The organism is Faecalicatena sp., from assembly GCF_058819085.1.
In genome coordinates this window covers 57,672-115,342 of sequence record NZ_JBZUUL010000049.1, presented here as the reverse complement: position 1 = coordinate 115,342, position 57,671 = coordinate 57,672, and the positions used below count along the sequence as shown (strand labels likewise).

Sequence of the window (57,671 nt, the reverse complement as noted above, 5' to 3'; positions counted from 1 at the left end):
GAGCACCCGGAGGATGAGGGGGTTTCGATCGTACCGATCACCAATATCGCACATGTACATCTGGATGATCTGGTCGGATATGAGATCGCAAAGAAGAAGCTGATCGACAATACCCGTGCATTTGTGGAGGGGAGAAGGGCTAACAACTGTCTTCTTTTCGGAGATGCGGGGACGGGAAAATCCTCGTCTGTCAAGGCCATCTTAAATCAGTATTATGATCAGGGGCTGCGTATGATAGAAGTTTATAAGCATCAATTTCAGGATTTAAATGATGTGATTGCTCAGATCAAAAACAGAAACTATAAATTCATCATTTACATGGATGACCTGTCATTCGAGGAATTTGAGATCGAGTACAAATACTTAAAGGCAGTCATCGAGGGCGGATTGGAAAAGAAGCCCAGGAATGTACTCATCTATGCAACCTCAAACCGCCGCCACCTGGTACGTGAGACCTTTAAAGATAAGGCCGACCGGGACGAGGAATTACATACAAATGATACGGTGCAGGAGAAGCTGTCATTGGTTGCAAGATTTGGCGTGACCATTTATTTCGGCTCTCCAAGTAAAAAGGAATTCCAGGAGATCGTAAAGGAGCTGGCAAAAGCAAACCAGATCGATCTGCCTGAGGAAGAGCTTTTGCTTATGGCAAATAAATGGGAGCTGACCCATGGAGGGCTTTCCGGGCGTACTGCCCAGCAGTTTATTGACTATCTGTTGGGATGCAGTGAATAGAGGGATGTCTGCTAAAGGATAAGAAGAGATTCCCCAATAAAAATAAAGAAGGTTAATACATGAGTAAATATGCAAAAAAGGGATTTAGTATCATCACGCTGGGCATCTTTTGTGCCATTTTGACGATGGGATGCAGCAGCAAAATGACGCCTAAGAAGATGATGGCGTCTGTTACAGAGAACCTGGCAAAGGTAAAATCCGTGACTAATACGCTGAGCATGGATATCGAATTGGAAGATGTGCTGGATACGATGAAGATCTCCATGGATATGAAGATGGAAAATACGGTAAAGCCCAAAGCCGGACATGCGGCAGGAACAGCAGAGGTGGAATTCAGCGGGACAAAGCTTGGAAGTGATATTGAGATCTACCAGGTCGAAGAAGGGGCAGAGGCTGTCACGTACAGCCGGATGTACGATAAATGGAGCAGAGAGGCTACCGATAGCACCCAAAAGAGCACTTTTAACGGGAACCTCTTCCAGGAGGCAGGAGATTCCATCGAGACATTTCGGATCGCAGAACAGAATGTGGAGGTGGATCAAAAAGAATGCTATCAGCTGTACGGAAATGTGACAGGAAAGGAGCTTCTTGAATTCATGGGCCTGGATATGATGGGCGCTTTTGGTCTGGTAGAGATCCCGGATGAGGATGCCATTGTCAACCTGAGCGTTCCGATCACCATAGAAGTCTATAAAGAAGAGATGCTTCCGGCCAGAGTGATCGTGGATATGACCGATGTCATGAATGAATTATATGACAAGTATGATAAGAGCACGAATGTGAATGATTTTACCATAGAACTCGGTTACACCGGATTCGGCGAGGTGAAGAAGATCCAGGTGCCTGATGAGGTAAAAGAAGCCTGTGCAGCATCACCGGAGCAGACAGAGCAATAAAGAAGCAGAGATATTTTCAGACAAAAAACAGAGCAGAGTCTATGAAAAGAAGACTCTGCTCTGTTTTTCTGCAATGCTGTGGAATGACCAGCCTAAGAAAGCTCCTGTATCTGTGAGATATCGCTGTCAATGATCAGAGAATAATTCGTATAATAAACCACAAAACCAGGCTTTCCTCCGCTCGGTTTTTTGACGTGCTTTTTCTCAATATAGTCGATCTCCACCTTTTCTCCGCCCCGTGCTTTCGAATAGTAGGCCGCAAGACGTCCGGCCTCCTCAAAGGTCCGGTCAGGAAGCTTATGTCCCTCTGTCTTTACGATAACATGTGAGCCGGGAGCTCCCTTTGCGTGGAACCACCAGTCATTTCCAACGGCGAAATGAAAGGTCAGCTCATCATTCTGCAGATTATTCTTACCGACATACATGTGGAAACCGTCGCTGGAAATATAGTGCAGAGGTTTATTTTTGATCTTTGTTTTTTTCTTCGTGAATTTTCTGCGCATATATCCCGCATGGATCAGCTCTTCCTTGATTTCAGCCAGGTCGTCCTCAGTCAGGGCGATATCCAGAGAGCTGCTGATGGATTCCAGATAGGTGATATCATCCTGGGTCTCCTGGATCAGCTTGGAAAGCGCTTCAAAGGTACGCTTCTGTTTGTTGTATTTATCAAAATAGCGCTGTGCATTTTCCTGCGGTGTCTTGGTACTATCCAGAGGGATCGTGATCATCTCATTCGTGTAATAGTTAAGAGCCTCCAGCTTTTTAGCTCCCTTATCCAGGCCGTAACCATAAGTGTGGATCAATTCACCGTAGACCTTGTACTTGTCGCGGTTTTGGGTATCCTTAAGCTGCTTGAGCTGCAGTTCGTATTTTTTTCGGTTCCGGTCCAGGGCGGTCTGTACGATATGGCGCAGATCGGCCGATTTCTGGCGGATACGGGTGAGCGTGTTTTTAGAGGCGTAATAGGTCTCAAGCAGCTCAGAAATGCTGCCAAATTCTTTTCTTGTATACTCCTTAAGATGTGTCAGCGGGACCGCGGAAAATTCCTTCGGCTCTTTCCCGTCATAATAGATGGCCGGAGAGAAGCTGCCCTTTCTGACTGCAGAAAAGAAGATGGAAAACTGCCGATACAAATGTCTTATAATATCTTCCGACAGTTCCTTTGGTACGAGGAACGGATCTAATCCTGCGAGGGCACATATCTCCCGGGCAGCTACCGGGCTGATCCCGGTAAAGCTTGTATAGAGGGCCTTTGAGACCGCCATCGGCTTGCCTTCCATCAACTCTGTAAACGCAGCTTCAGATACACTTAAGGGGTCTGATTTCTCCATGGTATCCGGGACGAAATAATCCCTGCCCGGCAGCACCTCACGCACTGAGCTCATTTGGGCGGAAACGTGTTTGATACTGTCGATGATCATACCGTCCTCATTGCAGAAAATAATGTTGCTGTGCTTTCCCATGATCTCTACGACCAGATCCTTTTTACAAAGATCCCCCAGCTCGTCCAGATGTTCCACTGTAAAATGAATAATCCGTTCAAGCTTCGGCTGATAGATATCCACGATCCTTCCATTGCTGATATGCTTGCGCAGAAGCATACAGAAGTTAGGCGCCGTCATGGGGCTCGGTTTATTGGAATCAGTCAGATAGATCAGAGGAAGGGATGCACTTGCTGAGATGCACAGCCTTTTTTGACCAGAGGAAGACTTGATAGTCAGAAGAAGCTCGTCTGTCTCGGGCTGGGCGATCTTTGCGATCCTTCCATTTAATAATTGTTCTCTTAATTCGTGGACCAGACAGGCCACGCATGTTCCGTCAAATGCCATGATAATTCCTTTCTTTTTAAAAGCCCGCCGTCTCGGGAGTGTTTTTCTATACTATAGTATCGTTGCCGCCCCCAAATGTCAAGAATACGCAAAAATCTTGATCTGACGCAGGCCGCAGTAAGACCCACAGTAAAATCTTAATTTGTGAGGTTGACCTGACAGGGGAGAAAGGGGTATAATGATTCAAAATGCCTAATCGGCAAAATTTAGTAGATAAAAAGGATGAACGACCATGATAAAAAGCATGACAGGCTTCGGTAGATGCGAGGTCCTAAAGGATTCCAGGAAGTTTACCGTAGAGCTCAAAGGGGTGAACCACAGATATTTGGATGTAAATATCAGGATGCCGAAGAAGCTTAATTTTTTTGAGACATCGATCCGTTCTCTGCTCAAGCAGTATGCGAACAGAGGGAAGGTTGACATTTTTATTACATATGAAGATACATCAGAGAATCAGGTATCGCTAAAGTACAATGCATCTTTGGCTGCTGAGTACATGAAGTATTTTAAGCAGATGGAAGAAGACTTTGGTCTGGAGAATGACATCCGTGTTTCCACCTTATCACGCTGTCCTGAGGTACTTACGATGGAAGAACAGTCTGAGGATGATAAGGAGCTCTGGAATGGGCTTAAAGAAGCATTGGAAGGGGCATTTACCCAGTTTGTGGAGACCAGAAGGACAGAGGGCGGCAATCTCAAGAAGGATATTTTGGAGAAGCTTGCAGGCATGGAGAAGCTGGTCGCATTTATCGAGGAACGTTCTCCCAGGATCGTGGCAGAGTACCGGGCTAAGCTGGAGGAGAAGGTGAGCGAGCTGCTGGCAGATACGCAGATCGAGGAGAGCCGTATCGCAGCAGAAGTGATCATTTTTGCGGATAAGATCTGTACAGACGAAGAAGTCGTGAGATTAAAGAGCCATATCAGCCATATGAGGGACACCCTGGAGGAAAAGGAGGGCATCGGCCGCAAGCTGGATTTTATTGCCCAGGAGATGAACCGGGAGGCCAATACCATCTTGTCAAAGGCGAATGACCTGGAGGTCTCCAACTGCGCGATCGGTTTAAAGACAGAGATCGAGAAGGTCAGGGAGCAGATACAGAATATCGAGTAATCGAGATAAGAGAGAATAAAAAGAAAGAAGAGCAGAGGATGTCAATATGAATAGAAGGGGAATTCTAATCGTAGTTTCAGGTTTTTCCGGTTCCGGCAAGGGAACCTTGATGAAGGAGCTGCTGAGCCGGTATGAGGAGGCTTATGCGCTGTCGATCTCCGCAACTACCCGCAAGCCGCGTGAAGGAGAAGTGGACGGAAGAGAATATTTTTTCAAAACAAGGGAAGAATTTGAAAAAATGATTGCGAAAGATGAACTGATAGAGTATGCTAGGTATGTGGAAAATTATTACGGAACCCCGCGTGAATATGTGGAGCAGCAGCTTGAGGCAGGGAAGGATGTCATTCTTGAGATCGAGATCCAGGGTGCTTTGAAGGTGAAGGAGGCATTTCCTGATACCCTGCTGCTGTTTGTCACACCTCCGTCAGCAGAGGAGCTGAAAAGGCGCCTTGTGGGCAGAGGCACGGAGACAATGGAGGTCATTGAATCCAGGATGAAGCGCGCGGTGGAAGAAGCCGAGGGCATGGACAGATATGATTATCTGATTATCAACGATGACCTGGAGACCTGTGCAAGGCAGATGCACACGATCATCCAGGGTGAGCATCACAGAAGTTTTCGTAATACAGTATTTATGGAAGAAATAAAAGAAGACTTAAGCAGAAGTTTGAAAGGAGAATGATAAGATATGTTACATCCATCTTACACTGATTTAATGAAAGTCGTGAACAAAGACGTAGAGGAGGGCGAGACAAAGATCGTCAACAGCCGTTATTCTATTGTTCTTGCAACGTCAAAAAGGGCGAGACAGCTGATCGACGGGGAACTCCCTCTTGTCAATGCAAAGGACGGGGAGAAGCCGCTTTCAACAGCTATTGAAGAGCTGAATGAAGGCAAGTTGAAGATCATTGCTGAGAATGCGGAAGAAGAATAATCAAGAAAAGAAGGCAGATGCATAGAGTATCTGCCTTTTAAAAATATGTAAAACGTGTCAATTGGGAGGTTATATGAAGATACTATTTATTTCTCTGGGGTGTGACAAGAACCTGGTAGATACAGAGGTGATGCTGGGGCTTCTGGCATCCAGAGGATATCAGATGACAGATGATGAGACAGAAGCAGAGATCATTGTGATCAATACCTGCTGTTTTATCCATGATGCCAAGGAAGAAAGCATCCAGAATATTCTGGATATGGCTGAATATAAGAAGAATGGAAAAGTGAAGGCGCTGGTCGTGACCGGATGTCTCGCAGAGCGCTACCGCCAGGAAATCCTGGATGAGATACCGGAAGTGGATGCGGTACTGGGGACAACAGCCTATGACAAGATACTGGATGCCATTGATGAGGCACTTAAGGGACAGCACAGTGTCACAGTGACTGATATCAATGCACTGCCGGAGGTGCCGACTCACCGCCTGGTAACGACGGGGGGGCATTTTGCCTATCTAAAGATCGCGGAGGGATGCGATAAGCACTGTACCTACTGCATTATCCCGAAGATCCGGGGGAATTTCCGCAGTGTTCCCATGGAGCGTCTGCTTAAGGAAGCTGAGTATCTTGCCGAACAGGGCGTGAAGGAGCTGATCCTGGTAGCCCAGGAGACAACGCTTTACGGGAAGGATCTCTACGGAGAAAAAAGTCTGCACATCCTGTTGAAGGAGCTGTGTAAGATCAGCGGGATCAGATGGATCCGGATTCTGTACTGCTATCCGGAGGAGATCACAGATGAACTGATCCAGGTGATGAAGGAGGAGGAGAAGATCTGCCATTATCTGGACCTGCCTATCCAGCATGCGAATGATGAAATATTAAGGCGCATGGGCAGACGGACTTCAAAGCAGGAACTGACCGGCATCATTGAAAAGCTGAGAAGAGAAATACCGGATATCTGTATCAGAACGACACTGATCACCGGTTTTCCGGGCGAGACAAAAGAGCAGCATGAGGAACTGATGGATTTTGTGGATGAGATGGAATTCGACAGGCTGGGTGTCTTTACTTATTCACCGGAGGAGGATACTCCGGCAGCAGGGATGCCCGGACAGATCGAAGAAGAAGTAAAGGAAGAGCGCCAGGCAGAGTTGATGGAGCTGCAGCAGGAGATCGCATTTGACCAGGCAGAGAATATGGTGGGCAGGGAAGTGCTCGTCATGATCGAAGGAAAAGTGGCGGATGAGAACGCATATGTGGGCAGAACTTACCGGGATGCACCGAATGTTGACGGTCTGATTTTTGTAAACACAGATGAGGAGCTGATGTCCGGGGACTTCGCGAGGGTGAAGGTTTCCGGTGCAGTAGATTATGATTTGATAGGAGGGATAGAGTAATGAATTTACCAAATAAACTAACAATATTAAGGATCATCATGGTTCCGTTTTTTGTGTTTTTCCTATTGACAGATCTGGTTGAGGGAAGTAAATGGATTGCCCTGGTCCTCTTTATCATTGCAAGCCTGACGGATCTGCTGGATGGAAAGATTGCCAGAAAGTATAATCTGGTTACGAACTTTGGAAAGTTTATGGATCCTCTGGCAGATAAACTCCTGGTGTGTTCCGCGATGATCTGCCTGATCGAGATGGACAAGCTCCCGTCATGGGTTGTCATTATTATCATCAGCCGTGAGTTTATCATCAGCGGTTTCCGTCTTGTTGCCGCTGACAGCGGGATCGTGATCGCGGCAAGCTACTGGGGCAAGTTTAAGACCGTTTTCCAGATGGCAATGATCATTGTATTGATCGCAGATCTGGGCGGTGTATTTGATACCATATCTTTGATCCTGGTAGCAGTGGCACTGGCGCTTACAGTCATCTCCCTGATCGATTATGTGGTGAAGAACAAGCAGGTTCTGACGCAGGGAGGGATGTAAGGATGTATCCAGAGTGGGTGCTGCATAAGACGGAAGCGGATGGAAAAAGCCTGGAGGAATGTCTGGTGGAGAAGTTAGCTCATCTGGGGCTGACCATCACTACGGCAGAATCCTGTACCGGAGGATTGATCGCAGGGACTCTGGTCAATGTATCAGGTGCTTCGGACGTTCTCAATGAAGGATATGTGACTTATTCGAATGAAGCCAAGGAACGTCTTGCGGGGGTCAGCCATGATACGCTGGAGGCCTATGGTGCTGTCAGTGAACAGACTGCCAGAGAGATGGCAGAGGGGGCGGCAAAGGCAGCGAAAGCGGATGTCGGCCTGAGTTCCACCGGGATCGCCGGGCCGGGCGGAGGCACTGCCGAAAAGCCGGTAGGGCTGGTATATGTGGGATGCTCTGTGCGCGGGAAGACCCAAGTGAAGGAATGCCGCTTTACGGGAAACCGGATGGAAAACCGTCAAGGGACAGTGAAGACTGCACTTACCATGGCATTAGAGATGCTGGAGCAAGAAGACTTTGATTCAGCTCGGGAATGGAAATAAAGGATATAAAAAGCTATGGAGGCTGACCGGCCTTTTTCGGGAGGAAAAAGATATCCCGCAGGGCCGGTCAGCCTCCTCAAATATTGCTCAGAAACAAGGGGCAGGATGTATGAAACTTGTATAATCTTACAATTGACGAATGTCGAAAATTGTGCGAAAATAATCCATATACGGCGTTAAATAAATATCAAGCGCCTATAGGAAGAAAATCATACATATTTGAAAGGAGTTTTAACATGATTTATTCACATGAAGTAGAAATGATGTGTCCGGTAGCTCAGGGTGCAAATCACGGACCGGCTCCAATTCCGGAAGAAGCAAAATGGGTACAGGCTAAAGAGATTAAAGATATTTCTGGTTTGACACACGGTGTAGGCTGGTGTGCACCACAGCAGGGAACCTGTAAACTGACTCTGAATGTAAAAGAAGGTATCATCCAGGAAGCTCTGGTAGAGACTATCGGATGTTCAGGAATGACTCACTCTGCAGCTATGGCATCTGAGATCCTTCCGGGAAAGACGATTCTGGAGGCATTGAATACAGACCTTGTATGTGATGCGATCAATACAGCTATGAGAGAGCTGTTCTTACAGATCGTATACGGAAGAACACAGAGTGCGTTCTCAGAAGACGGACTTCCTATCGGCGCTGGTCTGGAAGACTTAGGAAAAGGGCTCCGTTCACAGGTTGGTACCATGTACGGAACACTGGCTAAAGGTCCTCGTTACCTGGAGATGGCAGAAGGTTATGTAACAGGAATCGCTCTGGATGAGAACGATGAGATCATCGGATACCAGTTCGTAAGCCTTGGTAAATTCACTGACTTCATCAAAGCAGGCGATACTCCAAACGATGCTTGGGAGAAAGCAAAAGGACAGTATGGACGTGTTGCTGATGCTGTGAAGATCATCGATCCACGTAAGGAATAATCACAATAAGCGGATTGAAGGTGCAGCGCGCCACATGGGTTTTTCCTGTGTGCTGCGAAGAGTAAGGTAACGTTAGATTAAATCAGGAGGACAATTAAATGGCTTTATTTGAATCATATGAAAGAAGAATTGATAAAATCAATGAAGTATTAAACAGCTATGGTATTGCTTCTATTGAAGAGGCAGAGAAGATCACAAAGGATGCCGGACTTGATGTTTACAATCAGGTAAAAGCAATCCAGCCGATCTGTTTTGAGAACGCTTGCTGGGCATACATCGTAGGTGCAGCGATCGCGATCAAAAAAGGATGTAAGACAGCAGCTGACGCAGCAGCAGCGATCGGGGAAGGCCTTCAGGCTTTCTGTATCCCGGGGTCTGTAGCAGATCAGCGTAAAGTAGGTCTTGGACACGGTAACTTAGGAAAGATGCTTCTGGAAGAAGACACAGACTGCTTCGCATTCCTGGCAGGACACGAGTCTTTTGCAGCAGCAGAAGGTGCGATCGGTATCGCTGAGAAGGCAAACAAGGTTCGTAAAAAACCTCTGCGTGTTATTCTGAACGGTCTTGGAAAGGATGCTGCAAAGATCATTTCCAGAATCAACGGATTCACATATGTACAGACAGAGTATGACTACTACACAGGAGAACTGAAAGAAGTTCAGAGAACAGCTTATTCAGAAGGTCTTCGTGCAAAAGTTAACTGCTATGGTGCAAATGACGTACGCGAAGGTGTAGCGATCATGCACAAAGAGGGTGTAGACGTTTCCATCACAGGTAACTCAACCAACCCGACACGTTTCCAGCACCCGGTTGCAGGTACATACAAGAAAGAATGTATCGAGCAGGGCAAGAAGTACTTCTCCGTAGCATCAGGCGGTGGTACAGGACGTACACTTCACCCGGACAACATGGCTGCAGGACCGGCTTCCTATGGTATGACAGATACTCTTGGACGTATGCACTCTGATGCACAGTTCGCAGGATCTTCTTCCGTACCGGCTCACGTTGAGATGATGGGTCTGATCGGTGCAGGTAACAATCCGATGGTCGGAATGACCGTGGCTGTTGCAGTAAGCATTGAGGAAGCGGCTAAAGAAGGCAAATTCTAAGAAATAAAATAGTAAGTAAAATAATCAGGGCACATCAATCTGAATCAAAAGCATTCAGTAATTGATGTGCCCTGTTAGATTTACAGTATGATCAATTCATATGTCTGCGTACCAGGCAGGAGACCGCGCCTGCAAGGCACAGGCCAAGCAGCACGTTGTGAAGGGAGCCAAATACATCCAGAGCTCCTTTTACTCCGTTTAATACCTCAAAGGATTCAAATGTATCCGGTAAAAAGGAGCAGAGCAGGAAGGAAAGATACGAGGTGACATAAATAAAAATAAATGAAAACAGGCCTCTTCCCGTATCCTCCTTATAGATCTTCCGGCCTTCCCGGAACTTCATTTTGGTCAGTGACCAGAAAAATGAGATCAGCTCAAACAACAGAATTAAAGCGGCAACTCCGGCATAGGCAGCCAGTGCATAATTCTTGTCTGTCAGGATCTTCTGCGGATCACCATAGGGGGCAGCACCTCTCCAGAAATTGTAGGCCAGCACGCAGAACGTTCCTGCAGTGATCAGTGCGGAGATGATCCTGACAACAGAGCGCGCAGTCCGGTAGATTGCCTTGGTACCATACTTGGCAGTCTTTTTGACCGGGGAGAGCAGGCGGCTTCCGCCTTTCGAGGATTTTTGTTTTGCGCGTTTCCTTCGGGGACTGCCGCTGTCATATTCGTAGTCATCATCGTAAGGATCATCCTGGCCATAGAGGCTGTCTTCATATTCGTCCTCATAGGGATCCTGATAATCATCCCCATAAGTGGAATCGTAATCATCCTCATACTCCTCATCATAATATGCAGAGTCCTCCTCATATTCCTTCTCATCATACCGTTTCTGGTAAACCGTTTCCATTGATTTTTGGGAGGTGCGTTTCGGACGCTTCCCTGGTACTGTCCGGTAGTCCCGCGCATCCATCACAACGGTCTCATCTGTGACACCTTTCGGATCAGAATCCGTATCAAAGCCATATGAAAAAGGAATCTCTTCCTCGTAAGTTACTTCAAAATCATCATCAAAAATAGAAGCACTATTTTTTGTAGAACCCATTCATTTCCTCCTAAAAATAAAATATAAAATGTATCCTTAATACACATAACAAAGTGTTTCACAAGCTTAGTGTTTATGGTATTACTTTTTCTTAATATACTCAAGAGCAAACACAAAAAATTCATAAAGTCCTAAGATTTCTTTTCTATTTTTTAAAAAGGTGATAAAATAAAAACGCTGCTGTGATTTTGTATTGCTTGTATGCTCAAAACGGTGAAATTAAGCACAGCTTCCATAGAAAAATGACAATACTTAGGATAAACGACAGGAGTGAATTTAAGATGATTACGGATATGACGGAAGGCAGGCCTTTTAAAATCTTATGGAGGTTCACGATCCCGATGCTGGTCAGCGTGATGTTCCAGCAGATGTACAATATCGTGGACAGCATTGTGGCAGGAAAGTTTGTCGGGGTAAATGCACTGGCGGCAGTCGGAGCCTCTTATCCCATCACGATGATCTTTATGGCAGTGGCGACGGGGCTGAACATTGGATGTTCTGTCGTGATCTCCTTATACTTCGGGGCGAAAGAGTATGAACAGATGAAGAGTGCGGTGAGCACTTCCCTTAGGACAGTCCTTGGGATCAGTATACTGCTGACAGCTCTGGGACTGCTGTCTGGCAGGCCGCTGATGATTCTTTTGAAAACGCCAAAGGACATCTTCGGTGACTCGGAGCTGTATCTGAATATTTACATATGCGGCTTGATTTTCCTGTTTCTATATAATATCTGTACAGGGGTATTTACGGCATTAGGAGATTCCAGGACTCCGCTTTACTTTTTGATTGCTTCTTCCGTGGGCAATATCATACTTGACCTGGTCTTTGTGATCTGTTTCCATATGGGGGTAAGCGGCGTGGCGTGGGCGACGTTTCTGGCGCAGGGCCTTTCCTCTGTCCTGGCCTGCATTACCCTGAAAAAGCGCCTTAGAAGCATAGAATGCAGGGAGTACAGACATTTTTCCACTGCCATGCTGAAAAAGATCATGAAGGTGGCAGTACCTAGTATTTTACAGCAGAGTTTTATTTCTGTAGGAAATCTGTTTGTGCAGGGACTGATCAACAGCTATGGTTCCGCAGTTGTCGCAGGATATTCGGCGGGGATGAAGATCAATACCTTTGCGATCACGTCCTTTACCACACTTGGGAACGGTGTTTCCAGCTTTACGGCGCAGAATATCGGTGCCAGGAAAATGGAGAGGGCAGCTAAGGGCTTTCGCTGTGGCATGATTATGGTGCTGAGTGTGGCGATTCCTGTTTTCCTGCTGTTTTTCCTGGGAGGAAGGCCGATCGTGGAGCTTTTTATGAGTGAGGGGGGAGATAAAGCGGCGCAGACAGGTGTAGAATTTTTGCGGATCGTATCCCCGTTTTATGTTGTGATATCATTAAAGCTGATCGCTGACGGAGTGCTGCGCGGGGCAGGAGCAATGAAAGCATTCATGACCGCCACCTTCTCCGACCTGATCCTGCGGGTGATCCTGGCCTTTCTTCTGTCCGGGATCTGGAAAGAAACAGGAATCTGGCTGTCCTGGCCGATCGGCTGGGTCATTGGGACAGCGTTATCTGTCGGGTTTTATTTATCAGGTACTTGGAAGAAGCAACATTTGATCGGCTGATCTTAAAAATGAAGATTCTGATGCTGCAGAGAATACAAATCGGTGAATTCTGGAAATACTAATCGAAAAAGCAGAAAAGGGGATTGAAAGATGAATATTCAAAAATGCGGCATCATAGGATGCGGCGGCGTAGGCGCTACGACCGCATATACCTTAGTAGAGAGCGGACTTTTTAACGAAATGGTCCTGATCGATATTGACCACAAAAAGGCGGAGGGGGAGGCTCTGGACATTGGGCATGGTATCCCGTTTACGGTTCCTTCCGAGATCTATGCGGGAGATTACCCGGATCTGGAGGATGCCTATCTGGTCATTGTGACGGCAGGTGCGAATCAGATGCCCGGTGAGACAAGACTGGATATCTCCGAGAAAAATGCCAAGGTATTCGGTCAGATCATTCCTCAGATCGTGAAATACAATAAGGAGTGTATCCTTCTGATCGTCACGAATCCGGTTGACGTGCTTACCAGTCTGGCCTTAAAGCTTTCCGGTTTTCCGGCGTCACGGGTGATCGGCAGCGGAACGGTCCTGGATACGGCGAGGCTGAAATACCTGCTGGGCAGGAAATTTAACCTGGATTACCGCAACATCCATGCCTGGATGATCGGAGAGCACGGAGACAGCGAGCTGGCGGCCTGGAGCAGCGCGACTGTAGCGGGGCTTCCGGTGGACGAATACTGCCGGCAGCACGGACGTACGAGAGACAGCCTGCAGCTCAATGAGATTTACGAGGAGGTCCGGGACAGTGCTTATGAGATCATTAACCGGAAGGGTTCCACCTTTTATGCTGTCGCAATGGCTGTCAGGAGGATCGCACAGGCACTTGTCCGTGATGAGCACTCCATACTGACAGTGTCCAGCCTGGCCCAGGGACACTATGGGATCCATCATATCTGTATCGGACTGCCGGCTGTCTTAGGAAGGGACGGCGTGGAGGATATCATCGAAATCCCGCTGAATGCACAGGAAAAGGAAAAACTGAGGGAGTCGGCGGATGCACTGCGTACGATCTACCAGAAAATCGGGGAAGCTTAGAGAGAGCTTCCCCTTTGCATATGCCGTTTTGCCGGAGTCCTAATTTCTTGACGTTTTTTAGAAAATCCCTTATGATAGAAAAGTCGAAAAGGGAGGAAGATTCTAATGAATGTTTTAAATATAGAGCACATCAGCAAAATTTTTGGAGAAAAAGTGATCTTCGATGATGTTTCCTATGGGATCCATGCAGGGGATAAGATCGGGATCATCGGGATCAACGGAACTGGTAAGACGACCCTGCTTAAGATCATTGCAGGGATGGAGGAGCCGGATGCAGGACAGGTAGTCAGACAGAACGGGATCAAGATCGGATACCTGCCTCAGAATCAGGCGTTCCCGATGGAGGAGACAGTCCTGTCCTATGTCTTGAAAGGACAGAAGCAGGATGTGTGGAATGCGGAGAGTGATGCGAAAAGTATTCTGAACCATTTGGGTCTTACAGACCATGAAGCTGTGATCGGACACTTATCCGGCGGCCAGAAGAAACGGGCAGCTCTTGCCAGGATTTTGATCGAACCATCGGATGTCTTGATCCTGGACGAGCCGACGAACCATTTGGATGAAGAGATGATCACCTGGCTTGAGGATTACCTGAAGCGTTATAAGGGCGTCGTCCTGATGGTGACCCATGACCGCTATTTCCTGGACAAGGTGACCAATAAGATCCTGGAGATCAGCTATGGAAAACTATATGCCTACGAGGCTGATTATTCAAAATTCCTGGAACTGAAAGCACAGAGAGAAGAGATGGAGATGGCCAGTGAGAGAAAGCGCCAGAGTGTGCTGCGCATGGAGCTGGAATGGGCAAAGAGAGGGTGCCGCGCAAGAAGCACGAAGCAGCGTGCCAGATTAGAACGGCTGGAGGCACTGAAAAACGGGGCAGCCCCTGTGCAGAGTCAGACCGTGGAGATGGATTCCATAGAGACACGTATGGGGAAGAAAACCATAGAACTTCATCATATCAGTAAAAGCTATGGGGAACGCAGAATCGTGGACGATTTTGATTACATCGTCCTGAAAAACCAGCGTTTGGGAATCGTCGGTCCAAACGGCTGCGGCAAGTCTACCCTGATCAAAATGATAGCAGGGCTCATCGAGCCGGATTCGGGAAATATCGAGATCGGAGAGACCGTCAGGATCGGATATTTTGCACAGGAAGTTCCGAATATGGATACCCGGCAGAAGGTGATCGATTATGTCCGCGACATTGCAGAGTATATTCCTACAAAGCAGGGCAGGATCACTGCTTCTCAGATGCTGGAGCGTTTCCTGTTCACTCCTGATATGCAGTATGCCCCCATTGAAAAGCTTTCCGGGGGAGAAAAGAAACGTCTGTATCTGCTGGGAATCCTGCAGGCAGCTCCAAACTGTCTGCTCATAGATGAGTTAAATGATCTGGATATCCCGACTCTGACCATTTTTGAGGACTATCTGAACAGCTTTCCGGGGATCGTGATCACGGTATCCCATGACAGATATTTCCTGGATAACGTTGTGGACCGTATCTTCGTATTTGAGGAGGGCGGACACCTGAGGCAGTACGAAGGCGGTTACACCGATTATCTGGAGGCGAAACAAAGAAGCACTGCATCCTTGTTAGCAGGAACGCCCGCAGGAAATGGTGCTGCAGAGAAGAAAAGCAGCAGGGATTGGAAACAGAACAGCCCGGTAAAATTGAAATTCTCCTATAAAGAACAAAAGGAGTACGAGACCATCGATGAAACGATCGCGGGTCTCGAATCAAAGATCGAGAAGCTGGAAAATGACATCCTGAAAAATGCAACGAATTCCATGAAATTAGGAGAACTCATGGCTCAAAAAGAGCAGGTGGAACAAGAACTGGAAGAAAAAATGGAGCGGTGGGTATATCTGAACGATCTGGCAGAACAGATCTCCTCCCAGAAAAACTTATAGAGTGTGGTTTGATTCTGTGATATAATGATTTCGTACATTGACCCCGAAGTGTTTAAGCAGTATAATAGAGAATATGATTTAGGAACGAAAAAAGCAGGAAAAAAGTGAAAACGTGTGATTGTATGTGAATACTGTGTGATTATGCGGGGTCGGGATTATATTAGAAAGAGGTGCTAAGCTATGAAAAAACCGGTACTTGTTATTATGGCGGCAGGAATGGGCAGCCGTTATGGCGGCTTAAAACAGATTGACCCTGTGGATGAAGAAGGACACATCATCATGGATTTTTCTATTTTTGATGCAAGGAGAGCAGGGTTTGAGAAAGTGGTTTTCATCATTAAGGAAGAGTATGATGAAGAATTTCGTGCCAGCATCGGGGATAGGATCAGTGAGTTTATGGAAGTCTCCTATGTATATCAGAAGCTTGATAATCTGCCGGAAGGATTTTCGGTGCCGGAGGGGCGCGTGAAGCCATTCGGAACAGGACATGCTATTTTAAGCTGTAAGGATGAAGTGGATGGGCCGTTTGCGGTGATCAATGCTGATGATTATTACGGAGTACACGCACTAAAAGAGATCTATGATTATTTATCCGGACATGAAGATGATGAGAAGTATCGATATGCGATGGTTGGATACCGTCTGTCCAATACGCTGACAGAGAATGGATATGTATCAAGAGGAGTGTGTAAGACGGATGAGGAGGGATACCTGACGGGGATCACCGAGCGCACTCACATCGAGAAGACGAAAGATGGCGCTGCATTCACTGAGGATGACGGGAAGACCTGGACAAAGATCGATCCGGGCTGCATTGTTTCTATGAATATGTTTGGATTTACGGAAAGTATGCTCAAGGAGATCGAGGCACGCTTCCCGGTATTTTTGGAGAAGAACCTAAAAGAGAACCCTCTGAAATGCGAGTATTTCCTTCCGTCTGTGGTCGGAGAACTGATCAATGAGCAGAAGGCTACGGTCAGGGTCCTTAAGTCTGAGGACAGATGGTATGGTATTACATATAAAGAAGATAAGCAGAGTGTGGTGGATGCGGTCGTGCGAATGAAGGAACAGGGAGTCTACCCGCTTCATCTGTGGAAATAAGAGTATCTCAGTGATTCGATGAAGCATAGCGGAAAGGAAGAAAATTATGGCAATTTTAGTAGCAGGAGGCGCCGGGTATATCGGAAGCCATACATGTGTGGAGCTGTTGGAAAGAGGATATGAGGTTGTAGTCGTTGACAATCTGTACAATTCCAGTGAGACGGCTCTTGAGAGAGTACAGAGTATTACAGGTAAGACCTTGAAGTTTTATAAGGGCGACATCCTGAACAGAGAGGACTTAGACCCTGTCTTTGAAAATGAGGAGATCGAGGCTGTCATTAATTTTGCAGGATTAAAGGCAGTTGGTGAATCTGTGTCAAAGCCGTGGGAGTATTACCATAATAATATTACGGGGACATTGATCCTGTGTGACGTGATGAGACAGCATGGATGCAAGAACATGATATTCAGCTCATCTGCGACTGTATACGGGGACCCGGCAGAGATCCCGATCACGGAGAACTGCCCAAAGGGAGAGATCACCAATCCTTACGGACGTACAAAAGGGATGCTGGAACAGATTTTAACAGACCTGCATACAGGCGATCCGGAGTGGAATATCATGCTGCTGCGTTATTTTAATCCGATCGGGGCACACAAGTCAGGGCTGATCGGGGAGGACCCAAAGGGAATCCCGAATAACCTGGTCCCATATATCGCACAGGTAGCAGTCGGAAAGCTTGATTGTCTCGGTGTATTCGGTGATGATTATGATACACCGGATGGAACAGGAGTACGTGACTATATTCATGTTGTGGACCTGGCAGTGGGACATGTAAAAGCAATTGAGAAGATGAGGACCAGCAAGGGCGTCCATATTTATAATCTGGGTACCGGCGTAGGTTACAGCGTACTAGACGTTGTGAAGGCTTACGAAAAGGCCAGTGGAAGAAAGATTCCTTACCAGGTAAAACCGCGCCGTGCGGGAGATATCGCAACCTGTTACTGCGATGCATCAAAGGCAAAGGAAGAGCTTGGCTGGGCTGCTGAGCGGGGGATCGAGGAGATGTGCGAAGATTCCTGGAGATGGCAGTCTATGAATCCTGACGGTTACAGGAACGCAGCCGAATAAGAAAAGATTGTACTTAAGTAAGTGCAGTTGTGATATAACGAACTGATATACCAGACAGATAAGCAGGAGAAAAGGTGAGATGTACGGAGAAGATACAATGACAGATCAGTTAGAATACCTGCCATTATCCTCCAGTCAGATGAATATCTGGAATTTGGAAATGGCACACCCGGGACTCCCGATGAACAACATATGTACCGCGCTTAAAATTGAAGGGAATCTGAATCTGGAATATCTTCAGACGTGTATTGACCATGCGTTTCGGGCATTTCCATCTCTTAGGACCAGGATCACCGTAAGAGATGGAAAGCCTTGTCAGTTCGTGACTGAAGACATTCCTTTTGGGACTGCCTTTTTTGATTTTACAGAGACGGATGACCAGGGAATCACAGCCTGGTTTCAGTCTGTGGCAAGAGAGCATTTTATCTTGCCGGATCATCCGCTGTGTCAGATGATGATTTTCAAGACATCTGAAAACAGCGGAGGGATCTTAACACGGGTACATCATATCATTGCAGATGCATGGTCCCATGCATTGGTTACGAATCATATCATACATAACTATTTTCAGCTTCTTTCGGGACTGGAGGGCGATCAGACACCCACCGGGTCATATGAAGAGCATATCTTAAATGAACAGAAGTATTTACAGTCTAAAGCTTTCGAAAAAGATAAAAAATTCTGGAAGGATATCTTAAAGGATATTTCTCCCGGGCTTGCAAAGGAACATCAGTGTGCTCTGTTAAGCCCTGTGGGACTCCGGAAATCCTGCAGGCTTTCCAATCGTCTGAACCGTCTGATCGGCGGATTCTGCGAGAAAGAGAAGGTCTCCCCTTTTGCAGTGTTTTACATGGGACTTGCTGTGTATCTGAGGCGGATGAAAGGGCAGAAGCGGTTCTGTATCGGAGTGCCCACCATCAACAGGCTCAATTTTAAGGAGAAACAGACGGGAGGGATGTTTGTCAATACCCTGCCTTTTGTGAATGAGCTGGATGTTTCCATGACCTTTCATGAATTCAACGAAAAGCTTAGAGAGGACTGGTTTTCACTACTCTGTCATCAGAGAATCCCATTTGAATACATAAAAAAGCTGGCTGCCGAGGATGGAATGAATAAGGGCGGGCCTTTGTTTGATATCGTTTTGTCCTATCAAAACGGTAAGATGGATCATCTGCGGGGAGCGCGCGTATCTCTGGAGGGACGCTGGTTCTACAGCGGGTACCAGAGCGAAGCGTTGTGCATCCATGTAAGCAGCCGGGACAAAGAAAATCAATTTATTGTAGATTATGATTACCTGACCCAGATTTTTAGTGACAGAGAGATCGAACAGCTGCATAATGCGATTTCACGTATTTTGAAAAGAGCACTAAAGGAGCCGGATCTGCCTCTGGCAAGTATTCCGGTCTTAGACGAGGAGCTTGAAGAACGGGTCATCTATGATTTTAATCAGACAGATACCTGGTATGAGAGAGAAAAAAATATCGCAGAGAAGCTCAAAGAGACTGCCCAGCTTTATAAAGGGCGTGCGGCTTTGATCTTTCAGGGTAAAAGAGTGACATATGAGGAACTGGATAACCAGGCAGCCGCTCAAGCACAGCGGATCATGGGAATCCTGGGAAAAGAAAATGAGACGGTTGCCATCCACATGAAAAGGAGCAGCAGTCTGTTTGCCGCGCTTGCAGGGATCATCTATTCCGGCAGTCACTGGCTTTTGATCGATCCGCAGCTGCCGCTGAACCGGAAAGCAGAGATGCTTTATGACAGCCAGGCCAGGCTTTGTATCACGGATGAGGCCCGGGAAGACAATGAATTATGGCGGCACTGCGATGTCTGGCAGCCTCCTGTGACAGAGACTGATATGGGGACCGCTGCCGTGCGGCCTTTATGGATCGAGTCCTGGAAACTGCTGGATGGGAAGGCTGACATGACAGAAAAGCCTTACAGGGCGCAGCCGGATGATCTGGCATATCTGGTCTATACATCGGGAAGTACAGGGGTTCCCAAAGCCGTGGAGATTATGCAGCACAGTGTCCTGAATCTGGCCGACGCTATGGGACCGCTGTACCCAAAAGGAGCAGTCCTGTCCGTCTGTAATGTAGGCTTTGACGCGTTTCTGCTGGAAAGTGTGCTGGCACTCTTGAACGGAAAAACGATCGTGATCGCTTCCGAGGAAGAGATGAACCATCCGGTCCATATCGGAAACTTGATCCGGTCTTATGATGTGGGATTCATGGCGCTGACCCCGTCGCGCCTGTCCGCATATATAAAGGAAGAGACATTTAGAAAAGCTCTTTCTCATCTGGAGACGATCATCTGCGGAGGTGAGAGCCTGCCTCCAAAGCTCTACAAGCAGATCCGGGCATATACCTTGGCAGTTCTTTATAACCAGTACGGTCCTTCAGAGGCTTGCGTGGCAGTCTCTCATGCTGTCGTGAACGGAAAGGATCCGGTTACGATCGGGGCTCCCCTGCAGAACTGCAGGATCTATATTCTGGATGAAGCAAAAAATCCACTTCCTCCGGGCTGCGAGGGGGAGATCTATATCGGCGGAGAATGCCTGGCCAGAGGATATCACAACCGGGAAGAGCTGACAAGGGAGAGGTTTATAGAAGACCCGTTTCTGGAAGGAAGCAGGATCTACCGCACCGGAGATTATGGAAAATGGTCGGAGGACGGAAAGGTGTTCTATCTTGGAAGAAAGGACCAGCAGGTAAAGCTTTTGGGCCATAGGGTCGAGCTGTCTGAAATAGAGTCTGTACTTCTAGGTCACCCTGCTGTGGATTCGGCTTACGTGGAAGTGTGGGAAGGGCAGATTTACGCATATTTTACGGGGAGTCCTGCTCTTAAGGAGGAGGAGCTTTTGGCCTATGCGGCCCTTTATCTGCCCCGCTATCTGATTCCGGCAGTCCTGGTGAAGAAGGAGAGCCTTCCTTTGACAGAGAATGGGAAGATCGATTTCAGAAAGCTTGAAAAACCGGTATTTACGGATACGGGTGAGGAGCCTGCCGATGAGGTAGAAAAACGTCTGCTGGCGATCTGGAAGCGGGTGCTGGGCCGGGAGGAGCTGGGAGTCTGCTCAGATTATTTCCAATCCGGCGGGGATTCACTGAGTGCAGTCCAGATGCTTTTGGAGGTGGAAAAAGAGTTCTCAAGGACTCTGTCTGTCTCGGAGTTATATGGATGTTCTACGCTTCGCAGGCTGGGGAGCCTGATCCGCGGAAAGGCACCAAAGACAAAGCATCCGGTTGAAGACATACCTAAGGCAGAGATCCGGGACTGGTATCCGCTGCCTCCTTCCCAGGCAGGCTTTTATGTCCTGCAAAAACAGGATGAGGCCGGGATGAGCTATCATATGCCGACAGCCTTTTTACTTAGTGAATGGCTGGATATTGTAAGGCTTGAGCAGGCATTTACAAAAATGATCGCGGAAGATCCTGTTCTGCGGACTACCTTCTGTATCAGGGACGGGAACGTCATCGGCAGGGTGAATCCACAGATGGAATTTAAAATGGGATGGCTGGAAGCAGAGAGTATGGAAGAAGCAATGCAAAGCTTTATTAAGCCCTTTGACTTAGAAAAAGGCCCTCTTCTGCGCGCGTCTATGGTTCGGCTTACAGGAAACAGACCGGGATTTTTGCTGGATATGCATCATATTATTTCTGACGGACTGAGCAGTCAGCTCATGCTTTCACGGCTGAGCAGGTATTACCAGGGAATCCAGGTCACCATGCCAAAGCGTACCTATATAGATTATGCCTGGTGGCTGAAAGAGAAAGAGGGACGGGGAAATGATCCGTCCCGGGAGTTCTGGGAGGAGCAGTTAAAGGAAGGGCCTATCGAGAGTACGCTTGCGTTTGACAGACCAAGGCCGGCGGTATTCGACACAAAAGGCGCTCAATATCTGTTCGGGCTGCCAAAGGAGTGGAATGAAAGGTTAAAGACATATTGTGAGCAGCACCATGTGACCATATCTGCCCTCCTGCTTTCTGTATACGGACTTCTTGTCAGCCGTTATTCCGGGTCGGATAAGGTGGTCGTTGGAATGCCTTTTTCGGGGAGAAAAAGGAAGGAAATGGAAGAGATGACCGGTGTATTTGTGAATTCTCTTCCGGTATACATTCAGGCGGATCCCAAGGAGACGTTTGAAGATTATCTGCAAAAGGTGAGCAGGACGGTTGCCGGGATAGTGGATCATCAGGAGATCTCTCTGGAAGAGCTTGCTAAGCTTGCCAAAATTACAAGGAGAAGAGATAAAAACCCGCTGTTTAGCGTTTTATTTACTATGACACCGCTAAAAGGGGATGACATCTCCATCGGCAGGGCCAAACTTACCTATGTCCCATATGAGACACATGCGGTCAAGATGGATCTGAACCTGGAGGTGACATTCATCCAGGGAAGATACCAGTTTCGTTTTGAATATGCCCAAAGCCTGTTTGATGAGGTGACCATCGCATTCTACAGCAGGTGTATGCAAAAAGGTCTGGCCAGTATACTGGAAGCACCAGGCAGGAAGCTTAAGGATGTGGAAATGCTGGATGCCGCAGATCGGATCCGGCTTTTGGAAAAGCCCAGGAGGGTCCGGACTCCTTATGATGCGGCACCCGTTGACCAGATGATGGATGAGACTGCACTTCTTGCGCCGGGCAGGGCGGCTGTGAGATGGGGAGAGGACCGCTGCGAAACTTACCGGAGCCTGAAAGAAAAGTCGGATCTTATGGCAGCGGCGCTTTTGGCAGCAGGAGTCCAAAAGGGAGATAAAGTCGCGTTCCTGACAAGACGTACCGAAGTAATGCCGATGCTGATGCTCGGGATCTTAAAAGCCGGAGCAGCATATGTCCCGGTGGATCCGGCATTTCCATTCGAGCGCATCCGGTACATGCTGGAGCTCTCAGAAGTAAAGCTGGTGGTCTATGGACACAAGGAGCTTGTTCTGGACGGACTTCCCTGCGGTCAGCTTATCTGGGATGAGGAAACGCTGCGCCAAAGGATACAGTGCTGTGAGAGTAGTGTAGAGCATGGCGGAGAGGATGCGGCAAATGTTATCTTTACATCGGGCACGACGGGGCGGCCCAAGGGGGTTGTGATGCTGCATAAGTCGCTGTCCAATCTGACGGCACACTTAGAAGAGCTGCTCGGGACATGGGATGAGGTCATCCTATGTGCATCAAACTGTGTATTCGATGTATTTACCACGGAAACGATCCTGGCGCTTTCAAGGGGGCATACCATCAGTATCGCTGATGAGGAAGAGATGATGCTGCCCTGGAAGATGGCCAAGCGGATCGTCCGCGACAAGGTAACCGTTCTTCAGTTAACACCGTCCAGGATTTTGATGTGCCTGGGGGATGAAAGCTTCCAAAAAGCACTGGCGGGAATCCACCGGATTATTCTGTTAGGCGAACCTTGGGGAATAGAACTAAAGGACAGGCTGAAAGGTCTGACGGATGCACGTATTTTTAATATATACGGACCGACAGAGACCTCGGTCCATAACTGCCAGGGGGATATCACGGATGCGGACAGTATCCATATCGGCAGGCCGATCGGAAACTGCCGTTACTATCTTCTGGACAAGGAGAGACGTCAGGTCCCCCCGACTGCGGTCGGAGAGATCTATATTGCAGGAGAATGCCTCTCGGCAGGCTATATCAACCAGCCGGAGCTGACAGAGGAAGTTTTTGTACCGGACAGCTTTGTTCAGGGGGAACGGATGTACCGGACCGGGGATCTGGGAAGAATGCGGGCCGATGGAAACTGGCAGTGCCTGGGCCGTGTGGATACGCAGGTGAAGCTGGACGGACACCGGATCGAGCCGCTTGAGATCACCAGGCTGATGCTTCAGTCAAAGATGGTAAAGGAGGCCGCAGTCGTTCCTATCTATAAAGACGGTGTGCCGGCTTACTTAAGGGGGGTGGCTGTCAGGGATGAGGGATATGACGAAGCAGCCCTCAGAGCATACCTGGCAGATAAACTTCCGGATTATATGGTTCCCTCCGAGCTGATGGAATTAGATGCGCTTCCAAGGACCGCAAGCGGTAAGACAGATCAAAAAAAACTTGCCGTGCTTGAGCCGACGTCTGACCAAGGACATAGAACCTTTGAAAGATCTGGGACAGAGGATATCTCTGCGAAGGACTGTCAAGAATCAGAGAGCGTGTCAGGCGTGGAACAGCCGGGAAGGATCAGGAGTCTGTGGAGAGAAGTCCTGGGAAGAGAACCAGAAGCAGACGTTTCCTTCTTCGAGCAGGGGGGAACCTCCTTAAAGGCAATCGTGATCCTGAACCGTTATCATCAGGAACGATATGAGTTTGATCTGAATGAATTTTATCAGCACCCTACGCTGCGTGAACAGGAGGCGGCCTTAGAGGGCCAAAAAGAGCAGATATCAGACAACACACCTCTGGAAAAGAAGGGGATGGGCAGCAGAAGCATGAGGGAGGCTGTCCCGCGCAGGCTGTGTGGGCAGGAAGAAAATATCTGTAAGCCGGGAGCCGTCCTTCTGACCGGTGCGACAGGATATCTTGGCAGCCATATACTGAAAAAGCTGCTGGAATTTAGCACAGAAGAAATATACTGCCTGATCAGGGGGACCGGGGAACGGCTGGTCGGGATACTGGAGCTGTATTTCCAGGAAGGTTTTTATGAGAGATATCAAGACCGGCTCCATATCGTGACAGGTCAGCTGACCAAAAAGCAGTTTGATCTTCCTGATAAGATTTACGAAGAGATGGCAGACAGGGTGACAAGGGTGTTCCACTGTGCAGCAGATGTCAGACATTATGCAGAGGAAGAAGAGCTGTACCGTACCAATGTAGAAGGCACCCAAAGGGCACTGGAATTTGCCAGGCGCGCAGGGGCCGCGTTTTTGCATATGTCTACGATCAGCGTCGCAGGAAACCGGTTTTTAGAAGAGCCGGTGAGACATTACTCCTTTACAGAGACAGACCTGGATGTGGGACAAAACTGGAAGGAAAATCCTTACGTCAGGAGTAAGGTGCTGGCAGAAAAGGCAGTGGATGATGCAGTCCGGGAAGGACTTCATGCAAGCATCTTTAGGATCGGACGCCTTGCGGCAAGCTCTTATGACGGACGGTTTCAGATAAATCCGGAGTCCAATGCTTACTACCGGCTGGTGAAGGGGATTTTAAAGCTGGGCGTAATCTCTGACAGCCTGTATCATCAAAGGCTGGAGCTGACTCCAGTCAACCAGGCGGCTGAGGCAGTGGTAAGGCTGAGCAGGGCTGTGGGGGGAACGTATCATATTTACAGTCCGTATCAGGTGGAGATCGGTGCTCTTGCAGAAGCCTGCAGGGTGATCAGACGGGTAACAGAAGCCAAATTCGAGGACTGCCTGGCAAAAGAGAGTATGCAGTCGGATTCCCCTTATATCCAGGCCTTGGCTCAGACCTGGTATGAGGCAGGAAGAAACCCATCTATGGCTCGTGTCAGCCAGGAGCGGACTCTGGAGAAGCTGGCAGAGCTGGACTTTTGGTGGAGAGAGCCGGAGATTGAGAAACAGAAGCTGTGCTTTTTAGAGAAGGGGAGTGAAGAGAAGGTATGACGATCATTGGACATTTATTAGATATTTCAGCTGTCGCACTTGGTTTTTTTATTGTCAGATGCCTGTTAAAGGGAAGACTTTCCGCGGTACAAAAATTATATCTGTCCTCTGCGGTGTACCTGCTTTTGTGGCTTCTTGCTGTCAACGGTATGCAGCATACGCAGAGTGTGCCCATCCTGCAGGTATTGGATGCCATCACGTGCGCGTGCTCGGCCCTTCTGATCATGACGATACTGCTGATCTCACTGATCTTCACAAAGAATTTGGAAAAAGTACCGTGGCATTACTGGCTGCTGTATCTCCTGCCGTGGTTCTCGACAGTGATCGTATTTACGAATCCTATGCATCACCTCTTTTACAGGAGATTCTCCATCTATGCATCCGAGGTAACGTTCGGGCCGCTGTTTATCATATCAGGGATGCAGTATTATCTGTACTCCATCCTGGTCATTGTGATCATGATCCGGTTTGGAGTAAAGTGCAGGATCAGGCGGGTCTGGGGACAGGTAGGGCTGTTTATCGGCGGGCTTATGGTGCCTTTTTGTACGAACCTGCTTGCTACATTGAAGATCCTGGATCTTCCGATCTCAGCGACGCCGCTGGCATTCCTGGTAACGATCTTCTGTCATGGGATTGCTGTGTATTATCTGAATTTCCTGAATATCAAACCGGCAGCCCTGGAGAACATGGTAGATAACGTTTCAGAGGGATATGCGATCCTGTCAGCTGACAGATGTATCGTATACAGTAATAGGGCCTTTGAAGAGATCTTCGGGGAAAAATACAAGATGAAGGTCAACTGTTATCTGAACCGGGTCGTGGAGGAGTTAGAGGAGCGGAAAAAAGATGTGATCTATAATCTGCTGAATTTTTTCGATGTATGTAAGCAGTCTGCCAATATGATTTCCTATGAACAGGCCATTCTCAGTGAAGAGGGAAAATTCTATTATTCGGTGGAACTGACTCCGATCCTTGTAAAGCACAGGCTTGCAGGGGTGCTGGCGATGTTCCGGGATGTGACCAGGCTTAAGGAAGAGATGCGCAGGAAACAGCAGAACTTAAGCCGGGCCATGGAAAGAGAGCGTCTGATCTCGCTGGGACAGATGATCGGCAGCATATCGCATAATCTAAAGACGCCTATCATGGCAATATCTGGAGATGTTACGCTTTTAGAAGACCTGGTCAGAGAATACGAGGAGAGCATCGGAGATGAGGAGGTAACTGTGGAGGATCATCTGGAGATCGCAAAAGAGATGTCGGGCTGGCTTTTAAGGATCGGGGAATGCTGTTCCTATATGTCGGATATCATCACGACGGTCAAGGGAATGGCGGCAAACCTAAGCAACACCTCCGAGGGGGAATTTACGGTGGAGGAGGCCATAAAGAGAGTGCAGATGTTTTTGAAAGGCAAGCTGGTAAAAAACGGATGTACACTTGTTACGAAAGTGGAACTGCCGCCTAAGACCTTCATACATGGAGATATCAACAATATGGTTCAGGTGATCAATAATCTGGTCGACAATGCCTGTGATGCCATGGAGGAAACAGGCGGAGAGATCGGGCTTTTGGTTTACCGGACGGAAAATGGGATCTGTATCCGGGTAAGTGATCAGGGGAAGGGAATTCCTGATGATGTGAAGGAAAAACTTTTCAAGACGATGTGTACGACAAAAGGTACCAGAGGTACAGGCTTGGGGCTGTACAGCTCAGCGGAGATCATCCGGGCAAGATTTGGAGGAAAAATATGGGCTGATGGCAACGAGGATGGAGGCGCAAGCTTCTATGTCGAGCTGCCAATGGAGGATGAGAGGGAATAAAAAATAATGCGGAAAAACAGAGCAGGAAAAGAAAAAAATGGATTTAAGATGTTTATCCTGGATGATGATAGAAATATCCTGGAGGCTTTAAGCGCCAACTTCCGTGCAAAAGGGTTTGAGGTAGATACGCAGGAGAATCCGCTTGAGGCATTGGCCGAAATGGAAAAAAAGCATTATGATATTTTGGTCCTGGACTTTATCATGACTCCGATCTGCGGGGATGAGGTAGTGGCAAGACTCCGGAGATTCGATACAAGGATCTGCGTCATTATGCTGACCGGACATAAGGAGCTGGCACCGCCTTTAAATACGGTGAGAGAACTGGAGATCCAGGGATACTGCGAAAAAAGCAGCAGATTTGACCAGTTAGAGCTGCTGGTGGAGAGCAGTGTAAAAATGATCCGCCATATGAATACGATTTATCAGTATCAGGACGGGCTTTCCAGTATTCTGTCTTCCATCCCGCATCTTCATCAGATGCTGCCGATGGAAGAGCTGTCAGAGCAGGTGCTGGTGGAATTAAAGACGCTTGCCAGGTCATCAGACTGTTTCGTGTGGGTAAAGCCGGACAGCACCCTGACAGAACAACAGGAGACAGAACTGCCAAAAGATATCTACCGCGGGGCAGGTAGGTACGAAAAGCCATTTTTTGAATTCGAGGAGGAAGACTACCCCATCGTAAAGGAATGGATACTCAGAAGTATCACCAGGCAGAAGATCCTGTATCATAAGGAGGAGCATCTGCTGCTGGTGCCGCTTATCGGGAAGAGGGAGATTATTCTGGGGATTTTGGGCGCGGTGGTAGAAAAGGAGCCGGACGGCACTCTTTTGGATCTGCTTTTAGTCTATGCAGAGCAGGTCTCTACAGCGCTGCACAATACCCTTCTTAAGATTCTTTTGAATGCCAATAACAGGCAGCTGAGCAACATGAATAAACGGCTGCGGGACAGCTATATGCAGACAGTGGAGGCGATGCGTAAGCTGGTGGATGCAAAGGATCTCTATACAAGAGGCCACTCAGACAGGGTGTCCTTCTATGCGGTGGCACTGGCGAAGCAGATCCATGCGGATGATCAGCTTATCCACCGGATCCGTACAGCAGGACTTCTGCACGATATCGGGAAGATCGGTGTCTCAGATGCGATCCTGAGCAAGCCGGCAAAGCTGACCGAAGAGGAGTTTGCATCGATCAAGAAGCATCCCGCGATCGGGGCGGACATATTATCCTGCATGGATATGTTCTGTACGGTCGGGAATATTGTGTGCGCACATCATGAGCGGTATGACGGCACCGGATACCCGAACCGGCTGAAAGGGGAGGAGATCCCGCTGGAGGCCAGGATCATTACGATTGCTGATTCCTTCGATGCGATGATGTCAGACAGACATTATCGGAAAAAGCTGTCCTTTGCACAGGCAGTGGACCAGCTGGAAGAAGGGAAAGGAAGCCAGTTTGATGCTCGGCTTGTGGAAGGCTTCCGGGAAGTGCTGAAAAATTATGATGCGATCGCAGAGGAACTACAGTGGACTTATGGAGAGAATCTGAGGGGGAAATATGGAGATTATGGAACAGAAAAATATTTATAGGGACGTAACAATTTATAACACTCTGCCGGAATGTCTGCTGGCGGTGAAAGAGATCTATGCAGAAAATAAGGCGATCACGACATTTAGAAGGGATGCCACAGAGCGCAGTGTGACCTACAGAGAATTTGTGAAGGATGTCCAGGGAGCAGCCTATATGATGGAGCAGAGAAAGATGTCCGGCAGACACATTGCTCTTGTAGGGGAAAATTCATATGAGTGGATCACTGCATTCTGTGCAATTGGCTGCATCGGCTCCATCGCGGTCCCGATTGATGTGGAACAGCCTGAGGAGGAGCTTGTAAACCTGGCTGAGTTTGCGGATGCGGCGTTCGTCATCGCGCAGAAAGAATTTCTGCCTGCCTTTGTAAGCTGGCAGAAGGAAAATGTAATCCGGATGGAGACAGATTTTACAGAGATGATAAAAGAGGGGCGTCACGCAGTGGAAGCGGAAGGCATCGAAGGATTTAGTTTCGGGAAAAAGGTGGAGCAGGACACTCCTCTCGCCATTGTTTACACTTCCGGGACGACCAGTGTATCCAAGGCGGTCGTCTTAAGCCATTATAATATGATGTATGATGCATGCTGCTGTCAGGCATCTGTAAAGCTGGAGGACAGGATGTTCGATCCGCTGCCGCTTTATCATACCTACTCCCTGGGCTGCGGCGTCCTGAATATCCTGGCTCACGGACAGAACATCTGTATCAACGGAAACCTAAAGACGTTGTTCCGTGATATCAAATTATACAGCCCTAGTATCATGATGGCGGTTCCGCTCGTACTCGAAAATCTGTTAAAAGAGATCCACCGTGTGCAGGAGAAAATGGGGATCCGGGAGCAGACCGAGCAGGCAGTGGAGAAATACAGGAAGGGCCTGTTTATGAAAAAGCCTGTCCTGATCAATGGAGTGAGTGAGATCCTCGGGGGAAATCTGAAAACCATCTGCTGCGGCGGGGCTCATCTGAATGAGAAGGTTGCGGAGGAGTATTTTGCCTATGGGATCGAGCTGCTCCAGGGATACGGGATCACAGAGTGCAGTCCGCTGATCAGCAATAGTCTGAGAGGGCAGAACCGGATCAATTCTGTAGGCCGTCTCCTGCCCGGGATCGAAATGAAGATCGTAGATGGTGAGATCTTAGTAAAGGGACCATGTGTCTTCCAGGAATATTACAAAAATCCGGTCGTTACAGAGGAAAGCTTCACGGATGGATGGTTCCATACGGGAGATATCGGTTACCTGGACAGAAAGGGCTATCTGTATATCTGTGGGCGGAAGAAAAATCTGATCGTATTTAACAATGGGAAAAAAGTAGTACCTGAAGAGCTGGAGGCATATATTCTTGAGATCCCCCTTGTCAGAGAAGTCATGGTATATGGTGCAAGCGCAGGCGATGCGCCGGATGAGGTGAAACTGTCTGCCCTCATCTGTGTGGACATGGATCAGACAGAGGAAACAGATAATTACAAGATCCTGGAGTCCATTCAGGAGGAGATACACAAGCTGAACAGCAGACTGCCCGTCTATAAGAGAATCCAGTCAGTGAAGCTGACAGAAGCAGAGTTTAAAAAGACATCTATGCAGAAGATACAAAGAAGGAAGGTAACTGTATGACAGAAAAAGAGCTATTTGAGATCGTAGAGGATATCGTAAAGGAAGTGACCGGGATAGAATGCCTCACGATGGATACTGAATTCGTAAATGACCTGGCATTGAATTCCATGGATGTGGCAAACCTGATCTCTGCATTCGAGGAAAGATTTGATGTGGATATCCCGATGAAAGATGTGAGGAACCTGATGCAGGTAAGGGACGTGATCCAGTATATGAAAAAAATAAAATTTTGAAAATCTCTTGACAAAGAAATAGGAACTTGTTATGATTAAAAAACAGAACGCACTCTGTTTTTACGATTCTGATTGTATTAAGAAAGTAGGGAAGCATATGAGAAGACAGGTATATTCATTGCTGGTCGATAATAATCCGGGTGTATTAAGCCGGATCGCAGGACTCTTCAGCCGGAGGGGATACAGTATTGACAGTATCACGGCAGGTATGACGGCAGATCCGAGATTTACCAGGATCACGGTTGTAGCCAGCGGCGATGAACTGATTTTATCCCAGATCGAGAAGCAGGTCCGTAAGCTGGAGGATGTCATCGAGATCAAAGTATTGAAGGATGGGGAATCCGTCTACAGAGAGCTGATCATGGTGAAGATCCGGGCAAATGCAGCACAGCGTCCGGAGGTGATCTCCATTGCCGACATTTTCAGGGCGAAGATCGTAGACGTGGAGAAAGAGTCCATGATCATCGAGCTGACAGGGAACCAGTCCAAGCTGGAAGCATTCTTAAATCTGCTGGATGGCTATGAGATCCTGGAATTGGCAAGGACAGGGATCACGGGACTCGCCAGAGGGATCGAGGGCGTTACCTTTATTGATTAAAGCGGATGCACCCCAAAGCCTTGTCACGGCGGCACTATATTACATACAGAAGCTAGAGGTGATAAGCCTTTAACTCATAAATCTATTGGACACGAGTATGTTCAGTAAACAAGCAATTTATCGTCTGTCTGCGGGACGGATGAAAGAGAATTAGGAGGAATGTCAAGATGGCAGCAAAAATTTATTATCAGGAAGATTGTAACCTTTCTATGTTAGAAGGAAAGACGATCGCAATTATCGGTTACGGAAGCCAGGGCCATGCACACGCATTGAACTTAAAGGAATCAGGATGCAATGTGATCATCGGTCTGTATGAAGGAAGCAGATCCTGGGCAAAAGCAGAAGCACAGGGATTTGAAGTGTTTACAGCAGCTGAGGCAGCTAAAAAAGCAGATATCATCATGATCCTGATCAATGATGAGAAGCAGGCAGCAATGTATAAAAATGATATCGAGCCAAATCTGGAAGAAGGCAATATGCTGATGTTCGCACATGGTTTTGCGATCCACTTCGGACAGATCGTTCCGCCTCCGTATGTAGACGTTACAATGATCGCACCAAAGGGACCAGGACACACAGTAAGAAGCGAATATCAGGTAGGAAAGGGTGTTCCTTGTCTGGTAGCTGTTCAGCAGGATGCATCCGGCAAAGCACTTGACCTTGCACTTGCTTATGCACTGGGAATCGGCGGAGCAAGAGCCGGTGTCTTAGAGACTACATTCAGAACAGAGACAGAAACAGACCTTTTCGGTGAGCAGGCAGTTCTCTGCGGCGGTGTATGTGCACTGATGCAGGCAGGTTTCGAGACATTGGTTGAAGCTGGATATGATCCGAGAAATGCATATTTCGAGTGTATCCATGAGATGAAACTGATCGTAGATCTGATCTACCAGTCAGGTTTTGCAGGAATGAGATATTCTATCTCCAATACTGCAGAGTATGGCGATTACATCACAGGGCCGAAGATCATCACAGAAGATACAAAGAAGGCAATGAAGAAGATCTTAAGCGACATCCAGGACGGTTCTTTTGCAAAAGACTTCCTGCTTGATATGTCTGAGGCTGGCGGCCAGGCTCACTTTAGAGCAATGAGAAAGCTTGCAGCAGAGCATCCGGCAGAGAAGATCGGTGAGGAAGTAAGAAAGCTGTACAGCTGGAGTGACGAAGATAAGCTTATCAACAACTAATCGATATTGCAGATAAATAAAAAGCAGGACCCCGGCGTTTGCGAATAGGCAGGCGTTGGGGTTTTACTTACTTTTATTGATCTATAAGGGAGTGGGGATTTAGTGGAAGAAAAGAATGATTTCAGCCGGGGGAGTATCGCCGGAAATATTTTGAGTCTGGCTCTCCCTATGACACTGGCACAGCTGATCAATGTATTATACAGTATTGTGGATCGGATCTACATCGGTCATATTCCGAATACATCCGCGCAGGCGCTGACCGGGATCGGTCTTACACTGCCTATTATCACGATCATCACGGCGTTTGCGAATCTCTTTGGAATGGGCGGAGCGCCGCTTTGTTCCATCGCAAGAGGCGGGCATGATGAGGAGAAGGCAGGAAAAGTGATGGGAAACTCCTTTTCCCTGCTGCTCTTATCAGGGGGGATCTTGATGGTGCTCTGTCTGATGTTTAAAAAGCCTCTTTTATATCTGTTCGGAGCCAGTGATGTAACGTTCCCCTATGCAGATGCCTATATCACCATCTATCTGTGCGGTACCATCTTTGTGATGGTAAGCCTGGGGATGAACAATTTCATTAATGCCCAGGGATTTGGGAAAATGGGGATGCTGACAGTGCTTTTAGGCGCGGTGACCAATATCCTTCTGGATCCGCTTCTGATTTTTGTGTTTCATATGGGAGTCAGGGGCGCAGCCATTGCAACGGTCATTTCACAGGGACTGTCGGCGGCCTGGGTCCTTAGATTCCTGACGGGGAAAAAGGCGATCCTGACTTTGGAGCGAAGGACTATGAGGCTTAGTAAAACGCTGGTAAAAGAAATTACGGTACTGGGAACTTCGGGGTTCGTTATGTCGGTGACGAACGGTGCGGTGCAGATCGTATGTAATGCCACACTGTACCGGTATGGCGGAGACTTATATGTAGGGATCATGACAGTCATCAATTCCGTGAGGGAGATCATCACCATGCCGGTCACGGGGCTGACCTCGGGTGCACAGCCGGTCATCAGTTATAACTTCGGTGCAGGATGCTTTGACCGGGTAAAGAAGTCCATCAAGTTCATGTCAGGCAGCTGTATCATCTTTACCTGCCTGGTGTGGGCGGTCCTGTTTTTTGAGCCTGCATTTTTCCTGCGGCTGTTCACAAGTGAGACGGAGCTGATCCGGGCGGGGATTCCGGCAATGCGGATCTATTTCTGCGGGATATTCATGATGGCACTGCAATTTTCGGGGCAGTCCACTTATGTGGCACTGAACAGGCCCAAACAGGCGGTGTTCTTTTCCCTGTTTCGAAAAGTGATCATTGTGATACCGCTGACCCTTTTGTTTCCGCTGATCAATGGGCTGGGGACGGCAGGTGTATTCTGGGCGGAGCCGGTGTCAAATGCGATCGGGGGGACAGCAAGCTTTGTGACCATGCTCATCACGGTCTGGCCAAAGCTAAAGCTAAAGCAGGAAGAATAAGGGCTGTGGGGAAGGAAAGCAGATTTTCGACCGCGTCAGGGAAGCAGCAGTTCTGTTTTCGCGGATGGCGGGCGAATGGTAACCTGCCTTGTCAAAATGCTGTAAATCTTTTGGTACAGGTCTATGAAATACGGGTCAGACTGTGGTAAAATATAAATAACAGTTCACAGAACGTAATGTTTGATTTTACCGGAAGGGAGATGGCAGTATGGATGAAAGATTAGTAAATTTACGATCGACAAAGAACCCGAAAGCCCGCATTAAGATTATGAGCGGTCATTTTGCGACGCGGCATTCCCATGTAAATACCTACATTGATATGTCAACAGTCAAGACCCGCCATAATAACGCACGGGAGACTGCGCGGACTCTGGCTGCAGAGTATCTGATGAACACCATGGTAGATACGATCGTGTGCTTAAAGAACACGGAAGTTATCGGCACTTTTATGGCCGAGGCACTTGCTGACAGCACCAATGCTTCTATGAGCGGCGGCAATAACATTTCTGTGGTAACTCCGGAGTTTGATTCCTCCGGGCAGATCTTGTTCCGTGATAACAATCAGCGGATGGTCCAGGGAAAGCAGGTTCTTATACTTACCGACTCCATGGCAACCGGGGCTCTTGCTTATCAGGCCATCGAATCCGTGCTTTATTATGGAGGCGTGGTGTGCGGGATCTGTGCGGTATTCAGTGCGATCTCCAAGGTTGCGGGGATGGAGGTTAAGACGATCTTCACCAGCTCGGACCTTCCGGACTATCATGTGTACGCACCGAATGAGTGCCCGATGTGCAAGGCGGGACAGAAGATCGAGGGCTTGATCAACAGCTTTGGATATGCGAAGCTGTAGGCAGATCTTTGGTGCATCCGGCCGGACATGCATTCAGGGATGCCCCGTGTAGAGGGATAGATAGCATGAGATAGATATAGGGACGAAAAAAGCACCCACCTGACGGGAGTGGGTGCTTTTGAGTCTATATCATTACAAAAATTAAGCAATCTCGTTGACAGCTTTAGATAAGCGGGAGATTTTTCTTGCAACAGTGTTTTTGTGATAAACACCTTTGCTTCCAGCTTTTGTAATCTCTACGATTGCAGCGTGCAATGCTGTCTTAGCAGTCTCTGCATCCTTGTGTGCTACTGCAGTCTCAACTTTCTTTACAGCAGTCTTTACTCTAGACTTGATCGCTTTGTTTCTTGCAGCCTTTGTTTCGTTAACTAAAATTCTCTTCTTAGCAGATTTAATGTTAGCCAATCTGTACACCTCCAAATATGTGAAATTTTCAAATAGTGATTTTCATGATCCCGCTAAAATCGGACACGGACGTTTCAACGGAACATACTCATTCATTTTAAGATAAGGAACAATGGTTGTCAATACATATTTCCCAAAAAAATGTAAAAACTAGCATTATATTCAAATGATGTCAAGGAAAAGTGAGGACTTTAAGATGTTGGAAAAGTATAGTGTGAGGACGGACCTTGCCCTGGAGGAGAAGGAGAGGTTTGAATCCGACAATGTAGAGGTGCAGGGGGTCGTCCTCGAGGAAGAGTATGATGAGGAACGGGAGATCCGTATTTCCAGGGTCCGTATTGAGACGGAGAAGGGGGCCAGGGTGATGGGAAAACCGGTGGGCACATATCTGACCGTGGAGGCTCCGAATATGGCTCTGCCTGATGAGGGATATCACAGGGAGATCTCCGAAGAACTGTCCGGCTATATCAAAGAGCTGATCGAACGGCTGGGACTTCTGGGAAAGGAAGATCTGTCCGTACTCATCGTCGGCCTTGGAAACCGTCAGGTGACACCGGATGCACTGGGGCCCTATGTGGTGGATAATCTTTGTGTGACCAGGCATATTGTGAGGGAATATGGGAAGTATGCCATGGGAATGGAGCACGCGAACCTGGTCAGCGCGATCGTCCCCGGTGTTATGGGACAGACGGGAATGGAGACGGTGGAGATCGTGAAGGGTGTTGTGGATGAGACAAATCCAGATCTGGTCATTGCCATAGATGCCCTGGCGGCAAGAAACAGCAGGAGACTGAACCGGACCGTACAGATCGCGGATACAGGGATTCATCCGGGGTCCGGCGTGGGCAACCACAGAAACGGGCTGACCAAGGAATCTCTCGGTGTTCCCGTCATTGCGATCGGTGTGCCGACTGTGGTGGATGCCGCTACGATCGTCAATGACACTATGGAAAATCTGATCAATGCACTGGAAACATCAGAGGTATTAAAAGGAGTGGGAGATGTTCTTAGGACCTACAATGCCGCGGAAAAATATGAACTGGTGAAGGAACTGATCTCTCCTCATTTAAATGGAATGTTCGTGACACCTAAGGATATTGATGAGATGGTCAAACAGATCAGCTATACGGTCTCCGAGAGCCTGAACATGCTTTTTACGAACGCAGAGGAAGCAGCCAAGGCGTAAGCCTTCATAAGAAAAATCATATTATGTCTTAAGCGGTCATATATATGGAGAAGGGTATAAGCCTCTTCTCCATAAGCTGGCCTTTTACCCGGAACTTTTTGGAAAGAAGGCGGTATATGAAGCAAACAGCTGTGATCCGCATTGTTCTGGCTGCTTTCGGAGTATTGATATGTCTTGGCTTTTTTTACATAAGCGGTAATAACGCGGTGAATGAAATTCGATATGAGAGCCAGAAAACGATCCTAAAATATACAGAAGAAATGTACATGCCAAGCCTGGCTTATCTAAAAAGAGAACCGGGAATGGATGCTGCCGGGTGGGTAAAGGAAAAGGCCCTTTCCTGGATTCCCCTGGTCAGGTACGCGGAACAAAAGAAGCCCTATGAATCTGCAATGGAGGATGAAGAGACGATCGCAAAGATTCTGGAGTGTCAGGCGAACGATGAAAATATGGTGGATGAAAACGGAAAACTGGTGGGAGATGATACACTTGCAAAACAGGAACCATCCGTGGAGCAGGGGCAGTCGCCGATTGATATGTCAATAGAGAAGCTGAGGGATTTTGATTATCTGCTCAGTAATTTTTATACTGTAGACAGCTCTACCATGATCGGACCGGAACAGTTAAATGTAGATGATCTGCTTGGCAGAAGCATGAAGATCGACCAAAGTACAGGCGGTCCGAAAGTTTTGATCTTCCATACCCATTCCCAGGAGGAATTTGCAGATTCCACACCCGGAGATCCAAGTACGAGTATTGTGGGGATTGGGGAATATCTCTGCCAGCTTCTGAATGAAAAAGGGATCGAGACGATCCACGATACCGGAGTGTATGATATCATCAACGGCCAGCTGGACCGCAGCAGTGCATATGAGAATGCGGAAGCCTCTGTGCGCCCGATCATTGAGGCGAATCCAACACTGGAGGTGGCTATCGACCTGCACAGGGACGGTGTAGCAGAGGGGACACATCTTGTCACGGAGGTCAATGGGAAGCCTACCGCAAAAATTATGTATTTCAACGGCCTGAGCCGGACCAGAACAAACGGTGATATTGCATATCTTTATAATCCTTACATACAGGATAACCTGGCATTTTCGCTGCAGATGGAGCTGGCTTCCGAGAGCAGGTATCCCGGATTTGCGAGACATATTTATCTGAGAGGATATCGGTACAATCTGCATCTCCTGCCAAAATCACTGCTGGTCGAGGCTGGGGCACAGACAAATACCGTGGAGGAAATGAAAAACGCGATGGAAGTGCTGGCAGATACGCTTTATCATGTGATCTGCGGGTAGAAGAGTCCGCCTGCAAAAAGCCGGTGAGGAAGGACGAAAGGAAGGTCTCTGCTGTTTGGAATGCAGGGCGCTATGGATAAGCAGCAGTAAGAAAAAACACGGAAAATCGGGCGGAACCAGCCGCATTCACCGCCTAATCTGATGATTAGGCGGCTCAGGCGTCTTTAACAGCTGCTTGGTAAAGCAGCTGTTATCCGCCCGGTTTTCCGCGTTTTTCCTAACTGCTGCTAATCACGCTCGATGCATTCCAAACAGCAGAGACCTTCCTTTGGCCCTCCCTCACCGGCTTTTTGCAGGCTGCGTTCATCCGGTTTGTAGAGACAAGCGGTGTCTTTGGGGGGAGGCACGGGAGAATTAGGTAATATTACTAAGCGGATAGGGTTCATTCTGCGAATCTATAGTCTGCCTTGTATTCCTGTATCCTCTCAGGGGCTCTTTATCTAATATCCCGTATCATTGCGGAAAAGAAGCTTCTTGAATGGATCGGGGATTTGTGCTAAGATGAAATGAATGTAAAAAGGAGAGGGACTATGGGAAATAAGAATACATATGATGCAGACAGTATTTCTGTATTGGAGGGACTCGAAGCAGTCAGAAAACGGCCTGGTATGTATATAGGAAGTGTTTCGACAAAAGGTCTGAACCATTTGATCTATGAGATCGTGGATAACTCGGTGGATGAGCATCTGGCGGGATATTGTTCGCAGATTCATGTGACACTGGAAAAGGACGGCTCGGCGACCGTTGAGGATAACGGACGGGGCGTCCCTGTCGGTATGCACAAAAAGGGGGTATCTGCGGAGCGTATCGTATATACCACACTGCATGCGGGCGGTAAGTTCGACGATTCCGCCTATAAGACAAGCGGCGGACTTCATGGGGTTGGTTCATCTGTTGTCAATGCACTTTCTACTTATATGGATGTGCAGGTCTTTCGGGAGGGCGCGATCCATCATGACAGGTTTGAACGCGGAGTACCGGTGATCGAATTAGAGAACGGCCTGCTGCCGGTTATCGGAAAGACCAGGAAGACGGGGACGAAGGTCAATTTCCTGCCGGATGATACGATTTTTGAGAAGACAAGATTCCGTTCGGAGGAGATTAAGAGCAGGCTCCATGAGACTGCTTATCTGAACCCGGAGCTGACAATCATTTTTGATGATAAACGGATCGAGTCACCGGAGCATATCGTCTATCATGAACCGGATGGCATCATCGGTTTTATCAAGGATCTGAACCGGAAGAAGGAGACCCTTCATGATCCGATTTATTTTAAAGGGACTTCTGAGGGTGTGGAGGTCGAAGTTGCACTGCAGTATGTCAATGAATTCCATGAGAATGTTCTGGGCTTCTGTAATAATATTTATAATGCGGAAGGCGGAACCCACCTGACCGGATTTAAGACCACCTTTACCACAGTTATGAACCAGTATGCAAGAGAATTGGGGATCTTAAAGGAAAAGGATACGAATTTTACAGGGGCGGATATTCGAAACGGAATGACGGCGATCGTATCCATCAAGCACCCGGATCCTCGTTTTGAAGGCCAGACAAAGACCAAGCTGGACAACCCTGATGCGGCGAAAGCGACCGGAAAAGTAACAGGGGATGAGATCGTTTTATATTTTGACCGTAATGTGGAAATCCTGAAAAAAGTGCTGTCCTGCGCAGAAAAGGCAGCCAAGATCCGTAAGACGGAGGAGAAGGCAAAGACGAACCTCCTTACAAAGCAGAAGTATTCCTTTGACAGCAACGGGAAGCTGGCGAACTGTGAGAGCAGGGATGCTAAAAAGTGTGAGATCTTCATTGTTGAGGGAGACTCTGCCGGCGGCTCCGCAAAAACAGCGAGAAACAGAATGTTCCAGGCCATTCTGCCGATCAGAGGTAAGATCCTGAACGTGGAGAAGGCGAGTATCGATAAAGTTTTGGCAAATGCTGAGATTAAGACAATGATCAATGCATTTGGATGTGGTTTTTCCGAAGGGTATGGCAATGACTTCGATATCAGCAAGCTGCGCTATGATAAGATCATCATCATGGCCGATGCCGATGTGGATGGTGCCCATATTTCCACACTGCTGCTGACCCTGTTCTACCGATTTATGCCGGAGCTGATCTATGAGGGGCATGTATATATTGCAATGCCTCCGTTGTATAAGGTCATGCCGAAAAAGGGCGAGGAAGAGTATCTCTACGATGACAAGGCACTGGAAAAATACAGGAAGACTCACGACGGACCTTTTACCCTCCAGAGATATAAAGGTCTGGGAGAGATGGATGCAGATCAGTTGTGGGAGACGACGTTGAATCCGGAGACGAGACTTTTGAAATTGGTGGAGATCGAGGATGCACTCATGGCATCCAGTGTAACGGAGATGCTGATGGGCACGGAAGTGCCGCCGAGACGTTCGTTTATTTATGAAAATGCAACAGACGCGGAACTGGATATATAAAAGAAGGAATGGCAAAGACCCGGCAGAACGGGACTTAAGCCTTAGAAGCAGGAGATAGAGAATGAGTAGTAGTGAATCACAGATTATCAGAACCGAATATTCTGAGGTTATGAAGAAATCATATATCGATTATGCAATGAGCGTCATCATCGCCAGGGCTCTGCCGGATGTAAGAGACGGCCTAAAGCCGGTTCAGCGCAGGACCCTGTATGATATGTATGAGCTTGGGATCCGCTATGACAGGCCTTACAGAAAGTGCGCACGTATTGTCGGTGATACGATGGGTAAATATCATCCTCACGGTGACAGTTCCATCTATGAATCCCTGGTCGTGATGGCTCAGGACTTCAAGAAGGGGATGATCCTGGTGGACGGGCACGGCAACTTCGGCTCCATTGAAGGGGACGGCGCTGCGGCTATGCGTTATACAGAGGCAAGACTGACTAAGTTTACGCAGGAAGCATATCTGGCTGATCTGGACAAGAATATCATCGATTTTGGACCGAACTTTGACGAGACGGAAAAAGAGCCGCTTGTCCTGCCTGTGCGTGTGCCCAACCTGCTGGTTAACGGTGCAGAAGGGATCGCAGTCGGAATGGCGACCAGTATCCCCACACATAACCTGTGCGAGGTTATTGATGCGGTCAAGGCATATATGAAAAATGACCAGATCAGTACCAAGCAGCTGATGAAATATATCAAAGGCCCGGATTTCCCGACAGGAGGGATCGTGGTCAATCAGGATGATCTTCTCAATATTTATGAGACAGGACAGGGGAAGATCAAGCTTCGCGGCAAGGTGGAAGTGGAGGAGTTAAAGGGAGGCAAGAAACAGCTTGTTGTCACGGAGATCCCTTACACAATGATCGGCAGCGGGATCGGAAAGTTCTTAAACGATGTCTGCAATCTGGTGGAGACTAAGAAGACCAGTGATATCGTGGATATTTCCAACCAGTCATCAAAAGAGGGGATCCGTATCGTGATCGAACTCAAAAAGGGTGCAGACGTAGAGAACCTGAAAAATATGCTCTACAAAAAGACCAGGCTGGAGGATACCTTTGGTGTCAACATGCTGGCGGTTGCTGACGGCAGACCGGAGACACTGGGCCTGAAAGCGATCATTGAGCACCATGTGGACTTCCAGTTTGAACTGATGACGAGGAAGTACACCACACTGCTCGCAAAAGAGCAGGAGAAGAGAGAAGTGCAGGAAGGTCTGATCAAGGCATGTGACGTGATCGATCTGATCATAGAGATCCTGCGGGGCAGCAAATCTGTGAAGGATGCCCGTGCCTGTCTGGTCAGCGGTGTGACAGAGAATATCACATTTAAGTCCAAGATCTCTAAAAAAATGGCCTCCCTCTTAAGGTTTACAGAGCGCCAGGCAACAGCGATTCTTGAGATGCGCCTGTATAAGCTGATTGGTCTGGAGATCGAAGCCCTCCAGAGAGAGCATGAAGAGACCATGAAGAATATCGCACGCTATGAGGATATTTTGAACCATTATGATTCTATGGCAGATCTGATCATCTCAGAACTGGATTCTTATAAGAAGGAATACGGAAGAAAACGCCGCACGGCAATCGAAAATGCTGCGGAGGCTGTTTTTGAAGAGAAGAAGATCGAAGAACAGGAAGTAGTATTTTTGATGGACCGCTTTGGATATGCAAAGACCATCGATGTTGCTGCGTATGAGAGGAATAAAGAAGCGGCAGACAGCGAAAATAAGTATATTGTACACTGTATGAATACCGGGAAGATCTGTATTTTTACGGATACCGGAAAGATGCATCAGGTAAAAATGCTGGATCTGCCATATGGAAAGTTCCGGGATAAAGGAACACCGATCGATAATGTCAGCAATTATTCCAGCAGTGAGGAGCAGATCATCATGGTCTGCGATGCCGAGCAGATGCGTTTTGCCAAGCTACTGTTTGCCACGAAGCAGGGCATGATTAAGAAGGTGGAAGGAACGGAATTCCAGGTAGCCAAAAGGACGATCGCGGCGACGAAGCTGCAGGATGAAGATGCATTGATCAGCGTGAGTGTTGTAAACGAGAATCAGAATGTGGTGCTTCAGACGAAAGGCGGGTATTTCCTTAGGTTTCCGTCAGAAGAGGTGCCGGAGAAGAAGAAAGGCGCTGTCGGTGTCAGAGGGATCAAGCTGCAGAAGAAGGATGAATTAGAGAACGTGTATCTGTTCGAAGAGGGAATAGAGACGAAGGTGGCTTACGGAGAGAAAGAAGTGACATTGAACCGGTTACGACAGGCACACCGGGATACACTGGGGACGAAAAACAGGAATTAAGTGGGGAGGATAAGAAGTCAAATGAAAAAAGTATAAACTTTGCCCCTTGCAATTCCTGGAAAAAGGTGCTATACTTACCACAGTTACATAGGAACCCGGCAGAAGAGTGAACGAAAGTTCACTCTTCTTTGTTGCTGGGGGTCTCACCATGATTTGAGGGACTTCCGGCCGGTATATATCACTTCCGGGTGACTTATTCTAACGATCATGTATAGAAAACAAATGCAAAGAAAGGGAGTTTAGCGTGTCAAGAAAAGAACAGTATGAACTTAAGACAGAAGAGCTTTTGGAACCGATCGTGACAGGGTTCGGCTTCGAACTGGTGGATGTAGAATATGTGAAGGAGGCCGGAACATGGTATCTGCGGGCTTATATCGATAAGCCGGGCGGGATCACCGTGGATGACTGCGAAGCAGTCAGCAGGAAGTTTTCAGATATTCTGGATGAAAAGGATTATATAGAAGATGCGTATATCTTCGAAGTGAGTTCCCCGGGACTTGGCAGGCCGCTTAAAAAGGAGAAAGATTTTAAGCGCAGTCTGGGCGAGGAAGTGGAGATCAGGACATATCGGGCGATCGACCGCCAGAAGGAGTTTGTCGGAATTTTAAAAGACTATGATAAGAATACTGTAACGATAGAATACGAAGATGAGTCTGTTCAGACCTTCGACAAAAGTGAGATCGCGCTTATCCGCTTAGCTTTGGATTTTTAATTTAGGAGGAAATAATAATGAATACAGAATTATTGGAAGCATTGACAATTCTTGAACAGGAAAAGAACATCAGCAAAGATACAATGATGGATGCCATCGAGAATTCTCTCATCAGCGCATGCAAGAACCATTTTGGAACATCAGATAATATCAAAGTCATCATGGACCGCGAGACATGCGACTATGCAGTGTATGCGGAGAAGGAAGTTGTAGAGGAAGTGTTTGACCCGGCTATCGAGATCAGCCTGGAGGACGCGGAAAAGATCGACTCTGCACTGCAGATCGGAGATGTTGCCCAGATACCGATCGAGTCCAAATCTTTTGGACGTATTGCAACACAGAATGCAAAGAACCTGATCTTACAGAAGATCAGAGAAGAAGAGCGTAAAGTTGTATACGATCAGTATTTTGAAAAAGAGAAAGATATCGTAACAGGTATTGTTCAGCGTTATGTGGGAAGAAATATAAGTATCAATCTGGGAAGAGCCGATGCAATGCTGACAGAGAACGAGCAGGTAAAAGGGGAAGTATTCAAGCCGACAGAGCGTATCAAATTATACGTTGTAGAAGTGAAGAATACACCGAAGGGACCAAAGATCCTTGTTTCCCGTACACATCCTGAGCTTGTGAAGCGTCTGTTTGAGGCAGAGGTTGCAGAAGTAAAGGACGGAACCGTGGAGATCAAGAGTATCGCACGTGAGGCAGGCTCCCGTACAAAGATGGCAGTCTGGTCTAACGATGAGAATGTAGATCCGGTCGGCGCATGTGTCGGAATGAACGGTGCCAGAGTCAACGCGGTTGTCAATGAGCTGCGCGGCGAGAAGATCGACATCATCAACTGGGATGAAAATCCGGCGCTTCTGATCGAGAATGCACTCAGCCCTGCAAAGGTTATTTCCGTTATGGCTGACCCGGATGAGAAGGCCGCAAGTGTCATCGTACCGGACTACCAGTTATCTCTGGCGATCGGTAAGGAAGGACAGAACGCAAGACTTGCCGCACGTCTGACCGGATATAAGATTGATATCAAGAGTGAGACACAGGCCATCGAATCAGGAGAGCTCCCGGAAGATTACATGGAGCAGATGGGAATGATGGAAGACGGATATACCGGGGAGGCATATGACGGCGGTTATGAAGAAGAATATCCGCAGGATTATGAGGAGCCGGCAGAGAATCCGGTAGAGCAGGATTATGAAGAGATTGAATTCATCGAGACAGATGGTGAATAGAGGTGGAATGATTGAACAATAGGAAGATACCGATGCGTAAATGCGTTGGCTGCGGCGAGATGAAGCCGAAGAAGGAATTGATACGCGTCTTACGCACAGCTGATGAGGAATTTGTATTGGATGCGACCGGGAAGAAGAATGGCCGCGGTGCTTATCTGTGCTGCTCAAAGGAGTGTTTCCAAAAGGCAGTCAAAAGCAAAGGCTTGGAGCGTTCCTTCAAGCAGGCGATCCCTGCCGAAGTATATGAGCGTCTGGAAAAGGAGATGAACGAGATTGATACAAAGTAAAGCGTTATCTCTGGTCGGACTTGCGACAAAGGCGGGTAAGACAGTGAGCGGAGAATTCATGACAGAGAAGGAAGTGAAGTCAGGAAGGGCCGCACTGGTGATCGTCGCGGACGATGCATCAGACAATACAAAAAAGAAGTTTCGTGATATGTGTGAATTTTATAAGGTTCCAATTTATTTTTACGGAGATAAAGATACCTTAGGGCATGCAATGGGAAAAGAATTCCGTGCATCTCTGGCGATATTGGACGAAGGATTTGCAAAGGGAATTCGAAAACATTTAGAAACGAAAGACAATACAATTGCATAAAGGAGGTAGTTAATATGACAAAAATGAGAGTACATGAACTGGCTAAAGAGCTGGGGATGGAAAATAAAGAACTGATGGATATTTTAGTAAAGAAGAACGTTGAGGTGAAAAGCCACATGAGTTCTTTAGCCGATGAGGTGGTGGACAATATAAGAAAGAGCCATAAAGGCAGCCCTGCTCCGGCAGCGAAGCCGGCACAGGCAAAGCCTGCTGAGGGTGAAAAGGCAGCTGAGGACGGCGCACCAAAGAAGAAAAATATCGTGCAGGTATTCCGTCCGCAGAATTCTAAGAGCGGCTCCCGTATGGGCAGCGGCCATCCGGGAGCACGTCCTCAGGGAAACCGTCCGGCTGGGAACACCCAGGGAGCGCGCCCGCAGGGAGGACGTCCGGCAGGTTCAGGACAGGGACAGCGCCCGCAGACCACAGGACAGGGACACGCAGCAGAAAGTGCACAGCGTCAGCAGCCAGCGGCTTCCCCGCAGACCTCTGCAGGAACAACTCAGGGCCAGAGCATCCAGGGAGCAGCAGGACAGCGTCCGGCAGCACAGGGAACACCAAGACAGTCCGCAGCATCCCAGGATTCAAGACCGAACCAGTCTTCTGGACAGAGAAATTACAATTCTCAGAATCAGAGGAATACAGAGGGCGGTCAGAGATATAATAATAACCGCGGCGGACAGGACAGAAATTATGACAGCCAGGGAAGCCGTAATAATAACGGCCAGCGCCAGGGCGGAGGCTATGCAGGAAATAACCAGCGCCAGGGAGGCGGTTATGCAGGAAATAACCAGCGTCGGGAAGGCGGTTATGCAGGAAATAACCAGCGTCAGGGAGGAAACTATGCAGGAAACTCTCAGCGTCAGGGAGGCAGCTACGCAGGAAACGCTCAGCGTCAGGGAGGCGGTTATGCAGGAAATGGCCAGCGTCAGGGCGGAAGCTATGCAGGAAACTCTCAGCGCCAGGGAGGCGGCTATGCAGGAAACTCCCAGCGTCAGGGAGGCGGCTATGCAGGAAATAACCAGCGCGGAGGAAATACGTCTTCCCGTCCGGGAGAACGCCGTGATAACAGAAGGGATGACATGCCGACACCATTGGTAGAGCAGCAGAAAGCATCCAGAAACAAGGCAAAGGATAAAGAAAAAGATTACAAGAAAAAAGAATACAAAGATAAAGATTTTGACAGCAAGGGCAAGAAGGGGAAAAAGCAGAAGGCGGTTGTAGAGGTTCAAAAGCCGCAGCCGAAGCAGGTAGAAAAGAAAGTGGAAGAGATCAAACAGATCATCCTTCCAGAAGTACTGACCATCAAAGAGCTTGCTGACAAGATGAAACTGGTTCCTTCTGCGATCGTGAAGAAATTATTCATGCAGGGCAAGATCGTGACTGTAAACCAGGAGATCGATTATGAGACTGCAGAAGAGATCGCAATGGAATTTGATGTGCTCTGCGAGAGAGAGCCGGTTATTGACGTCATCGAAGAGCTTCTGAAAGAGGAAGAGGAAGATGAAAGCAAAATGGTGAAACGTCCTCCGGTAGTTTGTGTCATGGGCCATGTTGACCATGGTAAGACCTCCCTTCTGGATGCCATCCGTCATACCAATGTGATCGGCCGCGAGGCCGGCGGTATCACACAGCACATCGGTGCATATGTGGTGGAGGCAAACGGCGAGAAGATCACGTTTTTGGATACTCCGGGACATGAGGCGTTCACGGCTATGCGTATGCGCGGTGCCAATGCGACAGATATCGCGATCCTGGTCGTGGCAGCGGATGACGGTGTGATGCCGCAGACAGTGGAGGCGATCAACCATGCGAAGGCAGCCGGGATCGAGATCATTGTAGCGATCAATAAGATCGATAAACCAAGTGCGAATATTGACAGGGTAAAACAGGAGCTTGCAGAGTACGAGCTGATCCCGGAGGATTGGGGCGGAAGCACTATTTTCGTGCCGGTATCTGCACATACGAAAGAGGGTATCAAGGACTTACTTGAGATGATCCTTTTGACTGCAGAAGTAATGGAATTAAAGGCAAATCCGGACCGTGCCGCAAGAGGTCTGGTCATCGAGGCAGAGCTGGATAAAGGAAAAGGTTCTGTTGCAACTGTACTTGTACAGAAGGGAACTCTCCATGTAGGAGACGCCATTGCAGCCGGTTCCGCACACGGTAAAGTCAGAGCTATGATGGATGACAAGGGACGCAGAGTGAAAGAGGCAGGCCCGTCACAGCCGGTGGAGATCCTGGGACTGAATGATGTACCGAATGCAGGAGAGGTTTTCGTAGGATGTGACACAGAGAAAGAAGCAAGAAACTTTGCAGAGACCTTTATTTCACAGAACAAGGTAAAACTGCTTGATGATACGAAGTCCAAGATGAGCCTGGATGATCTGTTCACACAGATCAAGGAAGGTAACTTAAAAGAACTCAATATCGTTGTGAAAGCCGATGTACAGGGATCTGTAGAGGCATTGAAGCAGAGTCTGTTAAAGCTGTCCAACGATGAGGTTGTTATCAAGATCATCCATGGCGGTGTAGGTGCGATCAATGAATCAGACGTGATCCTGTCTTCTGCATCCAATGCGATCATCATTGGATTCAATGTGCGTCCGGATGCAACAGCGAAAGAGATCGCAGACCGTGAAGGCGTAGACCTGAGACTTTACAGAGTCATTTACAATGCGATCGAAGATGTGGAGGCAGCCATGAAGGGTATGCTTGATCCGATCTTCGAGGAAAAGGTGCTTGGACACGCAGAAGTACGCCAGACATTCAAGGCATCCGGTGTCGGGACCATTGCAGGTTCATATGTATTGGATGGTATCTTTGAAAGACACTGTTCCGTGCGTCTGACACGTGACGGAATCGTAATGTTTGACGGACCGCTTGCATCCCTGAAGCGTTTCAAAGATGACGTGAAGGAAGTACGTGCAGGATACGAGTGTGGTTTCGTATTTGAGAGTTATAATGACATCAAGGAAGGCGACCTTGTGGAAGCCTACAAGATGGTAGAGATTGAAAGAAAATAAGACCGTAGATTTTGCAGCGGTTGTGTGAAGGAGCATTTATGAGAAAAAACAGTATTAAGAATACAAGGATCAATACAGAAGTGCAGCGTGAATTAAGCAACATCCTGCGCGGAGGGATCAAGGACCCGAGAGTTGCGCCCATGACCTCTGTCGTAGCTGTAGAGGTGGCTCCTGACCTGAAAACCTGTAAAGCATATATCAGTGTGCTTGGCGACAAGAAGGCACAGGAGGATACGATCAAGGGCCTCCAGAGCGCGGAAGGATATATCAGACGTGAGCTGGCAAGGACGATTAATATGAGGAACACTCCGGAGATCAAATTCATCATAGACCAGTCGATAGAATATGGAGTAAATATGAGCAAGAAGATCGACGAGCTGACGAAAGATCTGAAAGACGAGGATGAGTAAAATGAATGTACAGTTATCTGATATCCTAAAGGAGAAAAAGACAGTCGCTCTGGGCGGGCATATCCGCCCGGATGGGGACTGTGTAGGCTCCAGTATGGGGCTGTATCTGTATTTAAAAGAGCAGTACCCTCATCTTGAGACTGACGTGTATCTGGAAGAGGTGCCAAAGGCTTATCAGATCATCCAAAAGACAGAGGAAGTGAAAAGCCAGATCCCGGCGGATAAGCAGTATGATCTGTTTATCTGCCTGGACTGCGGCGATGAAAAGCGTCTGGGCTTTTCCGCACCTTTGTTTCGGGGGGCAGAACAGACCCTGTGTATCGATCATCATGTAAGCAATGAGGCGTTTGCAGATATCAATTACATTGTGCCGGATGCCAGCTCCACGTCAGAGCTGGTCTTTCGGCTGCTTGACATAGAGAAGATAAGCCGTCCCGCAGCGGAGGCACTTTACATGGGAATCGCCCATGATACGGGGGTATTCCAGTATTCCTGCACCTCACCGGAGACGATGGAGGCTGCGGCTGAGCTGATGAGAAAAGGGATCGATGGCAATGAGATCATCGACCGGACTTATTATGAGAAGACTTATGTGCAGAATCAAATTCTGGGCAGGGCCCTGTTAGAAAGCATTCTGGTCCTGGATAAGAAATGTATCGTTTCGGTCGTGGATCAGAAGGTGCTGGAATTTTACGGTGCACATCCAAGTGACCTGGAAGGGATCGTAAGCCAGCTTAGGCAGACAAAAGGCGTGGAAGTGGCCATGTTTATGTATGAATTAGAAAACAGGCAGTTCAAGGTCAGTCTGCGCTCCAAAGGGAAGGTGGATGTCAGCGTGATCGCCAAGTACTTTGGCGGCGGCGGACATGTGCGGGCAGCCGGTTTCAGCATGACAGGTTCCAGCCATGACGTGATCAATAACGTAACAGGGCAGATTGCACTTCAGCTGGAAGCTTAAAACAGGATTTTTGACGGAACACAAGTCGGTATTTAACCTCATCAAGGAAGGAGCAAAGCGGATCATGAATATCCGTTTTGACTATAGAAGGACGAGTGTAAGGAAGACGATATGATAAATGGAATCATCAATGTATACAAAGAAAAAGGCTTTACTTCACATGATGTAGTTGCCAAGCTTCGGGGGATCGCGGGGCAGAAGAAGATCGGCCATACCGGGACTCTGGATCCCGATGCCGAGGGGGTACTGCCGGTCTGTCTGGGAAAAGCAACAAAATTGTGTGATATGCTGACAGAAAAAGATAAGACCTATGAAGCAGTCCTTTTGCTTGGAAAGACGACAGATACACAGGATATTTCAGGCACCGTTCTGGAAGAAAAGGATACAAGCCTTCTGACTGTGGAAAAAATAGAAGAGTGTATACGATCATACATCGGCGGATATGAACAGATTCCGCCGATGTATTCTGCACTGAAAGTAAACGGCAGAAAGCTTTATGAACTTGCCCGGGAAGGGAAAGAAGTGGAGCGTAAGGCCCGAAAGGTGCAGATCTATGACATCCGGATCAAGAAGATCGAGATTCCCCGTGTAACGATGGAGGTGGACTGCTCGAAAGGAACCTATATCCGTACACTGTGCCATGATATCGGCAGGGATCTTCATACAGGTGCCTGCATGGAGGAGCTCCTGCGGACAAAGGTGAGCTGCTTTTCACTGAAAGACAGCCTTAGGCTTGGCGAGATTGAAAAGCTGAAGACAGAAGGCAGGCTCATGGAAATTGTCCGTCCTGTGGATCAGATGTTTTCAGAATATCCGGCATTAGTCGTAGACAAGGAGCATGCGCCTCTTTCTTATAACGGGAATCCGCTTCAGGCATGTTTTCTGCGGGAAAGACCAGAGGCCGCACCACAGTCTGGACAGCCAGATTCCGGGAATAAGACGCACACTTTGGGCAGTGCCTGCCGCAAGGAAGCATTTAGGGACCAAGCAGGGATCAGGGTCTATGATGAGGACGGCAGATTCATCGGGATCTATCGTTATCACGGAAAAAGAAAAGAATACAAGCTGGAAAAAATGTTTTTGGACCAGGAAGAATTGCGGGGATAGACATGAGGTATTATACAGATATTGATTCTTATCAGGGAAACAAAAAGACAGCTGTAACACTGGGAAAATTCGACGGCCTTCATAAAGGACATCAGAAGCTGGTCAGCAGAGTCGTGGAAGCGGCCGAAAGAGAGAATTTGGAAAGTGTAGTGTTCTCCTTTGATATGAAGCGGGAATCACTGCTTACAAATGAAGAACGCAGGGCGCATCTGGAAAATCAGGCAGACTGCATGATACAGTGCCCTTTTACCCGGGAGATCCGGGAGATGGAGGCGGAGATATTTATAAAGGAAGTGCTGGCAGAGCGGCTTCATGCCTCTTATATTGCCGTGGGAAGGGATTTTCGCTTCGGACACGGCAAGCGCGGTGATGTGCGTATGCTGGCTGAATATGCGGACGTATATCAATACCGTCTGGATGTACTGGATAAGGAAATGTACGGTGAGAGGGAGATCAGCAGCACCTATATCAGGGAAGCGCTTGCCTTAGGGGATGTTGAGCTTGCCGGTAAACTTTTAGGCTACCCTTATCATATGTCCGGGGTGGTGGAGCATGGCAGACGCCTGGGGCGTACGCTTGGCTTCCCCACAATGAATGTGGCTCCGTCAAATGGAAAGATCATGCCGAAATTTGGCGTGTATGCCTGCCGGGTGCAGGTAGACGGACAATGGTTCGGCGGGATCGGCAATGTCGGGATCAAACCAACCGTTACGGAGTCGTCCAGACTTTTAGTGGAGGTATTTGTATTTGGTTACGAGGGGGATGCCTACGGGAAAGAGGTTACCGTAGAATTTTGTGCTTTTGAGCGTCCGGAAACGAAATTTGGTTCTGTGGAGGACTTAAAGGCACAGGTAGACCGTGATATAGCATATGGAAAGCACTATTTTCAAAAGTTGTCTTTGGAAGTATAGAGAAAGAGATTAGGTAGGTACAAATGAGTATAACAACTATTTTTCTGCTGTTAGGAGGGCTCGGATTATTTTTATTCGGGATGACGATGATGAGCGACGGGCTGGAACGGGTAGCAGGTGCACGAATGCGCTCTATCCTGGAATTCTTCACGAAGAACAGATTCGTCGGGATGCTGGTCGGAATCCTATTTACGGCCGTGGTCCAGTCTTCGAGTGCAACCACAGTAATGGTCGTAAGTTTTGTCAACTCAGGGCTTATGAACCTGTATCAGGCTGCCGGGGTTATCCTGGGAGCGAATATCGGTACAACGGTTACCGGGCAGCTGATCGCATTTAATCTTTCAGACGTCGCGCCGCTTTTTGTGATTGTCGGTGTTGTGATGTTCATGTTCAGCAAGAAGCAGAACGTCAAGAAGATCGGCGGAGTGATCTTAGGATTCGGTATTCTTTTTATGGGATTGAGTACGATGAGTGACGCTATGTCCTCACTTCGGGAGTCACCGCATATGGTTGGACTGTTAAAGTCACTGACCAATCCATTGGCTGCTATATTAGTTGGATTCGGGATTACGGCGGTGCTTCAGAGCTCCTCTGCAACAGTTGGTATCGTCATTTTGATGGCGTCCCAAGGACTTTTAAATATCCCGATCTGTTTCTTTTTGATCCTGGGATGCAATATGGGCTCCTGCGTATCAGCACTCATCGCCAGCCTGGGAGGCAAAAAAGATGCCAAAAGAGCGGCATGGATCCATTTTTTGTTCAATATTTTTGGGTCTCTGATCATTTTTATAATCCTGATGTTCGCGCTGAATCCGATCTCGGATGCGATCATGAAGGTATCCGGCGGAAATCCGGGCAGAGCAGTAGCGAATGCACATACGCTGATCAAGATCTGCGAGGTTGTATTCCTGTTCCCGTTTATGAACTGGGTTGTAAAAGCAACCTATGTCATCATCCCGGGGGAGGATGCTTCTCAGGAAGATGCGTACGAGCTGAAGTATATCGGGAAAAGTACTATGATCACACCGACAACGGCGGTCATCGCAGTTATCCAAGAGCTGGAGCATATGGGAGAGCTGGCGATCGAGAATCTGAAGCGCGGAATGGATGCATTATGTACGCTGGATGAGGAAAAGATCGCGGAGGTCTATAGACAGGAAGGTTATATCGATTATTTAAATAAAGCGATCACCAATTATCTGGTGCGCATCAATGAGATGGATATTCCGATCGCGGATGCGAAGATGGTCGGCGGGCTGTTCCATGTGGCTAACGATATCGAGCGGATCGGCGATCATGCGGAAAATTTTGCGGACTCTGCAAAAATGAGGATCGAGAGGCATATCTCCTTTAGCGAAAAGGGCGTCAAGCAGCTGCAGGAAATGATGGATCTGGTAGAAAAGACGCTGGAGTACTCTTTTGATATGTTTGCAAACCGCAGTCAGGCACATATGGCGGAAGTCATTGCGCTTGAGGATGAAGTGGATGAGCGTGAGAAGAAGCTTCAAAAGGCACATGTAAAGCGTCTGACGAAGGGCAAATGCAGCCCGGAGGCAGGGATGATATTTTCCGATACGATCTCCGGGCTGGAGCGTGTGGCTGACCATGCCACGAATATTGCCTTTGCCATATTAGAGCCTCAGGATGTGGATGAGTCGGAGGAGGACGAAGAGTAGGCGCAGACATGGGGAAGCAGATAAGAAAAATGAATAGAAATGAATCGTGAAGGTAATGAAGATAAATAGGGAAGATAAATAGTGAAGATAAATAGGAAATTACTGCTTTACATACCGAAAGTCTTATGCTATACTAACCGAGTATGAATTCAGCCGGTGTTCGGTAATTGGATCACTCCGACCATTGCTTAATGCCAGGCGGTTTATCAAAGAAAATAAAAGGAGGAAACAAAACATGATCGCAAAAGAAAAGAAACAGGCAATCATCGCAGAGTATGGCAGAAGTGAGGGAGATACAGGATCTCCGGAAGTACAGATCGCAATTCTGACAGCAAGAATCAACGAACTGACAGATCACTTCAAAGCAAACCCGAAGGATCACCACTCAAGAAGAGGTCTTCTTAAGATGGTAGGACAGAGACGTGGTCTGCTGGCATACCTGAAAAAGTCAGATATTGAAAGATATCGTGCATTGATCGAGAAACTTGGATTAAGAAAATAATCCGAAGGATCATCAGAAAAAATAGTCGGCAGTTATCAGATAACTGTCAAATGATAAAGAGCTCTAAGGCGGGAAATAAGGCCTTGGGGCTCTTTTAAAATGCAAAAGGTGAGAATATTCTGATAATGGCGTGCAAAGGGGTCTGACCCCTTTGAAAATCCCTTGATTAAAGTGACTGCCTATGCTATAATATCTAAGATTGCGGACAGGTTACAAGCACCCGAGACCACTGAAAAGGATATTAGTGCCCTAATGTGTTTTTCAGTAGTTTCGGAGTCTCCTGCCGTGAAGAATGTATTATTTATATAAAAGGAGAACAATATGTTTAAAAAGTTTGAAATGGAGCTTGCAGGCAGAACTCTGCGTGTAGATGTGGGCAGAGTTGCAAAGCAGGCGAATGGTGCCGTATTGATGCACTATGGTGACACAACTGTACTTTGTACAGCAACAGCATCTGAGAAACCGAGAGAGGGAATCGATTTCTTCCCGCTGAGCGTGGAATATAACGAGAGGTTATATTCTGTCGGCAAGATCCCGGGAGGATTCAATAAGAGAGAAGGCAAGGCTTCTGAAAATGCGGTCCTGACATGCCGCGTGATCGACAGGCCGATGAGACCTCTGTTCCCGAAAGATTATAGAAATGACGTAACATTAGAAAACCTGGTTATGTCCGTGGATCAGGACTGCAGCCCGGAGCTGACAGCAATGCTTGGTGCGGCTATCGCCACAAGTATTTCCGATATCCCTTTTGATGGACCGATCTCTACGACACAGGTAGGTCTGGTCGACGGAGAATTTGTATTTAATCCGACAGCAGCACAGAAGGAAGTATCCGACCTTGCACTGACGGTTGCTTCTACAAAGGAAAAGGTCATCATGATCGAAGCTGGTGCGAACGAAGTACCGGAAGACAAGATGATCGATGCGATCTTTGCTGCACATGAACTGAACCAGAAGGTGATCGCTTTTGTTGAGACGATCGTTGCAGAATGTGGGAAGCCAAAGCACTCTTATGAGAGCTGTGCTGTACCGGAAGAGTTATTTACAGCCATCAAAGAGATCGTGCCTCCGGCAGAAATGGAAGAGGCAGTTTTCACAGATGACAAGCAGACTAGAGAAGAGAACATCCGTGTTATCACTGCAAAATTAGAAGAAGCCTTTGCTGAAAAGGAAGAATGGCTGAATGTACTTGGAGAGGCTGTTTACCAGTATCAGAAGAAGACTGTAAGAAAGATGATCTTAAAAGACCAGAAGCGTCCGGACGGACGTGCGATCGACCAGATCCGTCCTCTGGCTGCTGAGATCGACCTGATCCCGAGAGTACACGGTTCTGCAATGTTCACACGTGGACAGACACAGATCTGTACAGTAACAACGCTGGCGCCGTTATCTGATGCACAGAGAATCGACGGACTGGATGAGGCTGAGACATCTAAGAGATATATGCATCACTACAACTTCCCGTCTTACTCTGTAGGAGAGACAAAGCCGTCCAGAGGTCCGGGACGCCGCGAGATCGGACATGGTGCATTGGCTGAGAGAGCATTGATCCCGGTACTTCCAAGTGAAGCCGAGTTCCCATATGCGATCCGTACCGTATCAGAGACATTTGAGTCCAACGGTTCCACATCACAGGCAAGTATCTGTGCATCCAGTATGTCACTGATGGCCGCAGGTGTGCCGATTAAAGCAGCAGTAGCAGGTATCTCAGCAGGACTGGTAACTGGCGATACGGATGATGATTACCTCGTATTGACTGATATCCAGGGGCTGGAAGACTTCTTCGGAGATATGGACTTTAAGGTAGCAGGTACACATAAGGGTATCACAGCCATCCAGATGGATATTAAGATCCACGGACTGACCAGACCGATTATTGAAGAAGCGATCGCTGCAACCAAGAAAGCAAGAACCTTCATCCTGGATGAAGTGATGAATAAGACGATTGCAGAACCAAGAACAGAAGTAGGGCAGTTTGCACCGAAGATCATGCAGATGCAGATTGACCCGCAGAAGATCGGCGATGTAGTAGGACAGCGCGGTAAGACGATCAATGCGATCATCGAGCAGACAGGCGTGAAGATCGATATCACAGATGATGGTGCCGTATCTATCTGCGGAACCGATAAGGAAAGCATGGATCAGGCAGCAAAGATCATCGCTACGATCACAACAGACTTCGAAGCTGGACAGATCTTTGAAGGAAAAGTAATCAGTATCAAAGAGTTTGGAGCATTCCTGGAGTTTGCACCGGGAAAAGAAGGAATGGTACACATTTCTAAGATCTCCAAGCAGAGAGTCAACAAAGTAGAAGATGTACTCAAACTGGGCGATGTCGTAAAAGTAGTCTGCCTTGGAAAAGATAAGATGGGACGCTTTAGCTTCAGTATGCGCGATGTAGCTGAGTAGGAGGCGCTCACAGACATGCCAGCCAGGGCTTTGAAACGCGGCGGGTACTGTGTATGGATACTTGACGTTTGTTAAGGAATTCTAAGAAATAAAAAGGCCGGAAATCCGGGAGAAAATGTGATTCGGAATCACATTTTCTCCCGGATTTCCGGCCTTTTTATTTCAAGAATTCCTAAACGCACTCTATGCCATCCATACACAGCACCCGTCGTGCTTCAAAGCCCCGGCTGGCATCCCTGTTCGCTAGACGCATCAAACCGGCCCAGCGGGGCACGTGGATCGGAAGGGGACAAAAAGCGGTACAATTCTATCTATTATATTCTGCCGGCTCTATTCTATCGGTTAGCCAAAAGCGATCCGTCTTCCTCACCATAAAATCTCCCCATAAATTTTATTCATATTTTAGGATTCCCCTCATATATTGTTTAAAGAGGTGGACAAGATGAATGAGTTAAACAGAAAACGACAGATCCTTCAGGTGCTGGCGCGTCCCGTCCGGGCAATCGTTGAGGATGAAGCTTTGGATTTTGAGAAGGTACAGGAAATCCGGCTGCGGATCGGGAAACCTCTGATAGTGGTCTATGACAATGAGGAGCACATCCTGCCTCAAGGGCAGGGTGAAGGACATCTGGTTACAAAGGAAGAGATCCGGGAGACGCTGGAGTATACCAGCCATTATTCCCTCTATGCATATGAACATGAGATGAAGCAGGGATTTATCACGATCGAAGGAGGGCACCGCGTGGGAGTGATGGGCAAGGCAATACTGGAAAATGATCATGTAAAGAATCTGCAGTATATTTCTTCGGTGAATATCAGGATGTCCCATGAAGTTTTGGGATGCGCAGACAGGATCCTTCCGTTTATTACGAAAAACCGGCAGGTGTGCCATACACTGGTCATCTCACCGCCGCGCTGCGGAAAGACAACCTTGATAAGGGATCTGATCCGCCAGATCTCGGACGGAAATACCTATGTGAAGGGATGTACAGTGGGAGTTGTAGATGAACGCTCAGAGATCGGAGGGTGTTACCTGGGGGTGGCGCAGAATGAACTGGGAATGCGTACAGACGTACTGGACTGCTGTCCCAAGGCGGAAGGAATGATCATGCTGATCCGTTCCATGGCGCCACAGGTGATTGCGGTGGATGAGATCGGCTCACTGGAGGATATCCACGCCATAGAGTATGCGATGCAGTGTGGATGCAAGATGATTGCCAGCGTGCATGGACTGACAATGGATGAGGCGCACGAAAAGCCTGTACTGGGCAGACTGATTAAAGAACGGAGATTCGAACGTTACATATTACTGGGAAATGAAAAACGGCCTGGAGAGGTGAAGGCAGTCTACGATGAACGGGGGAGCCTTCTATGCAGAGATTTATAGGAAGCCTGCTGATCATTGCAGCAACCACGGGGACTGGGATTGTCTATGGTACAGAGTTACAGCGGTATCTGGAAAAGCTGCTGTACATCCGGCATATCGTGTACATGCTTAAAGGAGAGATCGAGTATGCAAACGCACCTTTGGGAGAAGTGTTCGGCCGGGTAGGAATACGTGTAAAAGAGCCTTTCCGAAGCTGGCTTTTAGCAATGGAGAAACAGATTGAAAAAAGAGAGGAAGCGGAATTTTCCCGGATATGGAACCGTGGCATTGACCGCTATTTAAAGGAACTGCATTTAAAAAGCACCCATTCCATTCAATTGAAGGAACTGGGAACCTTCCTGGGCCAGCTGGATGGAGGCACACTGGGAAGGACCATGCA

At 47.9% G+C, this 57,671-nt stretch carries 45 protein-coding genes (2 of these 45 cut by a window edge); 42 read left to right on the top strand and 3 right to left on the bottom strand.

Annotated elements, in window-relative coordinates; genetic code table 11:
- Both AC4OGX_RS21170 and AC4OGX_RS21165 read left to right on the top strand, forming a co-directional pair.
- Positions 1-735, top strand: the 3' portion of a protein-coding gene (locus AC4OGX_RS21170; RefSeq protein ID WP_493332854.1) for an ATP-binding protein. 561 nt of this gene lie to the left of the window's left edge; only the last 735 of its 1,296 coding nucleotides appear in the window; its start codon lies beyond the left edge, outside the window; it ends in the stop codon at positions 733-735.
- A gap of 59 nt (positions 736-794) precedes the next feature.
- The gene (locus AC4OGX_RS21165) at positions 795-1,631 is read left to right on the top strand and encodes a DUF6612 family protein (RefSeq protein ID WP_493332852.1); all 837 of its coding nucleotides are present in this window, start codon (positions 795-797) and stop codon (positions 1,629-1,631) included.
- A gap of 92 nt (positions 1,632-1,723) precedes the next feature.
- Here the strand turns inward: AC4OGX_RS21165 and AC4OGX_RS21160 are convergent, their stop codons facing one another.
- Positions 1,724-3,460 (bottom strand): Rqc2 family fibronectin-binding protein, encoded by a 1,737-nt coding sequence (locus AC4OGX_RS21160; RefSeq protein WP_493332851.1) that lies wholly within the window; start codon positions 3,458-3,460, stop codon positions 1,724-1,726.
- 232 nt (positions 3,461-3,692) lie between these two features.
- Between AC4OGX_RS21160 and AC4OGX_RS21155 the strand changes: the two genes are divergently transcribed.
- The 8 genes from AC4OGX_RS21155 (at position 3,693) to AC4OGX_RS21120 (ending at position 10,023) form a co-directional block, all read left to right on the top strand.
- Entirely contained in the window at positions 3,693-4,571 is an 879-nt protein-coding gene (locus AC4OGX_RS21155) for a YicC/YloC family endoribonuclease (protein ID WP_493332850.1), read from the top strand.
- 46 nt (positions 4,572-4,617) lie between these two features.
- Entirely contained in the window at positions 4,618-5,253 is a 636-nt protein-coding gene (gene gmk, locus AC4OGX_RS21150) for a guanylate kinase (protein ID WP_493332849.1), read from the top strand.
- A 6-nt stretch (positions 5,254-5,259) separates the two neighbouring features.
- Complete coding sequence (rpoZ, locus tag AC4OGX_RS21145; protein ID WP_216240690.1) at positions 5,260-5,505, top strand: DNA-directed RNA polymerase subunit omega; 246 nt, start codon at positions 5,260-5,262, stop codon at positions 5,503-5,505.
- Positions 5,506-5,578: 73 nt separating this feature from the next.
- Entirely contained in the window at positions 5,579-6,901 is a 1,323-nt protein-coding gene (gene rimO / locus AC4OGX_RS21140; protein WP_493332848.1) for a 30S ribosomal protein S12 methylthiotransferase RimO, read from the top strand.
- A complete protein-coding gene (gene pgsA, locus AC4OGX_RS21135; RefSeq protein WP_493332846.1) occupies positions 6,901-7,440 on the top strand; it encodes a CDP-diacylglycerol--glycerol-3-phosphate 3-phosphatidyltransferase in 540 nt (179 codons plus the stop codon). The genes rimO and pgsA overlap by 1 nt, the downstream gene beginning before the upstream one ends.
- A 2-nt stretch (positions 7,441-7,442) precedes the next feature.
- Positions 7,443-7,985, top strand: coding sequence for a CinA family protein (locus AC4OGX_RS21130; RefSeq protein ID WP_493332845.1), 543 nt, complete (start codon positions 7,443-7,445; stop codon positions 7,983-7,985).
- Positions 7,986-8,221: 236 nt separating this feature from the next.
- Positions 8,222-8,914: an iron-sulfur cluster assembly scaffold protein gene (locus tag AC4OGX_RS21125; RefSeq protein ID WP_493332843.1), complete on the top strand. Its 693-nt coding sequence runs from the start codon at positions 8,222-8,224 to the stop codon at positions 8,912-8,914.
- 98 nt (positions 8,915-9,012) lie between these two features.
- Positions 9,013-10,023, top strand: a complete 1,011-nt coding sequence (locus AC4OGX_RS21120; protein WP_493332842.1) for a GGGtGRT protein — start codon at positions 9,013-9,015, stop codon at positions 10,021-10,023.
- Between the two features lie 91 nt (positions 10,024-10,114).
- Here AC4OGX_RS21120 and AC4OGX_RS21115 read toward each other — a convergent pair whose 3' ends face one another.
- The gene (locus AC4OGX_RS21115) at positions 10,115-11,071 is read right to left on the bottom strand and encodes an ATP-dependent RNA helicase (RefSeq protein ID WP_493332840.1); all 957 of its coding nucleotides are present in this window, start codon (positions 11,069-11,071) and stop codon (positions 10,115-10,117) included.
- A 281-nt stretch (positions 11,072-11,352) separates the two neighbouring features.
- Between AC4OGX_RS21115 and AC4OGX_RS21110 the strand changes: the two genes are divergently transcribed.
- From AC4OGX_RS21110 to AC4OGX_RS21045, 14 genes are all read left to right on the top strand, one after another.
- Entirely contained in the window at positions 11,353-12,687 is a 1,335-nt protein-coding gene (locus AC4OGX_RS21110) for an MATE family efflux transporter (protein WP_493332838.1), read from the top strand.
- 90 nt (positions 12,688-12,777) lie between these two features.
- On the top strand, positions 12,778-13,722 hold the full coding sequence (locus AC4OGX_RS21105) for an L-lactate dehydrogenase (protein WP_493332836.1): 945 nt from the start codon (positions 12,778-12,780) through the stop codon (positions 13,720-13,722).
- A gap of 105 nt (positions 13,723-13,827) precedes the next feature.
- Complete coding sequence (locus AC4OGX_RS21100; protein ID WP_493332834.1) at positions 13,828-15,636, top strand: ABC-F family ATP-binding cassette domain-containing protein; 1,809 nt, start codon at positions 13,828-13,830, stop codon at positions 15,634-15,636.
- A gap of 180 nt (positions 15,637-15,816) precedes the next feature.
- On the top strand, positions 15,817-16,737 hold the full coding sequence (locus AC4OGX_RS21095; RefSeq protein WP_493332832.1) for a sugar phosphate nucleotidyltransferase: 921 nt from the start codon (positions 15,817-15,819) through the stop codon (positions 16,735-16,737).
- 46 nt (positions 16,738-16,783) lie between these two features.
- Positions 16,784-17,809: a UDP-glucose 4-epimerase GalE gene (gene galE / locus AC4OGX_RS21090; RefSeq protein WP_493332831.1), complete on the top strand. Its 1,026-nt coding sequence runs from the start codon at positions 16,784-16,786 to the stop codon at positions 17,807-17,809.
- 79 nt (positions 17,810-17,888) lie between these two features.
- Positions 17,889-25,373, top strand: a complete 7,485-nt coding sequence (locus AC4OGX_RS21085) for a non-ribosomal peptide synthetase (RefSeq protein ID WP_493332830.1) — start codon at positions 17,889-17,891, stop codon at positions 25,371-25,373.
- A complete protein-coding gene (locus AC4OGX_RS21080; protein WP_493332829.1) occupies positions 25,370-27,190 on the top strand; it encodes a histidine kinase N-terminal 7TM domain-containing protein in 1,821 nt (606 codons plus the stop codon). Before AC4OGX_RS21085 ends, AC4OGX_RS21080 begins: the two co-directional genes overlap by 4 nt.
- Before the next feature lie 6 nt (positions 27,191-27,196).
- Positions 27,197-28,777 (top strand): HD domain-containing response regulator, encoded by a 1,581-nt coding sequence (locus tag AC4OGX_RS21075; protein ID WP_493332828.1) that lies wholly within the window; start codon positions 27,197-27,199, stop codon positions 28,775-28,777.
- Positions 28,755-30,386 (top strand): AMP-binding protein, encoded by a 1,632-nt coding sequence (locus AC4OGX_RS21070; protein ID WP_493332827.1) that lies wholly within the window; start codon positions 28,755-28,757, stop codon positions 30,384-30,386. Before AC4OGX_RS21075 ends, AC4OGX_RS21070 begins: the two co-directional genes overlap by 23 nt.
- On the top strand, positions 30,383-30,619 hold the full coding sequence (locus tag AC4OGX_RS21065; protein WP_493332826.1) for an acyl carrier protein: 237 nt from the start codon (positions 30,383-30,385) through the stop codon (positions 30,617-30,619). Before AC4OGX_RS21070 ends, AC4OGX_RS21065 begins: the two co-directional genes overlap by 4 nt.
- A 97-nt stretch (positions 30,620-30,716) precedes the next feature.
- Positions 30,717-31,217, top strand: coding sequence for an acetolactate synthase small subunit (gene ilvN, locus AC4OGX_RS21060; RefSeq protein WP_216240757.1), 501 nt, complete (start codon positions 30,717-30,719; stop codon positions 31,215-31,217).
- 167 nt (positions 31,218-31,384) lie between these two features.
- Positions 31,385-32,404 (top strand): ketol-acid reductoisomerase, encoded by a 1,020-nt coding sequence (gene ilvC, locus AC4OGX_RS21055; protein WP_493332825.1) that lies wholly within the window; start codon positions 31,385-31,387, stop codon positions 32,402-32,404.
- Between the two features lie 102 nt (positions 32,405-32,506).
- On the top strand, positions 32,507-33,868 hold the full coding sequence (locus tag AC4OGX_RS21050) for an MATE family efflux transporter (RefSeq protein ID WP_493332823.1): 1,362 nt from the start codon (positions 32,507-32,509) through the stop codon (positions 33,866-33,868).
- Positions 33,869-34,076: 208 nt separating this feature from the next.
- Positions 34,077-34,718: a type I phosphoribosyltransferase gene (locus AC4OGX_RS21045; protein WP_493332822.1), complete on the top strand. Its 642-nt coding sequence runs from the start codon at positions 34,077-34,079 to the stop codon at positions 34,716-34,718.
- Positions 34,719-34,859: 141 nt separating this feature from the next.
- On the opposite strand, the gene rpsT is transcribed toward AC4OGX_RS21045, so the two are convergent.
- Complete coding sequence (gene rpsT / locus AC4OGX_RS21040; protein WP_493332820.1) at positions 34,860-35,123, bottom strand: 30S ribosomal protein S20; 264 nt, start codon at positions 35,121-35,123, stop codon at positions 34,860-34,862.
- Positions 35,124-35,319: 196 nt separating this feature from the next.
- Here rpsT and gpr point away from each other — a divergent pair, with 196 nt between their 5' ends.
- The 18 genes from gpr to AC4OGX_RS20950 all read left to right on the top strand — a co-directional run.
- Positions 35,320-36,309 (top strand): GPR endopeptidase, encoded by a 990-nt coding sequence (gene gpr, locus AC4OGX_RS21035; RefSeq protein WP_493333057.1) that lies wholly within the window; start codon positions 35,320-35,322, stop codon positions 36,307-36,309.
- A gap of 116 nt (positions 36,310-36,425) precedes the next feature.
- Positions 36,426-37,607, top strand: a complete 1,182-nt coding sequence (locus tag AC4OGX_RS21030; RefSeq protein WP_493332819.1) for a stage II sporulation protein P — start codon at positions 36,426-36,428, stop codon at positions 37,605-37,607.
- 530 nt (positions 37,608-38,137) lie between these two features.
- Positions 38,138-40,060, top strand: a complete 1,923-nt coding sequence (locus tag AC4OGX_RS21025) for a DNA gyrase/topoisomerase IV subunit B (protein WP_493332818.1) — start codon at positions 38,138-38,140, stop codon at positions 40,058-40,060.
- Positions 40,061-40,121: 61 nt separating this feature from the next.
- Positions 40,122-42,368, top strand: a complete 2,247-nt coding sequence (locus AC4OGX_RS21020; protein WP_493332817.1) for a DNA gyrase/topoisomerase IV subunit A — start codon at positions 40,122-40,124, stop codon at positions 42,366-42,368.
- Positions 42,369-42,612: 244 nt separating this feature from the next.
- Positions 42,613-43,080, top strand: coding sequence for a ribosome maturation factor RimP (rimP, locus tag AC4OGX_RS21015; protein WP_493332816.1), 468 nt, complete (start codon positions 42,613-42,615; stop codon positions 43,078-43,080).
- A 17-nt stretch (positions 43,081-43,097) separates the two neighbouring features.
- The gene (gene nusA, locus AC4OGX_RS21010) at positions 43,098-44,312 is read left to right on the top strand and encodes a transcription termination factor NusA (protein WP_493332814.1); all 1,215 of its coding nucleotides are present in this window, start codon (positions 43,098-43,100) and stop codon (positions 44,310-44,312) included.
- A 32-nt stretch (positions 44,313-44,344) separates the two neighbouring features.
- Positions 44,345-44,599, top strand: coding sequence for an RNase P modulator RnpM (gene rnpM / locus AC4OGX_RS21005; protein WP_216240811.1), 255 nt, complete (start codon positions 44,345-44,347; stop codon positions 44,597-44,599).
- Complete coding sequence (locus AC4OGX_RS21000) at positions 44,586-44,909, top strand: L7Ae/L30e/S12e/Gadd45 family ribosomal protein (protein WP_493332813.1); 324 nt, start codon at positions 44,586-44,588, stop codon at positions 44,907-44,909. The genes rnpM and AC4OGX_RS21000 overlap by 14 nt, the downstream gene beginning before the upstream one ends.
- 14 nt (positions 44,910-44,923) lie before the next feature.
- Positions 44,924-47,932, top strand: coding sequence for a translation initiation factor IF-2 (gene infB / locus AC4OGX_RS20995; RefSeq protein WP_493332811.1), 3,009 nt, complete (start codon positions 44,924-44,926; stop codon positions 47,930-47,932).
- Between the two features lie 38 nt (positions 47,933-47,970).
- Positions 47,971-48,342, top strand: a complete 372-nt coding sequence (gene rbfA / locus AC4OGX_RS20990; RefSeq protein ID WP_493332810.1) for a 30S ribosome-binding factor RbfA — start codon at positions 47,971-47,973, stop codon at positions 48,340-48,342.
- A gap of 1 nt (position 48,343) precedes the next feature.
- Complete coding sequence (locus AC4OGX_RS20985; protein WP_493332809.1) at positions 48,344-49,300, top strand: DHH family phosphoesterase; 957 nt, start codon at positions 48,344-48,346, stop codon at positions 49,298-49,300.
- A gap of 111 nt (positions 49,301-49,411) precedes the next feature.
- Complete coding sequence (truB, locus tag AC4OGX_RS20980; RefSeq protein WP_493332808.1) at positions 49,412-50,407, top strand: tRNA pseudouridine(55) synthase TruB; 996 nt, start codon at positions 49,412-49,414, stop codon at positions 50,405-50,407.
- 2 nt (positions 50,408-50,409) lie between these two features.
- Positions 50,410-51,318, top strand: a complete 909-nt coding sequence (locus tag AC4OGX_RS20975) for a bifunctional riboflavin kinase/FAD synthetase (RefSeq protein WP_493332807.1) — start codon at positions 50,410-50,412, stop codon at positions 51,316-51,318.
- 23 nt (positions 51,319-51,341) lie between these two features.
- Positions 51,342-52,994, top strand: coding sequence for a Na/Pi cotransporter family protein (locus tag AC4OGX_RS20970; RefSeq protein ID WP_493332806.1), 1,653 nt, complete (start codon positions 51,342-51,344; stop codon positions 52,992-52,994).
- A 235-nt stretch (positions 52,995-53,229) separates the two neighbouring features.
- The gene (rpsO, locus tag AC4OGX_RS20965) at positions 53,230-53,496 is read left to right on the top strand and encodes a 30S ribosomal protein S15 (RefSeq protein ID WP_493332805.1); all 267 of its coding nucleotides are present in this window, start codon (positions 53,230-53,232) and stop codon (positions 53,494-53,496) included.
- A 321-nt stretch (positions 53,497-53,817) separates the two neighbouring features.
- Entirely contained in the window at positions 53,818-55,905 is a 2,088-nt protein-coding gene (locus AC4OGX_RS20960; RefSeq protein WP_493332804.1) for a polyribonucleotide nucleotidyltransferase, read from the top strand.
- Positions 55,906-56,347: 442 nt separating this feature from the next.
- A complete protein-coding gene (spoIIIAA, locus tag AC4OGX_RS20955; protein WP_493332803.1) occupies positions 56,348-57,292 on the top strand; it encodes a stage III sporulation protein AA in 945 nt (314 codons plus the stop codon).
- On the top strand, positions 57,277-57,671 hold the 5' portion of the coding sequence (locus AC4OGX_RS20950) for a stage III sporulation protein AB (protein WP_493332802.1). It continues 124 nt past the right edge of the window; only the first 395 of its 519 coding nucleotides appear in the window; the start codon lies at positions 57,277-57,279; its stop codon lies beyond the right edge, outside the window. The genes spoIIIAA and AC4OGX_RS20950 overlap by 16 nt, the downstream gene beginning before the upstream one ends.

Coding starts and splice junctions, on each gene's coding strand:
- AC4OGX_RS21165 (WP_493332852.1), top strand. CDS start 795: ATGAGTAAATATGCAAAAAAGGGATTTAGTATCATCACGCTGGGCATC.
- AC4OGX_RS21160 (WP_493332851.1), bottom strand. CDS start 3,460: ATGGCATTTGACGGAACATGCGTGGCCTGTCTGGTCCACGAATTAAGA.
- AC4OGX_RS21155 (WP_493332850.1), top strand. CDS start 3,693: ATGATAAAAAGCATGACAGGCTTCGGTAGATGCGAGGTCCTAAAGGAT.
- gmk (WP_493332849.1), top strand. CDS start 4,618: ATGAATAGAAGGGGAATTCTAATCGTAGTTTCAGGTTTTTCCGGTTCC.
- rpoZ (WP_216240690.1), top strand. CDS start 5,260: ATGTTACATCCATCTTACACTGATTTAATGAAAGTCGTGAACAAAGAC.
- rimO (WP_493332848.1), top strand. CDS start 5,579: ATGAAGATACTATTTATTTCTCTGGGGTGTGACAAGAACCTGGTAGAT.
- pgsA (WP_493332846.1), top strand. CDS start 6,901: ATGAATTTACCAAATAAACTAACAATATTAAGGATCATCATGGTTCCG.
- AC4OGX_RS21130 (WP_493332845.1), top strand. CDS start 7,443: ATGTATCCAGAGTGGGTGCTGCATAAGACGGAAGCGGATGGAAAAAGC.
- AC4OGX_RS21125 (WP_493332843.1), top strand. CDS start 8,222: ATGATTTATTCACATGAAGTAGAAATGATGTGTCCGGTAGCTCAGGGT.
- AC4OGX_RS21120 (WP_493332842.1), top strand. CDS start 9,013: ATGGCTTTATTTGAATCATATGAAAGAAGAATTGATAAAATCAATGAA.
- AC4OGX_RS21115 (WP_493332840.1), bottom strand. CDS start 11,071: ATGGGTTCTACAAAAAATAGTGCTTCTATTTTTGATGATGATTTTGAA.
- AC4OGX_RS21110 (WP_493332838.1), top strand. CDS start 11,353: ATGATTACGGATATGACGGAAGGCAGGCCTTTTAAAATCTTATGGAGG.
- AC4OGX_RS21105 (WP_493332836.1), top strand. CDS start 12,778: ATGAATATTCAAAAATGCGGCATCATAGGATGCGGCGGCGTAGGCGCT.
- AC4OGX_RS21100 (WP_493332834.1), top strand. CDS start 13,828: ATGAATGTTTTAAATATAGAGCACATCAGCAAAATTTTTGGAGAAAAA.
- AC4OGX_RS21095 (WP_493332832.1), top strand. CDS start 15,817: ATGAAAAAACCGGTACTTGTTATTATGGCGGCAGGAATGGGCAGCCGT.
- galE (WP_493332831.1), top strand. CDS start 16,784: ATGGCAATTTTAGTAGCAGGAGGCGCCGGGTATATCGGAAGCCATACA.
- AC4OGX_RS21085 (WP_493332830.1), top strand. CDS start 17,889: ATGTACGGAGAAGATACAATGACAGATCAGTTAGAATACCTGCCATTA.
- AC4OGX_RS21080 (WP_493332829.1), top strand. CDS start 25,370: ATGACGATCATTGGACATTTATTAGATATTTCAGCTGTCGCACTTGGT.
- AC4OGX_RS21075 (WP_493332828.1), top strand. CDS start 27,197: ATGCGGAAAAACAGAGCAGGAAAAGAAAAAAATGGATTTAAGATGTTT.
- AC4OGX_RS21070 (WP_493332827.1), top strand. CDS start 28,755: ATGGAACAGAAAAATATTTATAGGGACGTAACAATTTATAACACTCTG.
- AC4OGX_RS21065 (WP_493332826.1), top strand. CDS start 30,383: ATGACAGAAAAAGAGCTATTTGAGATCGTAGAGGATATCGTAAAGGAA.
- ilvN (WP_216240757.1), top strand. CDS start 30,717: ATGAGAAGACAGGTATATTCATTGCTGGTCGATAATAATCCGGGTGTA.
- ilvC (WP_493332825.1), top strand. CDS start 31,385: ATGGCAGCAAAAATTTATTATCAGGAAGATTGTAACCTTTCTATGTTA.
- AC4OGX_RS21045 (WP_493332822.1), top strand. CDS start 34,077: ATGGATGAAAGATTAGTAAATTTACGATCGACAAAGAACCCGAAAGCC.
- gpr (WP_493333057.1), top strand. CDS start 35,320: ATGTTGGAAAAGTATAGTGTGAGGACGGACCTTGCCCTGGAGGAGAAG.
- AC4OGX_RS21030 (WP_493332819.1), top strand. CDS start 36,426: ATGAAGCAAACAGCTGTGATCCGCATTGTTCTGGCTGCTTTCGGAGTA.
- AC4OGX_RS21025 (WP_493332818.1), top strand. CDS start 38,138: ATGGGAAATAAGAATACATATGATGCAGACAGTATTTCTGTATTGGAG.
- AC4OGX_RS21020 (WP_493332817.1), top strand. CDS start 40,122: ATGAGTAGTAGTGAATCACAGATTATCAGAACCGAATATTCTGAGGTT.
- nusA (WP_493332814.1), top strand. CDS start 43,098: ATGAATACAGAATTATTGGAAGCATTGACAATTCTTGAACAGGAAAAG.
- rnpM (WP_216240811.1), top strand. CDS start 44,345: ATGCGTAAATGCGTTGGCTGCGGCGAGATGAAGCCGAAGAAGGAATTG.
- infB (WP_493332811.1), top strand. CDS start 44,924: ATGACAAAAATGAGAGTACATGAACTGGCTAAAGAGCTGGGGATGGAA.
- rbfA (WP_493332810.1), top strand. CDS start 47,971: ATGAGAAAAAACAGTATTAAGAATACAAGGATCAATACAGAAGTGCAG.
- AC4OGX_RS20985 (WP_493332809.1), top strand. CDS start 48,344: ATGAATGTACAGTTATCTGATATCCTAAAGGAGAAAAAGACAGTCGCT.
- truB (WP_493332808.1), top strand. CDS start 49,412: ATGATAAATGGAATCATCAATGTATACAAAGAAAAAGGCTTTACTTCA.
- AC4OGX_RS20975 (WP_493332807.1), top strand. CDS start 50,410: ATGAGGTATTATACAGATATTGATTCTTATCAGGGAAACAAAAAGACA.
- AC4OGX_RS20970 (WP_493332806.1), top strand. CDS start 51,342: ATGAGTATAACAACTATTTTTCTGCTGTTAGGAGGGCTCGGATTATTT.
- rpsO (WP_493332805.1), top strand. CDS start 53,230: ATGATCGCAAAAGAAAAGAAACAGGCAATCATCGCAGAGTATGGCAGA.
- AC4OGX_RS20960 (WP_493332804.1), top strand. CDS start 53,818: ATGTTTAAAAAGTTTGAAATGGAGCTTGCAGGCAGAACTCTGCGTGTA.
- spoIIIAA (WP_493332803.1), top strand. CDS start 56,348: ATGAATGAGTTAAACAGAAAACGACAGATCCTTCAGGTGCTGGCGCGT.